Annotated in this window: 48 protein-coding genes and 2 pseudogenes (1 of these 50 only partly in view); 19 read left to right on the forward strand and 31 right to left on the reverse strand. The window is 71.4% G+C overall.

Annotation, left to right across the window (positions count from 1 at the left end):
• A protein-coding gene (locus Q5530_RS34355) for an AAA domain-containing protein (RefSeq protein WP_415366984.1) crosses the window boundary here: on the reverse strand, window positions 1–106 show its 5' end (the start). Its footprint begins 1,577 nt before the window's first position; only the first 106 of its 1,683 coding nucleotides appear in the window; its start codon is at window positions 104–106; its stop codon lies off the left edge, out of view.
• A gap of 483 nt (window positions 107–589) precedes the next feature.
• Here Q5530_RS34355 and Q5530_RS34360 point away from each other — a divergent pair, with 483 nt between their 5' ends.
• Both Q5530_RS34360 and Q5530_RS34365 read left to right on the forward strand, forming a co-directional pair.
• Window positions 590–1,030 (forward strand): hypothetical protein, encoded by a 441-nt coding sequence (locus Q5530_RS34360; protein WP_415366985.1) that lies wholly within the window; start codon window positions 590–592, stop codon window positions 1,028–1,030.
• 96 nt (window positions 1,031–1,126) lie between these two features.
• On the forward strand, window positions 1,127–2,173 hold the full coding sequence (locus Q5530_RS34365) for a hypothetical protein (protein WP_415366987.1): 1,047 nt from the start codon (window positions 1,127–1,129) through the stop codon (window positions 2,171–2,173).
• Window positions 2,174–2,239: 66 nt separating this feature from the next.
• Here Q5530_RS34365 and Q5530_RS34370 read toward each other — a convergent pair whose 3' ends face one another.
• The 4 genes from Q5530_RS34370 to Q5530_RS34385 all read right to left on the reverse strand — a co-directional run bounded on the left by Q5530_RS34370 (window position 2,240) and on the right by Q5530_RS34385 (window position 6,186).
• Window positions 2,240–3,001 carry an HpcH/HpaI aldolase family protein gene (locus tag Q5530_RS34370; protein ID WP_415366988.1) on the reverse strand — a complete coding sequence of 254 codons (762 nt, stop codon included), beginning with the start codon at window positions 2,999–3,001 and terminating at the stop codon, window positions 2,240–2,242.
• A gap of 157 nt (window positions 3,002–3,158) precedes the next feature.
• Window positions 3,159–4,508 carry a tetratricopeptide repeat protein gene (locus tag Q5530_RS34375; RefSeq protein ID WP_415366989.1) on the reverse strand — a complete coding sequence of 450 codons (1,350 nt, stop codon included), beginning with the start codon at window positions 4,506–4,508 and terminating at the stop codon, window positions 3,159–3,161.
• Entirely contained in the window at window positions 4,505–5,746 is a 1,242-nt protein-coding gene (locus Q5530_RS34380; RefSeq protein WP_415366990.1) for an ATP-binding protein, read from the reverse strand. Before Q5530_RS34380 ends, Q5530_RS34375 begins: the two co-directional genes overlap by 4 nt.
• Window positions 5,743–6,186, reverse strand: a complete 444-nt coding sequence (locus tag Q5530_RS34385; protein ID WP_415366991.1) for a hypothetical protein — start codon at window positions 6,184–6,186, stop codon at window positions 5,743–5,745. Before Q5530_RS34385 ends, Q5530_RS34380 begins: the two co-directional genes overlap by 4 nt.
• A gap of 596 nt (window positions 6,187–6,782) precedes the next feature.
• Between Q5530_RS34385 and Q5530_RS34390 the strand changes: the two genes are divergently transcribed.
• Genes Q5530_RS34390 through Q5530_RS34400 form a run of 3 tightly spaced genes read left to right on the forward strand, consistent with a single transcriptional unit; the run spans window position 6,783 to window position 9,605 of the window.
• Window positions 6,783–7,709, forward strand: a complete 927-nt coding sequence (locus Q5530_RS34390; RefSeq protein WP_415366993.1) for an ABC transporter substrate-binding protein — start codon at window positions 6,783–6,785, stop codon at window positions 7,707–7,709.
• Window positions 7,710–7,722: 13 nt separating this feature from the next.
• Entirely contained in the window at window positions 7,723–8,823 is a 1,101-nt protein-coding gene (locus Q5530_RS34395; RefSeq protein WP_415367037.1) for a FecCD family ABC transporter permease, read from the forward strand.
• A complete protein-coding gene (locus Q5530_RS34400; RefSeq protein WP_415366994.1) occupies window positions 8,820–9,605 on the forward strand; it encodes an ABC transporter ATP-binding protein in 786 nt (261 codons plus the stop codon). Before Q5530_RS34395 ends, Q5530_RS34400 begins: the two co-directional genes overlap by 4 nt.
• A 566-nt stretch (window positions 9,606–10,171) precedes the next feature.
• On the opposite strand, the gene Q5530_RS34405 is transcribed toward Q5530_RS34400, so the two are convergent.
• From Q5530_RS34405 to Q5530_RS34415, 3 genes are all read right to left on the reverse strand, one after another.
• Complete coding sequence (locus Q5530_RS34405; RefSeq protein ID WP_415367038.1) at window positions 10,172–10,672, reverse strand: nicotinate-nucleotide--dimethylbenzimidazole phosphoribosyltransferase; 501 nt, start codon at window positions 10,670–10,672, stop codon at window positions 10,172–10,174.
• Window positions 10,569–11,906 carry a nicotinate-nucleotide--dimethylbenzimidazole phosphoribosyltransferase gene (locus Q5530_RS34410; protein WP_415366996.1) on the reverse strand — a complete coding sequence of 446 codons (1,338 nt, stop codon included), beginning with the start codon at window positions 11,904–11,906 and terminating at the stop codon, window positions 10,569–10,571. The genes Q5530_RS34405 and Q5530_RS34410 overlap by 104 nt, the downstream gene beginning before the upstream one ends.
• A gap of 192 nt (window positions 11,907–12,098) precedes the next feature.
• Window positions 12,099–13,262, reverse strand: coding sequence for a phytanoyl-CoA dioxygenase family protein (locus tag Q5530_RS34415; RefSeq protein WP_415366997.1), 1,164 nt, complete (start codon window positions 13,260–13,262; stop codon window positions 12,099–12,101).
• A gap of 247 nt (window positions 13,263–13,509) precedes the next feature.
• Here Q5530_RS34415 and Q5530_RS34420 point away from each other — a divergent pair, with 247 nt between their 5' ends.
• The 7 genes from Q5530_RS34420 (at window position 13,510) to Q5530_RS34450 (ending at window position 21,242) form a co-directional block, all read left to right on the forward strand.
• Window positions 13,510–15,165, forward strand: a complete 1,656-nt coding sequence (locus tag Q5530_RS34420) for a carbamoyltransferase (protein ID WP_415366998.1) — start codon at window positions 13,510–13,512, stop codon at window positions 15,163–15,165.
• A 37-nt stretch (window positions 15,166–15,202) separates the two neighbouring features.
• Entirely contained in the window at window positions 15,203–16,960 is a 1,758-nt protein-coding gene (locus Q5530_RS34425) for an ABC transporter ATP-binding protein (protein WP_415367000.1), read from the forward strand.
• 167 nt (window positions 16,961–17,127) lie between these two features.
• Window positions 17,128–18,057, forward strand: coding sequence for an ABC transporter ATP-binding protein (locus Q5530_RS34430; RefSeq protein ID WP_415367001.1), 930 nt, complete (start codon window positions 17,128–17,130; stop codon window positions 18,055–18,057).
• Window positions 18,050–18,910, forward strand: coding sequence for a hypothetical protein (locus Q5530_RS34435; protein ID WP_415367003.1), 861 nt, complete (start codon window positions 18,050–18,052; stop codon window positions 18,908–18,910). Before Q5530_RS34430 ends, Q5530_RS34435 begins: the two co-directional genes overlap by 8 nt.
• A complete protein-coding gene (locus Q5530_RS34440) occupies window positions 18,907–19,818 on the forward strand; it encodes an ABC transporter ATP-binding protein (protein WP_415367004.1) in 912 nt (303 codons plus the stop codon). Before Q5530_RS34435 ends, Q5530_RS34440 begins: the two co-directional genes overlap by 4 nt.
• A complete protein-coding gene (locus Q5530_RS34445; protein WP_415367005.1) occupies window positions 19,815–20,537 on the forward strand; it encodes an ABC transporter permease in 723 nt (240 codons plus the stop codon). The genes Q5530_RS34440 and Q5530_RS34445 overlap by 4 nt, the downstream gene beginning before the upstream one ends.
• 330 nt (window positions 20,538–20,867) lie before the next feature.
• Entirely contained in the window at window positions 20,868–21,242 is a 375-nt protein-coding gene (locus tag Q5530_RS34450; RefSeq protein WP_415367006.1) for a hypothetical protein, read from the forward strand.
• 285 nt (window positions 21,243–21,527) lie between these two features.
• On the opposite strand, the gene Q5530_RS34455 is transcribed toward Q5530_RS34450, so the two are convergent.
• Window positions 21,528–22,061 carry a hypothetical protein gene (locus tag Q5530_RS34455; protein ID WP_415367007.1) on the reverse strand — a complete coding sequence of 178 codons (534 nt, stop codon included), beginning with the start codon at window positions 22,059–22,061 and terminating at the stop codon, window positions 21,528–21,530.
• Window positions 22,062–22,079: 18 nt separating this feature from the next.
• Window positions 22,080–22,955 carry a polymorphic toxin-type HINT domain-containing protein gene (locus tag Q5530_RS34460; RefSeq protein ID WP_415367008.1) on the reverse strand — a complete coding sequence of 292 codons (876 nt, stop codon included), beginning with the start codon at window positions 22,953–22,955 and terminating at the stop codon, window positions 22,080–22,082.
• A 71-nt stretch (window positions 22,956–23,026) separates the two neighbouring features.
• On the opposite strand from Q5530_RS34460, the gene Q5530_RS34465 reads away from it, so the two are divergent.
• Window positions 23,027–23,338 (forward strand): transposase, encoded by a 312-nt coding sequence (locus Q5530_RS34465; RefSeq protein ID WP_415367009.1) that lies wholly within the window; start codon window positions 23,027–23,029, stop codon window positions 23,336–23,338.
• Window positions 23,335–24,207, forward strand: a complete 873-nt coding sequence (locus tag Q5530_RS34470; protein WP_415367010.1) for an IS3 family transposase — start codon at window positions 23,335–23,337, stop codon at window positions 24,205–24,207. Before Q5530_RS34465 ends, Q5530_RS34470 begins: the two co-directional genes overlap by 4 nt.
• A gap of 634 nt (window positions 24,208–24,841) precedes the next feature.
• Here Q5530_RS34470 and Q5530_RS34475 read toward each other — a convergent pair.
• The 3 genes from Q5530_RS34475 to Q5530_RS34485 form a co-directional block, all read right to left on the reverse strand.
• A complete protein-coding gene (locus Q5530_RS34475; RefSeq protein WP_415367011.1) occupies window positions 24,842–26,911 on the reverse strand; it encodes a hypothetical protein in 2,070 nt (689 codons plus the stop codon).
• Between the two features lie 263 nt (window positions 26,912–27,174).
• On the reverse strand, window positions 27,175–27,687 hold the full coding sequence (locus tag Q5530_RS34480; RefSeq protein ID WP_415367012.1) for a hypothetical protein: 513 nt from the start codon (window positions 27,685–27,687) through the stop codon (window positions 27,175–27,177).
• A 275-nt stretch (window positions 27,688–27,962) separates the two neighbouring features.
• Window positions 27,963–28,625: a hypothetical protein gene (locus tag Q5530_RS34485; RefSeq protein WP_415367013.1), complete on the reverse strand. Its 663-nt coding sequence runs from the start codon at window positions 28,623–28,625 to the stop codon at window positions 27,963–27,965.
• A 10-nt stretch (window positions 28,626–28,635) separates the two neighbouring features.
• Between Q5530_RS34485 and Q5530_RS34490 the strand changes: the two genes are divergently transcribed.
• Entirely contained in the window at window positions 28,636–29,184 is a 549-nt protein-coding gene (locus Q5530_RS34490; protein ID WP_415367014.1) for a sugar ABC transporter substrate-binding protein, read from the forward strand.
• A gap of 239 nt (window positions 29,185–29,423) precedes the next feature.
• On the opposite strand, the gene Q5530_RS34495 is transcribed toward Q5530_RS34490, so the two are convergent.
• The 4 genes from Q5530_RS34495 to Q5530_RS34510 are packed head-to-tail and all read right to left on the reverse strand — an operon-like array spanning window position 29,424 to window position 34,503.
• Entirely contained in the window at window positions 29,424–30,014 is a 591-nt protein-coding gene (locus Q5530_RS34495) for a hypothetical protein (protein WP_415367015.1), read from the reverse strand.
• On the reverse strand, window positions 29,999–30,637 hold the full coding sequence (locus Q5530_RS34500) for a hypothetical protein (RefSeq protein WP_415367016.1): 639 nt from the start codon (window positions 30,635–30,637) through the stop codon (window positions 29,999–30,001). Before Q5530_RS34500 ends, Q5530_RS34495 begins: the two co-directional genes overlap by 16 nt.
• Window positions 30,634–33,546, reverse strand: coding sequence for a DEAD/DEAH box helicase (locus Q5530_RS34505; protein ID WP_415367017.1), 2,913 nt, complete (start codon window positions 33,544–33,546; stop codon window positions 30,634–30,636). Before Q5530_RS34505 ends, Q5530_RS34500 begins: the two co-directional genes overlap by 4 nt.
• 9 nt (window positions 33,547–33,555) lie before the next feature.
• A complete protein-coding gene (locus Q5530_RS34510; protein WP_415367018.1) occupies window positions 33,556–34,503 on the reverse strand; it encodes a hypothetical protein in 948 nt (315 codons plus the stop codon).
• Window positions 34,504–34,795: 292 nt separating this feature from the next.
• On the opposite strand from Q5530_RS34510, the gene Q5530_RS34515 reads away from it, so the two are divergent.
• A complete protein-coding gene (locus tag Q5530_RS34515; RefSeq protein WP_415367019.1) occupies window positions 34,796–35,005 on the forward strand; it encodes a hypothetical protein in 210 nt (69 codons plus the stop codon).
• A 266-nt stretch (window positions 35,006–35,271) separates the two neighbouring features.
• Here Q5530_RS34515 and Q5530_RS34520 read toward each other — a convergent pair whose 3' ends face one another.
• The 12 genes and pseudogenes from Q5530_RS34520 to Q5530_RS34575 form a co-directional block, all read right to left on the reverse strand.
• Window positions 35,272–35,901, reverse strand: a complete 630-nt coding sequence (locus Q5530_RS34520) for a response regulator (protein WP_415367020.1) — start codon at window positions 35,899–35,901, stop codon at window positions 35,272–35,274.
• Complete coding sequence (locus Q5530_RS34525; RefSeq protein WP_415367021.1) at window positions 35,898–37,178, reverse strand: sensor histidine kinase; 1,281 nt, start codon at window positions 37,176–37,178, stop codon at window positions 35,898–35,900. The genes Q5530_RS34520 and Q5530_RS34525 overlap by 4 nt, the downstream gene beginning before the upstream one ends.
• 3 nt (window positions 37,179–37,181) lie before the next feature.
• The gene (locus Q5530_RS34530) at window positions 37,182–37,922 is read right to left on the reverse strand and encodes an ABC transporter permease (protein WP_415367022.1); all 741 of its coding nucleotides are present in this window, start codon (window positions 37,920–37,922) and stop codon (window positions 37,182–37,184) included.
• Window positions 37,923–37,932: 10 nt separating this feature from the next.
• Window positions 37,933–38,841 (reverse strand): ABC transporter ATP-binding protein, encoded by a 909-nt coding sequence (locus Q5530_RS34535; protein WP_415367023.1) that lies wholly within the window; start codon window positions 38,839–38,841, stop codon window positions 37,933–37,935.
• Window positions 38,842–39,207: 366 nt separating this feature from the next.
• Window positions 39,208–39,630: a hypothetical protein gene (locus Q5530_RS34540; RefSeq protein ID WP_415367024.1), complete on the reverse strand. Its 423-nt coding sequence runs from the start codon at window positions 39,628–39,630 to the stop codon at window positions 39,208–39,210.
• 1,186 nt (window positions 39,631–40,816) lie between these two features.
• The gene (locus Q5530_RS34545) at window positions 40,817–42,247 is read right to left on the reverse strand and encodes an MFS transporter (RefSeq protein WP_415367025.1); all 1,431 of its coding nucleotides are present in this window, start codon (window positions 42,245–42,247) and stop codon (window positions 40,817–40,819) included.
• A complete protein-coding gene (locus tag Q5530_RS34550) occupies window positions 42,244–42,891 on the reverse strand; it encodes a DUF3159 domain-containing protein (protein WP_415367026.1) in 648 nt (215 codons plus the stop codon). The genes Q5530_RS34545 and Q5530_RS34550 overlap by 4 nt, the downstream gene beginning before the upstream one ends.
• Window positions 42,842–43,330 (reverse strand): oxidoreductase C-terminal domain-containing protein, encoded by a 489-nt coding sequence (locus Q5530_RS34555; RefSeq protein ID WP_415367040.1) that lies wholly within the window; start codon window positions 43,328–43,330, stop codon window positions 42,842–42,844. The genes Q5530_RS34550 and Q5530_RS34555 overlap by 50 nt, the downstream gene beginning before the upstream one ends.
• 21 nt (window positions 43,331–43,351) lie before the next feature.
• Window positions 43,352–43,917 (reverse strand): annotated as a pseudogene (locus Q5530_RS34560) (NAD(P)/FAD-dependent oxidoreductase); the annotation flags it as partial.
• Between the two features lie 113 nt (window positions 43,918–44,030).
• Window positions 44,031–44,213 (reverse strand): annotated as a pseudogene (locus Q5530_RS34565) (FAD-dependent oxidoreductase); the annotation flags it as partial.
• On the reverse strand, window positions 44,210–44,401 hold the full coding sequence (locus Q5530_RS34570) for a ferredoxin (RefSeq protein ID WP_415367027.1): 192 nt from the start codon (window positions 44,399–44,401) through the stop codon (window positions 44,210–44,212). The pseudogene Q5530_RS34565 and the gene Q5530_RS34570, both read right to left, overlap by 4 nt.
• Window positions 44,398–45,600 (reverse strand): cytochrome P450, encoded by a 1,203-nt coding sequence (locus tag Q5530_RS34575; RefSeq protein WP_415367028.1) that lies wholly within the window; start codon window positions 45,598–45,600, stop codon window positions 44,398–44,400. Before Q5530_RS34575 ends, Q5530_RS34570 begins: the two co-directional genes overlap by 4 nt.
• A gap of 286 nt (window positions 45,601–45,886) precedes the next feature.
• Between Q5530_RS34575 and Q5530_RS34580 the strand changes: the two genes are divergently transcribed.
• Both Q5530_RS34580 and Q5530_RS34585 read left to right on the forward strand, forming a co-directional pair.
• A complete protein-coding gene (locus tag Q5530_RS34580) occupies window positions 45,887–46,465 on the forward strand; it encodes a MarR family winged helix-turn-helix transcriptional regulator (RefSeq protein ID WP_415367029.1) in 579 nt (192 codons plus the stop codon).
• 481 nt (window positions 46,466–46,946) lie between these two features.
• The gene (locus Q5530_RS34585; RefSeq protein ID WP_415367030.1) at window positions 46,947–47,528 is read left to right on the forward strand and encodes a hypothetical protein; all 582 of its coding nucleotides are present in this window, start codon (window positions 46,947–46,949) and stop codon (window positions 47,526–47,528) included.
• Here the strand turns inward: Q5530_RS34585 and Q5530_RS34590 are convergent.
• A complete protein-coding gene (locus Q5530_RS34590; RefSeq protein ID WP_415367031.1) occupies window positions 47,486–47,713 on the reverse strand; it encodes a hypothetical protein in 228 nt (75 codons plus the stop codon). The two genes, Q5530_RS34585 and Q5530_RS34590, sit on opposite strands and share 43 nt — an antisense overlap.
• Window positions 47,714–49,204: 1,491 nt before the next feature.
• Window positions 49,205–49,372 (reverse strand): hypothetical protein, encoded by a 168-nt coding sequence (locus Q5530_RS34595; protein WP_415367032.1) that lies wholly within the window; start codon window positions 49,370–49,372, stop codon window positions 49,205–49,207.
• On the opposite strand from Q5530_RS34595, the gene Q5530_RS34600 reads away from it, so the two are divergent.
• Window positions 49,365–49,859: RICIN domain-containing protein (locus Q5530_RS34600; protein WP_415367033.1), on the forward strand; the 495-nt coding region annotated here is incomplete at its 3' end. The genes Q5530_RS34595 and Q5530_RS34600 overlap by 8 nt on opposite strands.

Below are 49,859 nucleotides of genomic sequence, written 5' to 3' on the forward strand. Positions count from 1 at the left end.
GCTCGGGCAACCGACCGAACCACAGCACCGATTCGTAGCTGTCCGTGGTGCGGGGCGGGTTCGACTTGAGCTGCTGACTCCGCGCGAGGAACTCGAAAAGCCGCACCGCTCGATCAACCGCCGCACCCCGCGAATCCGGAGCAGCGCCGTTGTTCACCACAACCGTCCCCCTACCTCACCACCGAACTGATCACGCTGCTCATCGCCGGCGGGGGCTGGAGCGATACAGCCGATACCACACCGTTATCCAGTCAGTCCGCAATTGTGCGGACAGCGCTACCGGCGGCTGCCAGGTCGTCGAGCACCGGGACCAGGCCGAACGACCTACCGGAAGCACCCTTCGGCGTAGTGTGGGCCTAACCGAACGCAGCACAGCGCATTCCCGCACAAATTCCGGAACAACCGGGACGTCGAATGTACGGCGGGTTCCACAGGCCGCGCCGGAACATGACGGGAGGACGCAGAAACGGAAGTCACGAACAGGCCCGGAAATTTTCCCGCAGCGGAGAACCGCTCGAAGCAGGAGTTCTTCCGGCGCCCGCCCGGGTGCGGTGCGGGGGTCGGCGTCCGGGCAGGCTAGTTTGCCCGGATGAGCCTCCTCGATGACGTGGCCGAGCGCGACGGCTGGCGGTGCTGGGTGTGCGACGAGCCGGTCGACCCCGACATGTCGGTGAACGACCCGCGAGGGCCCAGCGTCGACAGCCGGACCGCCGACCGGAAGGCCAAGGTCGCCGAGCGGCTCGCGCACCGCGGGTGCAACACCCGCAAGGGCGCGGTCAAGGTGGTCATCCCCTGGCCGGACCGCCTGCACGTGGCCGAGCCCGCGCCGCTGATCACCGTCGCCGGGCGGCTGGAGCGCAAGGGGGGCCGCGAGATGGTGGCCCGCTGCCCGACCAGGCAGGACGCCCGAGAGGCGGCGGAGTGGCTGGTGGACCGGTTCTCCCGGCTGGTGCCGGGGCTGCCGGTGACCGCCGACGTCGAGGCGGGCGGCGGCCAGTTCCTCGTCGTCCTGGCCACCGGCCGTCGCTGACCGGCGCTGGAGGAGCCCGCCGACGACGCCCGGAGGTCGGAGCGAAGATCCGGAACCGCCACCCGACGCGGGGCCGCGCGGGCATAATTCCCGATCATGGTCGCCTACCGCAGCTTCGGATCACAACGCGCGCCCGTGGCGATGCGGGAGGCGTACCTCCGGCCCGGTCCCGACGACCCGATCGCGGTGGCCGCGGCGCGGACCCGCTCCGGCTGGGCCCTCGTCGACCAGCTCTTCCCCGGTCGGGTGTACGACCACATGTGCGCGTGTCCGCTGGTCGAGAGGTCCCACCCGGAGTCGGCGGAGGTGTGGCTGGGCGAGTTCGGCGACACGGTGGTGTACATGGTGCCGTCGAACGTCGAGCACCGGCGGGTGAACCGGCACGTCGGCGCGGATCGGCCGGTGCGGGCCGAGCTGGTCGACGACGAGCGGGCGACGCTCGCCTTCGTCGATCGCGTCGCCGGGGTCGAGCGGTTCGTCGAGATCGGTCCCGGGGCCGTGCGCGGGGCCGTGCGCGGGGCCGCCCGCGGTGAACCCCTGCCGTTCGAGCGGCCGTTCCTGGACGGTCCCGACGACGAGGTGTTCCCCCGGTTCGCGTACCTGAAGGAAGCGCGGTCGTGGCTGTTCGCGGTCAGCATCCCCCAGCGCCCGGTGCCACCGGCCGCCATGGTGGTCCGCGGCTACCTGCTGGGGCCGGTCGACGAGCCGCTGCCGCTGGTGGACGGGCGTCCGGTGGTGGGGCTGCCGCCCCCGGACGAGCTGGCCGACCTGCTCGCCGGTGCGGAACTGCTGGACGAGCGCGACGGGCGGTACGTCGCGGGTGGCGGTGACTGGTTCCGGCTGCACCGCGTCGACGCGGACCACGCGCTGCTGGTCGGCTTCGACGCCGAGGACACCGAGACCTTCTTCGCCGCCTCGGTGCCCTGGTTCGGCGCGAACGGCGAGACCGACCTGCTCGCCGCGGTCCCCGGGTGGTGGACCGAGCTCGTGCGCACGCGGCACCCCGGCGCGTTCTCGACCGACACCGGGTTCGACCCGATCAACATCGTGTGCGGGTGGGACGGCCGGCAGTGGACCAAGGCCATCGGCGCGCCCGACCCGGTGCTGCTGTACTACTTCATCGAACCCGACGAGGACGCCTGACCCCCGGCGGGCACGCCGTCTGCCAGGAGAAAGGCCCGCCGGGGAAAGGGCTCGCCGGGGAAAGGCTCAGCGCGCCTTCGCCTCGGCAGCGGCTTCGGCGGCGCTCCGCGCGATCATCGCCAGGTCGTCGACCGCGGCGATCATCGTGAAGCCCGCCGCCCGGAGGTGGGCGACGCGCTCCACCGATCCCGCGTACGCACCCGCCACGAGCCCGTTGGCCCGGCAGGCGCGGACCACCCGTCGGAGCGGGGCGTCCTCGCCGCCGTCGGCCAGCAACCCGGTCACCTCCAGGCCGAGCGCCAGCGACAGGTCGAACGGGCCGACGAAGACGCCGTCCACGCCGTCCACGGCCGCGATGTCGTCGACCGCGTCCAGGCCACGGGTCGTTTCGACCATCACCAGGCACAGGACGTCCGCGTTCGCCCGTGCCGGCACCGGGGCCGTCACCGCGTCGGTGGACCGGATCGGCCCGAAGCTGCGGGTGCCCCGTGGCGGGAACCGCACCGCCGCGGCGGCCGCCCGCGCCTGCTCGACGCTGTCGACCATCGGCACGATGATCCCGTCGGCGCCGCTGTCGAGGGCCCTGCCGATGAGCTCGGGCCGGTTCCAGGCGACGCGCACGAAGGCCGGGATGCCCGCCGCGCGCACAGCGGCGATCAGGTCGGTGTTCTCCCGCCCACCGGCCGCCCCGCCGTGCTGCTCGTCGACGCACGCCCAGTCGAACCCGCCGGCGGACGCCGCCCGGACCACCCGCCCGTCGGTGCTCCCGACCCACAGCCCCGTGCCGAGATCGCGCGGCGCGCCCGTGTCCTGGCCGGTTCGGGTCATCGCGTCTCCCCTGGTCATCGTCGAAGCGCGGACACGAAGATCCGGGCCGGCCTCCCAGCCTGCCACTGCAAACCGAGTCGGTGCCCGTCGAGGTCGAGGTACGGCGCGGAGCGCTCGGACGCACCCGGGGCGGCGTACACCGTCGCGATGACGCCGGTCAACGACGTCCCGGGGACGGGGTGCCGGGGACAGGCGTGAGGTCCTCCGGGGAAGCCCCGGTCTTCCGGGGTGCCGGCCGCGGGTCCCGACCACCGAAGTCGGCCACCCGGTCCCAGACCCAGTCGGCCATCGACTCGGCGACGGGCTCGTCGGGGTGCCCGGGTCGACGCTTGACGATCGCCCCGAACGCGACCATGACCAGGTACGCCCCGGCGTCGTCGGTCATCACCTGTTCCCAGACCTCGTTCTCGGGCCAGTCCGGGTGCGCTGCCTGGTCGGCCTCGATCTCCGCGCTCATGGCGATGATCTCGGCCGCCGACATCAGGCGGAACGGCTCGGCCGACCCCCAGGCGGCGCCGGAGCCGGGCTGCTGGCCGTCGTGCCAGGCCACCAGGTCCTCCGCCACCCCGGAGCCGAGCTTGTCGCCCCCGGGCACGTCGGAGATCGGAACCCCTGGTCGAAGCGCGGCGCGCAGGTCGGCGGGCATCACGTCGTCCAACGCCGCCAGCGCGGAAGCCAGGTCGGTGCCGAGCACCTGGTCGCGGAGTTGCCGCCACCCCAGCTCGATCACCCCGGTGCGGCGGATGTCCTCCAGGGTGATGTCCTGGGCGTGGGCGTTCTCGACGATCCGCAGCATCGTCCGAGCCATCTCCACCAGGCCCTGCAACAGACCTTCGGTCGGGTTCTCGCGCAGCAGTCGCAGACCGAGTTGTTCGGCGTCGGTGAACCGGTACTGCACCAGGTAGGACCAGCCGAGCATCAGGGCGACCCAGGAGTTCGCCGCATCGGCCCGGACGGCCTCCTCGGCCGCGGGGACGAACCGGTCGGGTGGTGCGAAGCTCGCCAGCAGGTACGCCGCGCGTTTCCCGAGCGCGGTGGGGAGTTCGTCCGGTGTCGTCCGGGCACACAGCGCCACCGCCTCGTCGAGTTGGCGCCACCCGTCCTCGTGCTCCCCGCAGAGCGCCTGGGCGGACCCCAGCTCCACCCAGTCGTCCCAGTTCTCGTGCTCCTCGGCCAGCACGGTGTGCGCCCACCGCAGCGCCTCGGGGTGATCGCGCTCGGCGAACGCCAGGTGTCGGAGGGCACGAGCCGCGTTGACGAACTGCCGGTCGCGGCGGCCGGCCACCCGGAGGTAGAGGCGCCGCGCCTCCTCGGTCTCGCCGCAGACCTCGCGGTGGTTGGCGAGCAGCAGCGACACGCTGCTCCGCTCCGGTTGGGCCGCGAGCACCCGCAACGCCAGCTCGGCGACCTCGGGGTGCGCCGGCTGCGCGGCGAAGAGCTCCCAGGCCAGGTCCAGGTCCCGCTCCACGTCGTCGGCGGCGGCGGCCGCGCGGCCGAAGTCGCTCACCTCATGCCTCGCCCGACCCGGTACGCCCGGAGCTGGTCGAAGGTGCCGTCGTCGACGCCGTACTCCAGCACCGGCGCCACCTGGTCGAACCAGGACGCCGTGGACGGGGTGATGCCGCCGACCGCGGCCAGCACCGCGTCGGTGGTGACCGGCACCAGCTCGCCGCTGCTCATCGACTCGACCATGGCCTGCTGCAGCACGGTGGTCGTCAGGTGACCGAGGTCGGCACCGGAGAACCCCTCCGTGGCCGCCGCGACGGCGACGACGTCCACACCGCCGGCGGGCTTGCCCTCCAGCGCGCCCCGGACGATCGCCGCCCTGGCGACCGCGTCCGGCGGCAGCACCAGCACCGTCTTGTCGATCCGGCCCGGTCGGCGCAGCGCGGAGTCGATGTCCCACGGTCGGTTCGTGGCGGCCAGGAAGTAGACCCCGTCGTTCGCGCCGGCCACGCCGTCGAGCTCCTCCAGCAGCTGGGTGACGAGCATCCGCATCGTCTGCGACCCGCCGCCACCGGAGGTCCGCCGTCCGCCGAGCGCGTCGAACTCGTCGAAGAAGATCACGCACGGCGCTGCCGCGCGGGCGTTGCGGAACACGCTCTGGATCGCCTTCTCGCTCTCCCCGATCCACTTGCTGAGCAGGTCCGCGAGGGTCACGTGGATGAAGGACGCCCCGAGATCGCCGGCGATGGCCCTGGCGATGAACGTCTTGCCGCACCCGGGTGGGCCGTACATCAGCAGCGACCCGCCCGGCTTCTGCCCGAACGCCGCCGCCAGCTCGGGGTTGCGCAGCGGGGCCAGGAACGCGGTGTCCAGGTGCCGCTTGACCTCGGCGAGGCCCGCGACGTCGGCCAGCGTCACCGCCGGGCGTTCGGCGTCCCACAGCGACGCCGACCCGGCGGCGCCGCTGTCCCGACGGTCGTCGTAGGCGGGGACCCGAACCGGTGTCGGCTCGTCCGCCCCGGGCCTGACCACGGGTGCGGCCGGGCGCGTGGCCTCGGCGGGCGGCGACGGGTTCGAGGTCCGCAACCGCGCCGCCATCAGCCGGGCGCGCAGCACGCGGACCCGCGCCGGATCCCCGCCGAGCGCCTCGAACGCCTTCAGCTCGCCGGCGGCGCGGTCCGGGTCCTGCTCCAGCAGCAGCGTGATGAAGTCCTCGCGCAACGCCGGGTTGCCGGGGTCGGCCTCCACCTCGCGCGCGATCACCTCGACGAAGCTGTCGCCGGGATCGGCGCCGGTCATCGCCCGGCCCCCTCGACCCAGCCCTTGAGCAGACCCAGGTTCGCCAGCGGGATGTAGTGACCGAGCCGCGGGTGGTCCAGCGTCACGCCGAAGACGCCGCCCCCGCCGAACGAGGCGACGTAGTCGATCGCGGCCGGCACCGGCACGCTGAACAACGGCGCCGTGCCGGTCCCCGGGTCGACCAGCCCGAGGGCGCGGGTGGCCTCGTCCGCCCGCGCGGCGCTGCTGTAGAGGCAGATCATCGGCCCCTGCCCGGCGGCCACGGCATAGGGGCGGGGTTGGTCGGCCGAGCCCCGCGCGATGAAGAACCAGTGCTCCAACGCGGTCACCCGCCGCCACAGCGCGATCTGCGCCGTCGTGTCCCCCGCGGGCGCCGCTCTGACCGCCGCGTCGAGGCGGTCCAGCTCGGCGGCCACCCCGGGGTCGTCGTCCCTCGTCATCCGGTTCTCCCTCGTCTGCTCGGCTGCCCGCGGTGGCGGTCGGGGTACCGGTCGCGACGTCCACGACCACCACCCGGAGCGGGCGCGAACGTGAAGTGGACCGGTTCCCCGGTGGCCGGTGGGGCGTTCGACCGCTGGCCGCGATGACGTCACCGACGCCAGTGACGGCGTGGGTCGTCGGTGCGGAGCCGGACGGGGTCGTTCGTCGACGGTCGACCTCGATCTCGCGACCGCGAGGGTATCCGGGGGACGACCGGGCCGCATCGGTCGTTCGCACCACACCCGCCGGTGGCGGCGCGCGGCAGAGGCCCAGATCCGCACCCGGTACCCGCCGGACCCGGACGAGCCCACCGCCCGGGTGAAATACGCCGGAGCCCACCCCAAAGCCACCGGCGCGGGACCACGGGCGTTACCCGAGACGTGGAATACGCTGCGCCGAGCGGGGTTCGCCAGTCGATTCCCCCGAAAGGGGCACGCCAATTCGGGGTGGAGTGGTTAGATTCTGCCCCGAGGTCTAGTGTCCGCGGGGACCCGCCGAATCGGCGGCAATGCGATTACCGCGGATATGGGGTGTTCGGTTCGACAGGGGGAGCTCGATGTCGAGAAATTCTCGCGTGCTGGCCGCGGCCGCACTGGCGCTGGGCCTGGTGGCCGGTTCCTGCGGCACCTCCACCCCCGCGGACGCGCCGACGACGTCCCCCGGGGCGGCCGGGTTCCCGGCCACCGCCGGCTCGCTGACCCTGGACGAGCGGCCCACCCGGATCGTCGCGCTGTCGCCCTCGGCGACCGAGGTGCTGTTCGCGATCGGCGCGGGCGGGCAGGTCGAGGCGGTGGACGACAACTCCACCCACCCCGCCGAGGCGCCCCGGTCGGACCTGTCGGGCTTCCAGCCCAACGCCGAGGCCATCGCGCGGCACGAGCCGGACCTGGTCGTGATCTCCGACGACCTCAACCGGATCGTGGACCAGCTCGGCAAGCTGAAGATCCCGGTGTACCTGGCGGGTCCGGCCCGCACCCTGGACGACACCTACACCCAGATCGGCGACCTCGGCAGGCTCACCGGTCACGTCGACGAGGCGACGGACCTCGTGACGCGGATGAAGGACGACATCGCCGGGATCATCGCGGACGTGCCGCAGCGGCAGGACAAGCCGACCTACTACTACGAGCTGGACCAGACGCTGTACTCGGTGACCGGCCAGACGTTCGTCGGCAAGCTCTTCGAGCAGGTCGGGCTCGTCAACGTGGCCGACGCGGTGGACTCCGGCCAGGCCGGCACGGGTTATCCGCAGCTGTCCGCCGAGTTCGTGATCAAGGCCGATCCGGACCTGATCTTCCTCGCCGACACCAAGTGCTGCCAGCAGTCCGCCGACACGGTCAAGGCCCGTCCGGGGTGGGGCGACATCACGGCGGTGCGCACGAACCGCATCGTGGCCCTGGACGACGACATCGCCTCGCGGTGGGGCCCGCGCGTGGTGGAGCTGGTCCGGACGGTCGCGGACGCGGCGGGCGAGGTCGGATGAGGGGCCGCTCGTGGTGAAGCCGGTCGACGGCGGCGGACCCGCGAAGCAGGCGTCCGACCCGGTGGCGCTGAGGCTCCCGCGACTGCGGCCGGTGTGGCTGGTGATCGGCCTGCTGGCCGTGCTCGCCGCGCTGGTGCTGGGGGTGAGCACCGGGCCGGTCGCCCTTCCCCTGCCCGGCGTGGCCAAGGAGCTGCTCGCCCTGCTGCCGGGCGTCGACCTGGACAGCGGGCTGTCGGAGCGGGAGCGGGCGCTGCTGGTCGAACTGCGGCTCCCCCGGGTCGTGCTGGGCCTGCTGGTCGGCGGCCTGCTGGCCCTGGCCGGCGCCTGCTACCAGGGCGTGTTCCGCAACCCCCTGGCCGATCCGCACCTCCTCGGCGTGGCGGCGGGCGCGGGCCTCGGGGTCACCGCGGTGATCACGCTGCGGCGCGGCGCGGGCGGCAGCGCCACGGCGGCGCTGCCGCTGGCCACCCCGCTGGCCGCGTTCGTCGGCGCGGTCGCCGCCGTGGCCCTGACCTACGCGCTCGCGACGGGCGGTGGCGACCGCTCGCCCGCCACCCTGATCCTGGCGGGCGTCGCGGTGTCCGCCTTCCTGTCCGCCGGCCAGACGTTCCTGATGCAGCGCGACGCCGACGCCATCCGCGAGATCTACTCGTGGCTGCTGGGCAGGCTCGGCACCGCGGGCTGGCGCGACGTCCTGCTGGTGCTGCCCTACGCGGTCGTGACCGCGGTGGTCGTGCTGGCGCACCGGCGGGACCTGGACGTGCTGGCGGTGGGCGACGCGGAAGCGGCGGGGCTGGGGCTGGACCCGCAGCGCACGCGGTACGTGCTGACGGCCGCGGCGTCGCTGGGCACGGCGGCGGCGGTGTCGGTCTCCGGGCTGATCGGGTTCGTCGGCATCATCGTGCCGCACACCGTGCGGCTGCTCGCGGGCGCCAGCCACCGCACCATCCTGCCCGTCTCGATGCTGGTGGGCGGCGCGTTCCTGGTGCTGGCCGACCTGGTGGCGCGCACCGCCGCCGCGCCCGCGGAGATCCCGATCGGCGTCGTCACCGCGTTCCTGGGCGCGCCGTTCTTCGTGCTGGTGCTGCGCACCGGGGCCAGGACGCGGCTGTGACCACCCCCGAGCCCGTGGTCACCGCCCGCGACCTCCAGGTGGAGCTGGGCGGCAACCGCATCCTGCACGGGGTGGACCTGACCGTCGCCGCCGGCGAGTGGGTGGCGGTCATCGGGCCCAACGGCGCGGGCAAGTCGACCCTGCTCAACGCGGTCAGCGGCCTGGTGCCCGCGACCGGCGCCGTGCGGCTGTTCGGCCGGGACGTGCGGCGGATGCGGCACCGCGAACGGGCACGCGTCCTGGCCTCGGTCGCCCAGTCGCCGGTCGTGCCGGCGGGCATCACGGTCTCGGACTACGTGCTGCTCGGCCGCACGCCGTACCTGCCCCGGTTGGGCCGGGAGTCGACCGCGGACCTCGACGTGGTGCGGGAGGTGCTGGTGCGGCTGGAGCTGCTGGAGTTCGCCGACCGCACCCTGCGGACGTTGTCCGGGGGCGAGCTGCAACGGGTGTTCCTGGGCCGGGCCCTCGCCCAGGAGACCCGGCTCCTGCTGCTGGACGAGCCGACCAGCGCGCTGGACATCGGCCACCAGCAGGACGTGCTCGACCTCGTGGACGCGTTGCGCCGCGACCGCGCGCTGACCGTGCTGACGACCATGCACGACCTGTCGATCACCGGCGCGTACGCCGACCGGGTCGTCCTGCTGGCCGGTGGACGGGTGGTCGCCAGCGGCACCCCGCGCGAGGTGATCACCGAGGACGTGCTCGCCACCCACTACGAGGCGCGGGTCCGGGTGGTCGACGTCGACGACCGACCGGTGGTCGTGCCGATCCGGAAGCGCTGAGGTGGAGGAGGTCGCCGTGGCACACCGGACCCGTGACGGCTCGCCGCCGCGGCGCTCCCCCGCGACGATTCCCGGCCGGCGGACCACCACCGCCACCGTCCACATCGGACCCGGGCGCCGTCGTGGCGCCCCGGTCCCCGCCACGCGCACCGTCCGCGCCTCGACGGCTGCCCGCACGACGACGACAGACACCGGCAACGAACCCAGGAGGACATGATGGCGTTGACCCCGCAAGCGGAACTCGTCTGGCAGGGCCGGATCCACCTCGGCGACGAGCCGGGCATCCACGGCGACGCCAACTACAGCGGCCTCTCCGTCGAGCTGCCCCTCACCCTGGAGAAGACCGACCAGTCCGCCCCGGACGCGACGACGATCGTCGTGCGCACCAGGGACGTGCAGACGTTCCAGGGCTACCCGGGGCACCTCATCACCGTCGCCGCCTACGTGCCCGACCCCGCCGAGCCGAACCACGCCGACCGCGTCGTGCTGGCCAGTGAGCGGCTCACCAGCGCCGACGACAACCTGAAGGAGGTGGAGGTCGACCTCTCCGGCCTGGCGTTCCCCGCCTACCTCGGGGTCCGGGTCCAGGTCGACACGGACGTGCCGCCCGGTCTGTACGACGACTTCCTGCTGGTGCGGCTGGGCAACTCGTCCGACAACTTCGCCTTCGTCGCGTCCTTCGGCTTCCGCCTGTGACCGCGACCCGCTCGGCGGCGGGTCCCGGCACCGGCACGTGCGCCCGGTCGGCTACCCGGTCGGCCGCCCGCTCGGCCGCCTGAGCGCCCACCTGCGGTCGCCGTGCCCTGCGGCGAAGCCGATGCGGCCCTCTCACGGAGAGGACCCAGGTGGCGGGTCGGCCGTCCGCGCGGTGGTCGCGCGGACGGCCATGGCCTGGCGCAGCAGCCCGGCCGCGAGGCAGGCGCCAACGCCCTCGCCGCTCGGATGCGCAGGTCAAGCAGCGGTTCACGACCCAGTTCCACGAGGACCAGCCGGTGGCCGGGTTCCCGACTCCGGTGACCCGCGACCAGGCCGGCCGCCGCGGCGGGTTCGAGCCGGACGGCGACCAGGGCGGCGACCGAGGTCGCCAACCCGTCCGTCCAGCACGACCACCGCGCCCACGCCCGACGCGCCGAGCACCACACCGGTGAGCACCGCGAACTCGGGGCCGCCGAGCGCGGCGAGCACGGCGAGCGGGTCCCGCCGGCCGGTGTCGCGAACCCGGCGGAGCGCGTCGCGCACGACCACGAGCTTGCGATCGAGCACGGCGCTGTCCGCGCCCGAGCCCGGACCCACGACGTCCGCCGGTTCCGCGCCGAGCAACCCACCCGCCAGGGCGGCGGCCACGGTCGTGTTGCCGACGCCGACCTCGCCGAGCACGACCAGGCCCCGGCCGCCGACGCGCGCCCCGACGGTCCGGCCGGCGTCGAGCAGCAGCCCTGTGTCCCGGTCCGACATGGCGTTCGCCGCGACGAGGTCACCCCTGGCGTCGCGGCAGGTCACCCGGTCGACGCCGGCGACCGGCCGACCGGTCACGCCCGCGTCGACGAGCTCCACGTCGAGCCCCGCCGTCCTGGCGGCCGCCACCCCCATCGCCTCTCCCGCCGCGGCCGCCCGCAGCACCTCCCTCGTCACGCTGCCCGGGTAGGCGGACACGCCGTGCGCGCCGACCGGGTGATCGGCCGCCACCAGGACCAGCGTGCCCCCGTCGAGGTCGGTGCGCCCGAGCGCGACCGCCCGGTCCAGCGCGCGGTCCAGCGCGCCGAGCGAACCGGGGGTGGTCAGCAGCACGTCCGCCCGGTCCCGGGCGCCGACCACCGACGCCTGGTCCGGCGCGTGCGGGCGGGACCGCGGCGGGGCCGGTTCGCCGGCGGTCGGCCAGTGCTCCTCGACGACCACCTGCTCCAGCGGGAGCCCGCGCGACCAGCCGGCGCGTTGCAGCCCGGGTTCCGGGGCCCGCTCGTCCGGCCAGCCGAGGCACAACCAGCCGAGGGTCACGACGCCGTCCGGCAGGCCGACCAGCCCGGCCGGCTCGTCGGGCTCGAACAGCGTCACCCAGCCGACCCCGAGCCCCTCGGCACGCGCGGCCGGCCACAGGTTCTCGATGGCGCACGCACAGCTCCACAGGTCCGCGTCGACGAACGTCGCACGACCGAGCACGCCCTGCGGTGCGGCCCGGCGGTCGCAGCAGACCACGATGCCGAGGGGCGCCTCCCGGATGCCCTCCAGTTGCAGGTCCAGCAGCCGACGGGCGGCGTCGGGGTCCATCGCCTCGGCCTGCCGCAGCCGCTGCCGGTCGGCCATGAGCGCCGCACGTCCCGCCGCGCGCCGAGCACCGCGTACAGGGCCTCCCGCCGCGCTCGCGGGAACGCCCAGCCGGCGGGGTCACCGGAGCGCGCCGCCGCGGTGGTCACGTCACCGATCAGCGGGACCGGGCGTTCCCAGGCCACTCGTCCACCCCGTGATCGGCGCGGCGCCGCCGCCGAGCGCGGATCGTCACGACCCACCGGATCCGGTCGAACGGCGCGACGACGGCGGAACGGCCCGCGCGCCGAGCACCCGCTCCCCCTCACCCGGCTGTTCACCCCGGGGTGCGGGGAATTGTCCGGGTGAGGTCCCGGGAACCGACCGGGACTCGACGGGCAGCGTCCGCAACAGCGCTTTCGCCCGGCTCGTGATCGCGTCGTCCACGCCGTACACGGCGATCATCCGGAGGGCCCGTCGGGCATCGGGGTTGCCGGCCTCGGCCGCGGCGATGACCTCGTGGTCGCGGGCCGCGTCCGGGCTGGGGTCGTAATCGGCGGGGGTGAGCGGGAGTCGGCGCCAGTAGTACGAGAGCGGATCACCCCGCCCACCGTTCGGCCAGGTGCGGTAGACGTCGTCCCAGGTCTTCCCGTCGTCGAACTCGAGGCTGCCGGGGCAGACCGGGTCGCCCACCGGCTGGTAGCGGCAGTCCACCGAGAGCCTCAACCGGGGACCCTCGTTGGCGCTGCCGCTGTGCACCGTGAAGACGGTGAAGATGATCACGTCCCCCGGGTCCAGGCGCCCGGTGTGGACGGTGGAGGTGTCGGTGTCGGCCTCCCAGCCGACCATCGCGTCGTTGCTGAGCCGCATCGGGAGCAGCCCCGCGCGGTGCGAACCGGGCAGCACGGTCAACGCCCCGGTCCCCGGCTCGACCGGCGCCAGCGGGGTCCAGGCGGCGAGCGTCCGCTTCGAGCCCTGGATGCCGGGGTAGTCCTGGTGCCAGCCCGTCTCGGGGGGCGTCGTGCCGCACCTCGGGTGCACCACCCGCAGCACCTTGCGGGGGTGGACCAGGACCGGCTCGCCGAACAGCGCGCCCAGCAGGGTGAGCAGCGCCGGGGTGTGCATCAGGGCGTGGAGGTCGCGGTTGCGCCACATCCGGTCGTGCAGGGCGACGTAGTCGGGGTCCGGCCACCAGGTGGTCGCGCGCGGGTTCGCCAGGGGCGGTTCCGCGCCGTCCGGGGGCAGGAGCCAGCCCGCCTCCCGCGCCAGCGCGAGGACGTGGTCGCGGACCGCGGCGACGTCCGACTCCGGCAGCAGGCCGCGCACGTGGAGATAACCGTCCTCGGCGAGCCGGTCGGCCAGCGCGCGCGCGTCGTCGCGCAACGCGGTGGAATCCGTGAACGGGAATACCCCCATCGCAGCCTCCCCTGCGTGCGACGCAACTCGTGGAGCCCGGACGGAGCAGCTTGGTTTTTATCGCACGTGGAATATCTGTCCGCCCCCCTCAGAACGGTACTACTCACCCCGGGCGGAGTGGTAGAGATAACCGGGTTCCCTCGAACACCCGCGAGTCGGCATTCGATCATTGGGGGTGCGCCGCATGTCGGACACAGGACCGGGAACCGTCGACGGGTTACCGGGGAAAGCGGTCCACGAATTCGCGGTGACGCCCCCGGTGGTGCACAGCCACGCGAGCACGTGGCACGACGGCGGGATCGCGCTGTTGACCGCGGAGGGCGAGATCGTCGCCCTGGCCTCGGAACGGGTGGGCGAGCGCTACAAACACCACTGGAACTCGGGGCTGGCTTATCACCACCTCCGCGGCATCGACCGGTACAGCCGATCTTTCGGCGGCGACGACGACCACTACATCGACAACTCGGTGGGGTTGGTGCCCTGCGACCACCACCTGTACCACGCCGCCAGCACGTTCTTCGGGTCCGGCTACGACGAGGCCGCGGTGCTGGTGCTGGACGGGCAGGGCGAGTCGGACGGGCACCTGGCGACCACGTCCATCTGGCACGGCGTCGGACCGGACCTGCGCCTGGTCGAGGAGCTCAACCCGTCCTCGGGTCCGTTCGCCGCGGAGTCGATCGGCCACTTCTACACCGCCGTCGGGGCGCTCGCGGGCATGCGGGAGCTCTACGCCGAGGGCAAGACGATGGCGCTGGCGGCCTACGGTCGGCCGTCCCCGCTGCTGGACCTCCTGCGGGAGCACGCCGGGACGCTGCCGGACGGCACGTACCGCGTGGCCCCGGGCTTCGTCCGGGCCGTGCTGGCCAACACCCTCGGCCGGCAGTTCTTCGGGTGGGGGTCCGCGACGCCGGAGGACCAGGCGCTGTGGGACGGGTTCGTGGCGGCGCGCGGCGCTCCGCCGGGGAATGCCCGGCACGCGGTGACGCAGGCGGACATGGACACCGCCTACGCCGGCCAGGTGATCCTGGAGGAGATCGTGCTGGGCCTGGCGGAGCGGGCGCGCCGCCTGACCGGGTCCACCCGGCTCTGCCTGGCGGGCGGGGTGGCGCTGAACTGCGTGGTGAACGGGCGGGTCGCCCGGCAGTCGGTGTTCGACCAGGTGTTCGTGGTACCCGCGCCGGGGGACGACGGCCAGGCGATCGGCAAGGTGCTGCTGGAGGTCAAGCGGCGTAGGCTGCCGGTGGACACGACCATGCGCACGGCGTACTACGGGCCGCGGTACCCGACGTCGATGGTCGACCGGGCGTTGGACGCGGTGCGGTCGCGGGTGTGGTCCGCCCGCCTCGACCAGGACGGCCTGCTCGCCGAGGTCGTCGACCGGCTCGAACGCGGGGAGGTCGTCGGCTGGTACCGGGGGCGCTCGGAACTCGGCCCGCGGGCGTTGGGGCACCGCAGCATCCTGGCGGACCCGCGGCGGCCCGAGGTTCGCGACCACGTCAACTCGGTCATCAAGGAGCGCGAGTGGTTCCGTCCGTTGGCCCCGGTGGTGGTCGAGGAACGCGCGCACGAGTTCTTCGAACTGGACCGACCCAGCCCGCTGATGACGTTCGCGGTCCCGGTCCGCCCCGCCGCGCGCGCCGTGATCCCGGCCGTGACCCACGTCGACGGCACGGCCCGCGTCCAGACCGTGAGCGCGGAGCAGGACGAGGTCTGCCACCGGCTGCTGTGCCGCTTCGCGGACCGGACGGGCGTTCCGGTGCTGCTCAACACGTCCTTCAACCGGCGCGACGAGCCGCTGGTCGAGACCCCGGCCGACGCGGTGGCGGCGTTCCTCGCGATGCCGCTGGACGCGCTCGTCCTGGAGGACCACCTGGTGACGAAACAGCATCCCCCGGTCCGGTGACGTGGTCGCGGCCCGCCGGTCGCGGACCGGGGCCGCGGTGAGCGGACGACCCGACCGACCGGCGTGGCGGGTGCTGCTCGACCACGTCCGTCCCTTCCGGACGAACCTGCTGCTCGGCGGGCTGCTCAGCGCGGGCACCGCGGCGACCGGTCTGGCGCTGCCCCTGGTCGTGCGGGACCTGATCACCGGGCTGGCGGAGGGGGGCGTCGTCACCGGCCTGCTGGTGCTCATGAGCGTGCTGGTGCTCGCGCACGCGGCGATCGGCGCGGTCGGCGCGTACCTGCTGGAGCGCACCGCCGAGTCGGTGGTGCTGGCCGCCCGGCAGCGGTTGGTGTCGCGGCTGCTGTGGCTGCGGATCCCCACCCTGGACGACACCGAACCGGGTGACCTGATGTCGCGGGTCAGCGCCGACACCACGCTGCTGCGCGAGGTGAGCACCCGCTCGGTGGTCTACGGGGTCACGGGGGTGCTGACGCTCCTGGCCACGATGACCATGATGGCGTTGTTGGACCCGGTGCTGCTCGTCGTGGTCCTGGCCGTGCTCTGCGTGGCGCAGGTGGTCCTCGGCGTGGTCGTGCCGCGCATCGCGCGCGCCGCGGAGGACACGCAGGAATCGGTCGGCGCGATGAGCGCGGCGATGGAGCGCGCGCTGGGGAACCTGCGCACCATCAAGGCGTCCGGCGCCGAGGAGCGCGAACGCGATCGGCTGCACGACTCGGCGGTGCGGGCGTGGCGGGGCGGGGTGCGGGCCGCCAAGTGGCACGCGGTGGCGGGCAGCACCGGCGGGCTGGCGCTGCAGCTGTCGTTCATCATGGTGCTCGCCTTCGGGGGCGCCCGCGTCGTCTCCGGCGACATCGACGTCGGCACGCTGATCGCGTTCCTGCTCTACCTGTACTACCTGATGCCACCGCTGAGGGAACTGACGCACGTGGCCGGTCAGTACCAGGTCGCCGCCGCGGCGATCGCCCGCATCCAGGAGGTCGAGGCCCTCCCCACCGAACCGCACGCCCCACCCGCCGCGTCACCGCGCGTCGCGTCACCGCCCGCCGCGACCTCACCGGCCGCAGTCACCTTCGAACAGGTGCGGTTCAGGTACCGCCCGGACCTCCCCGAGGTGCACCACGACGTGACCTTCGAGGTGCCGGCAGGCGGCATGACCGCCTTCGTTGGCCCGTCCGGAGCGGGCAAGACCACCGTGTTCTCCCTGCTCGAACGGTTCTACGAACCCGACTCCGGACGAATCCTGCTCGACGGGGAGGACCTGGCGGACCAGCCGCTCGCCGACCTGCGCGCCGCGATCGGCTACGTCGAGCAGGACGCCCCGGTCCTGTCGGGCACCCTGCGCGAGAACCTGCTCGTCGGCGCGCCGCACACCGGCCGGGCACAGCTCGCGGAGGTGCTGACCACCACCCGGCTCGACGCCGTGGTGGCCCGCCTGCCCGACGGGCTGGACACGGCGGTCGGACACCGCGGCGTCAAGCTCTCCGGCGGCGAGCGCCAACGCGTGGCCATCGCCCGCGCCCTGCTGCGCCGACCCCGGCTGCTGCTGCTCGACGAGGTCACCTCCCAGCTCGACGCGGTCAACGAGGCCGCGCTGCGGGACACCATCGCCGACGTCGCCGGCACCACCACCGTGCTCGTCGTGGCCCACCGGCTGTCCACGGTCACCACGGCCGACCGGATCATCGTGATGGACACCGGCCGCGTCCGCGCCGTCGGCACCCACCCGCACCTCGTCGCCACGGACCGCGTCTACGCCGAACTGGCCGCCACCCAGCTCATCGGCACCGGGTAGGCGCCTCGACCGCGCGCCGCGCGAGCACCCCCGCCACGGGCCACCGACCGGGCAGCCGTCACCGGGGCCGACCGCACCGCGCCGTTCACCCCTAGGGGTCGGGAGGTCGCCGGTCTCAGGGGTGCGGCCGGATGTGGCGGGTGGGCGGTCGGCCCTAGGGTCCTCGTGTGCCACTCATAGAGACCACCGCGCTGGGAATGCGCTACGACGACAAGGTGACCGCCCTGACGGACCTGACGTTGGACGTCGAGGCGGGCGTCGTCGGCCTGGTCGGGGTCAACGGGGCGGGGAAGACCACGCTGATCAAGCTCGCGCTGGGGCTGCTCACGCCGACCAGCGGGCGGATCCGCGTGCTCGGCCTCGACCCGATCGCGGACGGGGAGCAGGTCCGGGCGAAGGTCGGCTACATGCCCGAGCACGACTGCCTGCCGCCCGACATGATCGCCGCGGAGTTCGTCACGCACATGGCGCGGGTCAGCGGCCTGCCCGCCGCGGCGGCGCGGGAGCGGGCGTCGGAGACGTTGCGGCACGTGGGGCTCTACGAGGAGCGCTACCGCCGGATCGGGGGGTACTCGACCGGCATGAAGCAGCGGGTCAAGCTCGCCCAGGCGCTGGTCCACGACCCCGAGCTGCTGCTCCTCGACGAACCCACCAACGGGCTCGACCCGGCGGGCAGGCGGGCGATGCTCGACCTGGTGCACCGCATCGGCACCGAGTTCGGCATCTCGGTGGTGGTCTGCTCCCACCTGCTCGGCGAGATCGAGCGGATCTGCACGTCGCTGGTCGCCATCGACGCGGGCACCCTCCTGCGCTCGGCGACGCTGTCGTCGATGACCGAGCACAACGACCTGCTCGTCGTCGAGATCGACGAGGGCGCCGAGCGGCTGGCCACCGCGCTCACCGCCGGAGGTCTGGACGTGCGCCGCGCGAACCGCGTGCTGACCGTCCGCCTCGGCCAGGACGACGGCGCGGTGTACGACCTCATCCGGGACGCCGTCGCGGACCTCGACCTCGGGCTGCACCGGCTCGAACGCCAGCGGTACCAGGTCGCCGACCTGTTCCGCGACCGCCCGGCCGAGGAGGTGTCCCGTGTCTGAGCCCGGCGTCATCCACGACATCGGCTACCAGCGCTACACCGGCCCGAGGCTCGGTTCCGGCTACTCGGCCCGCGCGCTCTACGCCCACGGTGTCCGCAGCGCTTACGGCCTCGGCCGCAGCCCGTGGGCGAAGGTGCTGCCGATCGGGCTGATCGGCCTGGCCGGCCTCGCCTCGCTGATCATCGTGATCATCAACAGCCAGCTGCCCCAGCCGGTCCTCGACTACGTCGGCATCGCCTCCACCTTCACCTTCGCCGCGGCGGTGTTCGTCGCCGTGGTCGCGCCCGAACTGGTGTCCGTGGACCTGCGCACGAACCTGCTCCAGCTGTACCTGTCCCGCCCGCTGGGCCGGGCGAGCTACGCGCTGGCCAAGCTCGCCGCGCTGGCCACCGCGACGTTCCTGCTGTTCGCGGCACCCATGCTGATCATGTTCATCGGCATGGCCTTCAACACCGACGACGGCTTCGCGGGGGTGCTCGACGAGTTCGGCGGGCTGCTCGTCGGCCTCGTCGCCGCGGTCGTCCACGCCTCGCTGCTGGCGGCGCTGGGACTGCCGATCGCGTCGCTGTCGGGACGCCGGGTGTTCGCCACCGGCATGATCATCGCGGTCTTCCTGCTCACCGCCCCGATCTCGGCCGTCCTGGGCGAGCTGAACCCCGGGGCGATCGGCGGGCTCGCCGGGCTGCTCGACCCGAACAGCCTGCTCAACGGCGTGGACCAGTGGCTGTTCGGAGCCGATGTCAGGCTCGTCCCGATCGACTCGTTCGGACCGGTGTACGGCCTGGTCACGGTCGCGCTGGTCGCGCTCGGCACGACGGCCGCGGTGTGGCGGTACAAGGGGGCGAAGTCGTGAACACCATCGAACTCGCGGGTGTCTCCCGCTGGTACGGCAACGTGGTCGCGGTCAACGACGTGACGTTGTCGATCGGCCCCGGCCTGACCGGCCTGCTCGGCCCCAACGGCGCGGGCAAGACCACCGTCCTGCACCTGATGGCGGGCCTGCTGGCCCCGTCGCAGGGCGAGGTCGTGATCGGCGGTGAGCCCGCGTGGGCCAACCCCGCCGTGTACCGCAAGCTCGGCCTGGTGACCGAGCGCGAGAGCGTGCCGGGGTTCCTCACCGCGTGGGAGTTCGTCCTGGCCGGCGCCAAGCTGCACAAGCTCCCCGACCCGGAGGCAGCCGCCCGCGCCGCGCTGGACGTCGTGGACCTGCGAGACGCGCAGGACCGCCGGATCTCCACCTACTCCAAGGGGATGCGCCAGCGGAGCCGGGTCGCCGCGGCGCTGGTGCACGACCCGGACGTGCTGCTGCTGGACGAGCCGTTCAACGGCATGGACCCCCGGCAGCGGATGCACATGATGGAGCTGCTCGACGGCATGGCCGGGCAGGGGCGGACCATCGTGTTCAGCTCCCACATCCTGGAGGAGGTCGAGCAGCTCTCCGGCACCGTGCAGGTGATCGTGGCGGGCAGGCTCGCCGCCTCCGGCGACTACCGGCACATCCGGCGGTTGATGACCACCCGCCCGCACGTGTTCACCATCGCCTCCTCCGACGACCGCCTCCTCGCGACGGCGCTGATGGGCGAACCGTCGGTCTCCGGGGTGAGCATCGCCGAGGCGGGGCTGCAGGTGCACACCAGCGACTACGGCACCTTCACCCGCGTCCTGGCCAAGCTGGCCAGGGAGCGGGGCATCCGGCTGACCACGATCCTGCCTTCGGACGAGTCCCTCGAGAAGGTCTTCTCCTACCTGGTGACCACATGAACCCGACGATCATCGGCCTCACGGCGAGGGCGCTCCTCGGCCGCAGGCGCGTGCTGCTGCTGCTCCCCATGCCGATCGTCCTGATCGGGCTGACCCTGCTGGGCGTCGCCGGCGAGGACGAGTACGTCACCCCGTCCGACTGGGGCCCGCTGGTCTTCTCCAACCTCGGGCTCGCGGTCGTCCTGCCGCTCACCGCGTTGATCGTCGGCAGCAGCGTGCTCGGCCTGGAGATCGACGACGGCACCATCACCCACCTGATCACCAAGCCGCTGCCGCGCTCGGAGATCGTCCTGTCCAAGCTCCTGGTGGCCTGGCTGGTGACCACGGCGGCCACCGCCGTGCCGCTGGCCGTCGCGGCCGTGATCGCGGGCTCCGGCACGTTGGCGGTCGGCCTGGTCGTCGGCACCGCCCTCGGCGCGTTGGCCTACGGCGCCCTGTTCCTCTGCCTGAGCGTGATGACCAAGCGCCCGGTCGCGGTCGGCCTCGTCTACATCGTGCTGTGGGAGAACCTGCTGGTGTCGTTCGTCGACGGCGCGCGCGTGTTCAGCATCCGCCAGCACGCGACGGCCGTCGCGGACGCGATCGGCAACACCCCGCTGATCTCCTCGACGATGTCGGTGCCGACCGCGTTGATCACGGCGTCGGTGTTCGTGGTGGTGGGCGTGGTCGGCGCCACCCGACGGCTGCGGTCGTTCGCGTTGACGGGCGAGGCGAACTAGGGTCGTCACCCGCCGCACCGGCCCGACCTGGCGGCAGTTCCCCACCACCCGAACCGAGGCGTCATCGCGGCGGACTTCCTCCACCTCGACACCCGACTGGTTCGGCCACGAGGCACCAGCTCACGCCGCACCCCACCGCTTTGTCGAGCCCGCACACCGGGTCCGCGGTTCTGATCACCTGATCAGGGCATCGACCATCCATGATCATCGGTTTACGTTCATGTCACCGCCAACGGCCGAGGGGCGTCACCAGGCGTTCGGCACCAGGCATCCCCAGGGGAGGGGGGCCGTGGCCCATCGCATCGGCCGGCGGGAAGGGGGACGATCATCATGACCCGTACCATCCGCACCCTGAGCGTCTGGGCTGCGGCCGCCGCGCTCGCCCTCACCGGAGCGATTCCGGCCGGCGCGACATCCGATCCCGATGGTTCGGCGGCTTCGGTGACAGTCCGGGGAAGCGACACCCACTCGGCGCTGAGCATTCCGGCGGACTGCACCGTGAAGCGCTACCCGTACGCGAGCTGGGCCGTGCAGTCCCGGTGCACCCAACGGGCGCACCGGGCGGCCGCACAGTGCCGTGTCGCGCCGAACCACACCGTCAACTGGTACTACGGTTCCTGGGCGGACAAGAACGAGACTTCCATCGCCTACTGCCCCGCAGCGACCGAGGGAATCATCGCCATGAGCGTGGACGTACCCGACTGATCAGTCGCGCATCCCCGGGGAGACCTGTCGCGAAGCGCGTGACTTCCTGGTTTGCCACCTCGGTGGCGGTGCGGTTCCGTTGGGTTCGTCAGCCGCGCGTGTGTGCCCACCTGTTGGCGGGGACACACGCGCGGTTGTGTGTCGGAAGAAGTCGCGCGAGCACAACGCGACTGAAACGCCCCAGCTTTGGTGGTACTCCATTGCTCGCCGAGGGTGGAGTCGTGTCGGGAAGGTCACGGCACTCGCGTATCCGAGCGCTACGCGAACCACCACAACCACCGTCGACTACTCAGCCGATGCCTCATATACCTCGTCGTAGAGATCGGAGTCCATCGCGAGGCGTCCTTGGTCGTCAACGAAATAGGCACCGCGGCGATAGCAATCGTTAAACACGGAAACCATGTGCTCAAGACCACTGAATTCGACCTCGGTCTCCTCCCCTACGAGCACTCCTGCGACCCGAGCGCTCCCGCCCGGCTCCCAGACTGCGGTATAGATGTCTCCACTCGCACCACCGAGCAGGGGCACCCAGTGGTTCCCCAGGACCGGATCACCTGAATACGCCTCAATGAACCGGGCCGCTTCGACCAGTGAGAGCGGGCTATATCCCGGGATCACGTTGACGTCGTCCTGAACCTGCCCGGGGTACAACTCAACGCCGTTGCACCAGCCGAACCAGGTGATCACTTCGTCGGGCGGCAACTCCCCGAGCGCTTCCTCCACCGCTGCCGCGTCAACCCCTGGCACGAGCCACGACACAACCGGGCGAGCAAGTGCGGTGAGTCGCTCCGCCAGCACTTCCAGCTCCGTCAGCAACACTTCGAGCCCTCCATCCGGTCACCGGCCGCGCACATAGTACTGGTCGCCGCCCTTGACGTCGTTATCCCGCAGGAACGGCCACAACGATTTACGTCCGTGAGTCGTGTTCTCCGTCAACGGAATCAGACTCAAGGTGGCACCAGACCCGCCTTCTACCGTGGAGGCGAAGGGAAACTCCTCCCAGGACATGCCACTCCCCAACGTCCCCGGCCGAGGGGAACCGGCCTGGGCGGCATTCCTGTTCGCCCTGATGCTCGACCGACCCGCCAACCGGGTAACGATCGGGCTCTTGCCGTTGCCGACAGCTTTGGCAAAGTTCGCCGCGACGCCGGGGAAGGCATTCGAGTCAATCTCGTGCACCGGCAACTCGTTCGCCACACCGGCGGAGTCCACAGCGAAAACCCGCGGACAGGCGTTACTGTTGTGAACCAAGACTGACGTGGCGCCCGCCAGTACGTAGTACGTGTGGACACCCGCGACGGTAAGGTCGTAGACCGGTTCGACGCGCCAGGAACGCTGTACCTGGGCAACCCTCGGCGAGGTACCGTCCACGGAGGTCAGGGCCTGACCGGACTTGAGATCACCGATGCTGACGAAGCGGCTTTCGGCCTCGACCCAAACCGGGTGCCAGGAGGTGGCGTCCGCACTACCCGTGGCACCGTCCTCACCGGTAACGGTCAGGCGGGTCATGTCACCTTCGTCGTCGTGGACGATGGTGGCGACGACCTCTCGGTCCGTGGTCTCGCCCGTCTCTGGGTCGGTGGCCTTGACCTCGTCGCCTATCTCGACCTCGGAGATCGGCTGGGTCGAGCCGTCCGCCATCAGGACCAGGGTCGCGGCCACGAAGCTGTGGCAACTGCCGGCAGGCGCCGTCTTCCGGAACCGATCGACCACCGCCCTGAGCTTCCCCCGGTAGCCCGGTGGCTTTCCAGGCATGGTCCGATAGGGCCTGAAGGGAGTCGTCTGTGGCACCACCGAAGAAGTACCCCGACGAGTTGAGGTCCCGTGCGGTCCGGTTGTATCGGGAGTCGGATCCCAAGCCGGTGATCCGGCGCCTGGCCGAGCAGTTGGGCGTGCACCCGGAGGCGTTGCGGAACTGGATTCGGCAGGACGAGGCCGACCGCGGCGAGCGGGACGACCGGCCCACGACCTCCGAGTCGGAGGAGCTGCGCAGGTTGCGGCGGGAGAACGCGGAACTGAAGCGCGCCAACGAGATCCTGAAGACCGCGTCCGCGTTTTTCGCGGCGGAACTCGACCCGACCCGGCGACGGTCGTGAAGCTCGTGCAGCGGCTTCGCGGCCGCTTCGGGGTCGAGTTCGTCCTCCGGGTCCTCGGTGTCGCCTCCTCCACGTATCACGGCTGGGTGGCCCGACAGGCCGACCCGTCGGACCGCGAACGCGAGGACGAGGCGATCACCGCCGAGATCGCCGACATCCACGCCGCCTCCGGCGGCACCTACGGCAGTCCGCGGGTTTATCAGGTGCTGCGGCGTCGGGGTATCCGCGTGTCGCGCAAGCGGGTCGAGCGGCTGATGCGCCAGGCCGGCCTGCAGGGCGCGTTCCTGCGCAAACAGTGGCGGACGCCATCCACCAGGCGGGATCCACGAGCGGCACCGGCGCCCGATCGGGTGAACCGGGACTTCACCGCGCCGGCGCCGGACCGGTTGTGGGTGGCCGACGCGACCCGGATCCGCACCGGTGAGGGCGCCTTCTGGTTGGCCGCGGTGCGCGACGCGTTCTCCAATCGGATCGTGGGCTGGAAGGCCAGCGACCGCTGCGACACCGACCTGGTCCTGGGCGCCCTGGAGTACGCGATCTGGTCGCGCGACGTGCGCGACGGGCAGTTGATCCATCACAGCGACCGCGGGTCGACCTATACGGCTTTTCGATTCGCGGAGCGGTTGGCGGACAACGGGATCCTGCCGTCGATGGGGTCGGTCGGCGACTCGTACGACAACGCGCTGATGGAGAACTTCTTCTCCACGCTGAAGATCGAACTGGTCTACCGCCGGTCCTGGCGCACCCGCGACGAGGCCGAGAACGAACTGTTCCGCTATATCGACGGGTTCTACAACACCGAGCGCATCCAGAAGGATCTCGGCTGGCTCAGCCCCGACGAGTACGAAGCCGCTTGGCACGCCGCTTAGACCCAGCCAGCTACCATCCCGGCGGCAACGACCGCATCCAGATAACAACCGCCTCGGGTTATCGGGGGAAGCTCAGCGAAGATCTCCTCCGCCTCGGCGGCGGGTTGACGCACCCGTTCCCAGCCCCAGGCGGACAGCCGCACCGGCTCACCAACGGCCTCGACGCCCACGAGCACGGCCGGTGGCCACTGCTTTGGCGACACCGCCTCGTCCGACCTGGCCGACGCGGGCACCGGTCGGTCCACCGGTCCCGCTCCCGCACTCACCCCAGGCACCTCGCCCCGCGCCGCACGCGCCCACGTCCCCGGTTGCAGCAGGCTCGCCGCCGGCAACACCACGCACACCGAAACCAACCAGCGAACCCGGCTCAACCGGGCCACACCCCGTCCCGCCACCGCTCCCCTGCACGCCGAAATCGATCAATGCGCGAATCGCGCGCAGCACAAAGCCGGACATGAAGGAGCCTGCCGAAACAGAAACGACGCACGTCGGATTCAGCCCATACATGTCGAAACGTGACGGCGGGGTGTCGATCATCGCGACCGTCGAACGCATGTGCGCAAATCAGGTGATCGACATGCCGGTCGCCCCTCATGCCAGAGCGGCAACACCAGCCCTCAGCCCACCACATCGCTCAATACTTCAGCTTCGCGATGATCGAGTCGACCTGAGCAGCCCGGTTCTGCTTCGTATAGAGATCAAGCGCTCGCCGCCACTGCACTCTGGCCACAGCAAGGTCCACGACGGCGTAAGAATCCCCCAGGCTGGCCATGGCATCGGCTTCCTTGTAGGTGTTCTCCAGGGAGTGGAACTTCCGCACGGCTTCCCGATAATGCGCAACGGCCTGGTCGTGGTGACCGCTCATGTGGGCTATGTGCCCCAGGCAAGCAGCCGCTTCGGCGACACCGTAATGATTGCCGTGCAACCGCTGCGCCCGCATCGACTCCACGCCGGAGCTCCGGGCCTCGGCGTAGTTCCCCACCCCCGCCTGCGCCCACGCCACGGTCGTGAGGCCGAGCGCCGTCCTCAACGGGTTTCCGACTTTCCGGTACCGATCCAGGGCCTCCAGTGCGTGATCGACCGCTTGGCGGTGCCGGCCACGGCGAGAGGAGTTGCGGGCGAGTGTGCGCAGTGCCGCCGCTTCGCACGACAGGTCGACGTCACGTGCCAGGGCGACGGCTTCGCGGAGGTGGTCCTCGGCCTCGTCGAACCGGCTCAGCCGGGAGCACGCCTGCCCCATCTGCCGGTGCGCCCACGCCAGTCGCCATCGATCGCCCAGGGCGTGCGCGGCTTCCAGGGCGGTCGTCCACGTGTCGTAGTAGTCGTGCAGGTGTCCCCGCCACCGTTGGAAGTCCATGAGGTGCCAGGCAACGCTCCAGGCCCGGTCGTACCACCTCCGCCGCAGCGCCTCCTGTTGGACGGCCAGCAGGTTGCGGTGTTCCGCGCTGAACCACGGCAGCACGTCGGACGCCTCGATGCGGGCGACCGGCCCGACGATGTCGGCCGCCGTCTTGTACGGGGCCAGGAGGAGGTCGGCCGCACGCGCGGTGCCCAGGTAGTGGTCGACGAGCCGCCGGAGCGCGACGTCGTCGTCACCGACCAACTCGCGGGCGTACAGGCGGATGAGATCGTGCATCCGGTAACGACCCTCGTCGAGCCACTGGGCGAGGTTCATCGTCTCCAGGTTGTCCAGCAGCGGGACGACGTCGTCCACGGAGCGGTCGGCAAGGGCTGCCAGGGCGTCCACGTGGAGGTCCTGGCCCGGGCTCACGGCCAGCAGCGCGAAAACCTCGCGCGCCTCGTCGCGGAGTGCCGCGGCTGAATTCGCGAGCACATCGCGCACGCTCTCCGAGCCGTCCCTGGTCCTCATCGCGTCAAGACCCCGGGCCGCCAGTTCTCGGGCGAGCGTCGACAGCGTCAGGGCCGGGCGGTCGATCGCACGCCCGGCGGCGATCAGCAGCGGCAGCGGCCACCGCCCACAACGCCGGGCGATCTCGGCCACGGCTCCGGGCTCCCCCACCGGCCGGTCGTCGCCGTCGGGCAGTGATCGCCCGAACAGGGCACCCGCCTCGTCGGCGCTCAGCGCCCCCAGCCGCCGCAGGTCGAACCCGCTGCCCCGGAGGCCGTCCAGGTGGGCGCGGCCGGCCGCGATCAACACGGCGTTCGACTGTCCCGGCAGCAGCGCCCGGACCTGCTCCAGGGAACCCACGTTGTCCGCGAAGACCAGCACCCTCCGCACGCTGAGCACCGTCCGGTAGTGCTTGACCAGCTCGTCCGGATCGCGGGGAATCGCCTCGTCGGGCTCGCCGAGCGCCTCCAAGAAACGCCGAAGCACCACAGCGGCCACCGGTCGGACCTCCGCCGCGTCGGCACCGCGCAGGTCCACGTACAACTGGCCGTCCTCGTAGCGATCCCGACGCGAGTGCGCCCAGTGGAGGAGGAGACCCGTCTTACCCGTCCCCCCGACCCCGCTCACGTACGGCGCATGCCCGTCGGCGACCACCTGGTCCAACCACCGCAGCTCCGCGGACCGCCCGACGAACGGCGAAGGCCCTCTCGGCAACTGCGCGGGCCTGTTCGGCGGGCGCCTGGGGACCGAGATGTGGATGCCACCCGCGATCGCCCCCGCCTGCACCACGACCCCGACGGAATCGGCGTCAACCTCGTTGCGCCATAAGGCGGCATCATCACCAGCCCTGTCCACGCACCAACGGTATCCCACCGAACAGGACACCGGAGCGTACTGCCGCGCGGCCTCTGCGTCCGGTTACCCACGCACCTCGAAAGTCGACTCAACCGAGCCTGAAGAGACGATCCGTTGACCGACCGATGTGTTGCAGACCAACCCCAACCTTGCCACGAGCTGCGGAAACATCAATAAATAGATGTCGACAGCTGTAGCCGTCGAACAAACGTGCGAGCCGGAAGTGGAACTACCCAGGACTTCTGGGCGCCACGCTTCATCGGCTACGGCTGCCGGTATGTCCGGACACGGTGCTGCGCCCGGCACGAGAACCTCGCCTGGGGCCACCGCCCCATCCACGGCGAACTCCTCGCGCCCGGCATCACGGTCGCCGCATCCACCGTCTGGCAGATCCTCAAGGACGCCGGAATCAACCCGGTGTCCCAGCGCACCACGACGACCCGGTCCGCCTTCCTCCGCTCACAGGCCGATCCTCTACCGGCCTGCGACTTCTTCGAGACCTCCCCCCTGAACGGAACCCGCTTTACATACTCGCGGTCATCGAGCACACCAGCCGCCGAATCAGGGTCCTGTGTGCCACCGCGCACCCGACCCGCATCCTGGGTCGTCCAAGCTTCCGGAAACCTCGTCACGGACTTCGAGGACACGAGCAGCTCCGCACGGTTCCCGATCCACGACCGCGACGGGAAGTACCCAACCCTGTTCGACGTCGTCGCCGACGCGAGCATCCAGGTCATCCTCAGCGGAGTTCGGATACCGCGGATGAACGCGATCATGGAGCGCCGGATCCGGAGCTGCCGACGCGAACTGCTCGACCGCACACTGGTCTGGAATCAATGGCACCTGCTCCACGCCCGGCGTGAGTACGAGCAGTTCCACAACACCCACCGACCCCGTCAAGGCATAACCAACGCGCACCCACTGCCACGCCGTCACACCGCCCACCCGACCTCCGCCCACCCCCACAGGAACAGGCGTCCTCGCGTACTGCTCGGCAGCACCCGTCGCCGACGGCATTGCGCCAAGTCGGGCAATCGCAGCGGATCGACGATCACCACAGCGGGCAGTGCGGGATCATCGCGACGTGCGTGACGAGGTGCCGGCAGACCAGCCGGGCGGTCAGGTGGCGAAGGCGTCCTCCAAGAGCTCCGTCGTGCAGGCCGGACGGGATGTGCGCATCACCTACCGGCAGGGCCTGTACCTTTCGCCGCGCCCGGCGGGCGCGGCCCTCCTCGCGGGCGTGGTGTGCATCGGCGGACTCGTCCTCCTGCTCAGCGGACTGTTGAACCTCGCCGTTCCCGCGTGGACGGCGCTCCTGGCGGTCCTGGCCGGCACGGTGACCGCACTGCCGCTCCGGCGCGGCCGGCGGGTGTTCCTGGTGACGTCGGCGTTCAGCCGGAAGCCCTGGATCGTCGAGTTGATGCAGCACGTACACGGCACGCTCAGCCGCAACGGACTGGACCTGGTGCTCAAAGTACCCGAACACGACTACGACGCCGCCGCCCAGGCACACCACCTGAGGCACCTGGCGCGATCCCGGCGCGAGTACCTCGGAGGGCTGGTGGTCGCCACCGAGGTCCACCGGCTGCGGCCGGAACTCGTCGAGTTCTGCGCCGACTTCCGAGCGCCGGTCGTCTTCGTCGACATCCAGCCGTTCGACGACGAAACCGACTACCCGCCCAACACGGCGTTCGTCGGCTACCTCCCTCCCCACCGACGTAGGCGTGCTCGCCGGCCAATGGCTCGCAGATCACTTCACGCGACACGAAGTCTGCCGCCCCCACGTCCTGATCCTCGCAGGCTTGGAGCAGGTAGAACGGCAGAGGTGCTGCGCCGAGGTGCTGCGCAGCCGCGTGGACGGCGTCTCCATCGTGGTGGACGACAGTTGCGCGTTCCAGAGTTCCCGCGCGTACGACGCCGTACAGGCCCACCTACGCGAACTCGATGCGCAAGGCGGACGGCTCGACGCCCTGTTCTGCACCGATGATGAAATGGCGCTCGGCGCGGTGGACGCGTTGCGCGGGACCCGCTCCCCCGCGGCCGGGGACACCGTGATCATCGGCGTGGACGGGGCGCCCGAGGTCCTCGCACTGATCGACAACGGCACAGGTCCACTACGCGCCACCGTGGTCCAGGACTCACGCCGCCTCGCCGAGAGCGCGATCCACGTACTGGAACGAATGAGACAAGGCCGAGCCACCCCCAAACAAACGGCTTTACGACCCGAAATCCATCAATCCAAGCAAACGGTCCAAAGTGATACCGGAAAGTAACGAGCAACTACAGCGCCTCAACCGGCAGATCAAAAATGATTCCGACTTCGACTTCCACAGGGTCGTGATCGTGAAGCGTGGCGTTACGACTGCCGTACCTCATCTTCGTCCAGATCGTCGGCTGGTTGACCCCGCTCGGACAGACCACCACCATCCGCACACCTCATGACCCAGGAACACCCAACCCCGATCGTGGTCATCGAGGGCAGACCGTGATCAGCGACATCAATCCTGGCCGTTCAAGGTCCCGAAGAGGCACGTGCCAACTCGTCCAATTGGGCCACGAGCACCGTCTCACCCGACCGCACGGCCAGGGCGCGCAGTGTTCCGACATCGACTTCGCCCACGTCAAGCTGGCGGGCGACCTGCTCGATCCGCGGCCACACCCGCCCGGTGTCGAGCCGCGAGCGCGCGCCCAGCAGCGAACGCAGCCGACCGAGCAGCGCCTGTTGTCGCAGCCGCGCGTCATCACACCACGGTTGGAAGAAGCCGTTGCCGCGCACCACAAAAGACCCCAACTGGTGCAACGGCAACGCTCCGTTCGCGCCGAAGCTGCTGCGTGGCAACACGACGCGCAGCAGGCCGCTGCGCTGTCGGACCAGGCGGTGGCCAACAAGGTCGTACCGGTCGGCCCACTCCCGCACCCGCTGTTCCTCGTGCGCCGGATCCGCGGCACGCTGCTCGTGCTCCAGGCTCGCGGCGATGTCAGGAGTTGCCTCGACGAGCGCGCCCAGGTCGAGGTCGGCTTCGCCGGCCGCCTGGGTGTAAGCCAGGTAGCGCACCCGGTTCGACCGCGACAGCCCGCGCACCACGATCAGCGGCAGGTACACGAGTTCCGGCGGGCCGAGCGGACGCGGGTTGTCGATCCGCTCGGGCAGGTTGAACCTGGCCCGCTCCGGGTTGCCCGACAGGGCCGGCAGTGCCGCCGGGTCGAAGCTCCACCGCGTGAACAGGCTCTGGAAACGTTCCCGGTCGGCAGTTCGTCCGGCGGCAGCAGGGTGACTTTGCGCGGGTCGTAGCAGACCTTCGTCAGGGGACGGCTGGCGAAGCCGTCGAAGTACAGCACGCGACGGTCCTCGTTGGCGACCTCGTACCGCCTCCCTTCCCGCACGGACCTCAGGCCGACCTCCGTCAGCCACCAGCGGCCGTCGGTCGTTCCGAGGTGGCCGATCGCCTCCAACGCCCGCAACGCCCGCTCCACCAGCAGCGGGTCCAACGAGAAGAACGCCGCCAGCTCGGCCGTGGTGGTCAGACCTGCCTCGGCGATACCGCGCGACAGGTGGCGGTCGATGAGGTCGTAGTCCTCGGCGACGACCACCGTCGCCTGCACGGTCACCTTCCACACCGGCAGGAGCAGCGAGTGGATGCGCGTCGGGACGACCTCGTGCTCGAACGCGGCGTCTTCCAGCGCCCGCAGTTCGGGGTAGGGGAACAACTTCGCCCTGCTGCTCATCGCCCACCGATCCGGTCGAGGACTTCCGCGTACTGCCTGATCTCGCCCGCCGTCGCCACGTGATCGCGCAGCGCCCGCGCCAGGTCGCGGAACCCGGCGTCCCGCGCCATCGTCAACGTGTCCAGGTCGCCGACGAGCACGAGCTGCTCCTTGGCCCGGGTGAACGCGACGTTGGCGCGCCGCAGTTCGCGCAGGAAGCCCACGTTGCCGTCCGGGTTGCTGCGGGTGAAGCCGTAGAGGACCACCTGGCGCTCGCCGCCCTGGAACGAGTCGACGGAGCCCACGTTCAGCCGCACGTGGTCCTCCTTGCCGATCAGGTCCACGATCGCGGCGGTGACTGCTTTGACCTGCGCGCTGTAGGGCACGATCACCGCCCACTCGCGGCCCGTCGCGTCGTAGTGCGCGGCCAACCGCGACAACAGCAGCGACTCGGCCGGGTTGTGGTAGCCGTTCTGCCGGTGTTCCCGCCGGTTGGCCGGTCGTTCACGCCGCTGCTGCACGGGCAGCCGCGCGGTGTCGACGAACACCAGCGGGCTGCCGAACAGGGAGTCGTCGTGCACGCGCGTGCCGGCGGTGCGCAACCTGCCGCCGTAGAAGACCCGCGAGATGAACTCGGCGATGATCGCGGGCATCCGCCGCTGCCACGTCAGCGGTACGACGTTCACCTGCGGCAGGCGGTCCACCAGGTGTTCCAGCGCGCTCTGCGCGAGTAGGGCGCGAATGCGCGGGTCTCCCACGTCCTGACCCCAGGCGTCGACCTCGGAGTCGAGGAACGGCGGTAGCTGCTGCTGATCCCCGACCAGCACCGCCCGCCGTGCCCGCACCAGCGGCACCAGCAGGTCGGCGGTGCCGATCTGCCCGGCCTCGTCGACGATCGCCAGGTCGAAGTCCAGGTCCGACAGCTCCGGGCGGGACGCCGTGCCGATCGTGGTGGCCGCCACGACGTGGGCGTAGCGGATCAGCTCGGGGTGCAGTTGTGCGGTGGCCCTGGAAACCTCCCGGTGCCAATCCGCGAGCAGGCGCGCACGGACGTGGAGCAACGGCAGTCGCGCTCGCAGCCACGACACGAGGGCCGTCAGGTCGTGCCGGACCGCCACCGGGTCTGGGGTGTCGCGGACCACGGGTGGCGGCTCGGAGCCGCCGATCGCCGCACGCGACGGGTGAGCGGCGAGGAACGCGGATTCCCGCGCCTTCTCCGCCTGTTCCCACCGCTGTGCCAGCACCGAGACCGCGTGGCGCACCGCGGGCGCGTGTTCGGTGACGGCCTCCAAGTGCTGCCGGGCGTGGCGCAGTTCCTCGCCGCGGTCGTGCCGGGCCGCATCGAGTCGCTGGGCCTGCGACCAGAGCGCGGCACCCCGCCACCGGGCCCACCAGCCGAGCAGCGGAATCCGGCCGAGTCGTGTGACGCGTTCGCCCGCCCGGTGCACGCGTGCCGACCGCCGGTCGAGATTGGCCAGCACGGCCTCCAGCCCGTCCACCTGGGCCTGAGCGGGGCCCCCGGCATCGCGCCGAGCCGCCGCGACGCGGGCGTGTGCCTCGTCCACGTCGGCGTACACGGCCAGCAGGGCGTCCACCCGGTCGGCCAGCTCGTCGGTCCACTTCTGCGCGATCTCCAGGTCGGCGAACTCGCGCAGTCCTCGGTCGACGCCCGCGAGCACCTGGCCGCGCAACTGCCGCGCCTGCTCGTCCAGCAGGTAAGGGCGGCCCTCCTCGGTGACCGTGCCGGCGTTGCCGACCCGCACCACTACGAGGTCCGGTGACAGCCTGGGCAGGATGTTGTCCACGGCCCGGTTCGAGTGCGAGGTGACCAGCACCCGCTGTGGCGGTCGCGTCCACCCGTCCCCCCGTCCCGCCGCGTGCGCGACCTGGCTGATCACCCGCGTCTTGCCGGTGCCCGGCGGGCCGAGCACCAGCATCAGGTCCTCGACGGCCAAGGCCCTGCGGAACGCCCGGAGCTGGTCCGGGTCGAGGTCTTCGGTCGGGGTGTCCGGTGCCTCGCCGAGCGGCCGGATGCGCGCGTCGACCAGGGCGGTCAGCAGGTACGGGTTGCGTGCCCTCCGGTCGCGCAGAGCGGTGATCGCCTCCCGCTGCTTCTTGAACACCACCGTGCTGGTGGTGGTCTCCAGCTCGCCGGTCTTCGGCAGCAGCTTCCAGTCCACGGCTTCGTCGAACCGGACGGTCGCCACCCGGCCGTCCAGCCGCACCACCTGGCCGCGGTGCTCGTCGTAGCCCTTCACCTGGACGAACGCGCCCTCCTCCGGCGCGCCGGTCCCGCCGATCGTGAAGCCGTACACGGCGTGCGTGCCCTGCCGCTGTTCGCCGACCGGTGCGACCTCGCGGTACGGGTAGGGCCGCTCGCCGCTCGCAGCCGCCACGGCGACCCGCTCGCCCGCGTCGACAACCTGTTCGACGGTGTCGAGGAACGCGGTGTGGTGGGGTGGGAGGGCGGGAGCCGGCGACGCGTCGGCCTGCGACCGCACGAGCAGTTCCCACTGCTGCTCGATCTGCGGCCAGAACGAGTGCGCGCCCTCGCGCAGTTCGCGCAGGCTGTCCACGTGCCGCCAGCCGGTCGCGCGCAGCGACAGGAAGTGCCGGGCGAGCCGGTGGTGGTCCCTGATCCGGAGCGGGTTGACCCACTTGACCTTGTACCCGCGTCCGGAGTGGGTGGGTTCCAGCCGGACCGACCAGGCCGTGCCGTAGACCAGCAGCGTGCGCCTGCCGTTCCACTTGTTGGGCTCGTCCACCGTCGCGGGCACGCCGCCGCGAGAGGCCGACAGTTCGGCCACCACCTGTGCGACGCTCTGCGGCAGCCCGGGGTGGTTGCGCGTCTTCTCCCGCAGCCGGTGGTCGTCTTCGGCTGATGCGACGAGGTGGATCAGCCCGTTGAGGGGCAACTGGACGGAACGCACCGTGCTCCTTCAGCGGGTGGGGTGTGCGAGGCCGCGCAACCGCGCCCCGAGTACCTCGGCGCTCGGACGCTTCGCGGGTTCCACGGCCAGGGCGGCGTCGATGACTTCGGCGAGGTCGGCGGGGATGCCGGGTTCCCAGCGCCGGACGGGCAACGGCGCGCGAGGGCTCGGAGGCCGGCCGGTGAACAGGTGGTGGGCGATGGCTCCTACCTGGTGCACGTCCGTCCACGGTCCCGCGGCGGCGCGTTCGAGTTGCTCGGGCGCGGGGTACTCGGGCGGTGCCGGATCGGTTCGGCCGAGATCCCGCAGCAGGAGCGCGCCGTCGTCGCGCATCAGCAGCCCGGCCGGGGTGAGCGCACCGTGCACGACTCGGTGGGAGTGCAGCGCATCGAGCGTGACGCACAGCCGGCCCAGCGCCCGGCGCACCCGCGCCAGCACACCCGGATCCCGCACCGGTCCGTTGAGCAGCAGGGCGTCGAGCGGGTCACAGGGCCGGCGCGACCGTGTCTCCGGCCACGCGGTCACCAACGTGACGGCGCCGCCCGGCCCTTCGGCGAACCGGAGCACCTCGGGCAGTGCCGGGACCTCGCCCGTCAGCCGGCGCAGGAGGTCGTGCTCTGCGGCCAACGCCTGCCGCGCCTGCCGGGCGAGCTGTGTGGACACCCGCACGTCGATCCGGCGCAACCACCCGAACCCGCCGCGGGGGCCCAGTTCCGAGCACCTGGCCTGCCGCACGACCGCGCCACCGTCAGCGGTGGATCGAGCACCCGCGGGCTGCTCGTGCACCAGGTACGCGGTGTCCCCGACGTCGACCTCGGGTTCCAGCCCGGACTGCTGCCGGTCTGCCCGGACAGGTGGCGTCGCGGGCTCGGCCGCCGCGGCGGCCTGGTGGTAGTGGTGCACGCCGCCATAAACGTTTGCGGCCTGGACCAGGAACCCGTTGACCGACCCGTGCACCGCGTTAGAGGTACCACCCGCCACCGGAGGTGCCGCGTCCTGTTCTTCCACTCCACCACTCACAGCCGGCCGGACACTTCACTGAGAATGCCAGGCTAGCCGCAACCAGCCGGGCAAAAACCGCAAATTTGCGGCCGGAGGTTACCGTCCGGAGAGTCGCAACCAGACCAGCCAACAATGAGCACTGCTCGCTTCCGCTGCACCGAGGACGTGAAGGAGACCGTGTACCATGCCTTCGGTTCTGATGCCGTGATCGCAATGCCAAAACGATGACACACGAAGTGGATAGCCGATGTTGACTTTCGAGTTCTGCACCATCGAATGGCTGTGGACAAACAACTCCATCCGCATCACCCACCCCGGAGGCCAAGAGGATTTTGTTGCAGGCAGTTTCCCCGAGGTGACGAACGTCTTGACCACGATGGGCTCCCGCGGCTGGGACGTAGCCGCCTGCGCGGCCCACAGCAACTGGCTTTTCTGGACCATGCGGCGCCCGCTCTAGTGGCTTGTCACGCAGCTCTGGCCGGTACCCCACGAATGAACGCGATCGTGGAACACCGGGTACACAGCTGCCGCCGCGAACTCCTCGACCGCGCCCTCATCTGGAACCAGCGGCACCTGCTCCATTCGCTACGCCAGTACGAGCACTTCTGCGACACCCGCCGACCACCAAGGCATCGCCGACGACCGCGACCGGGCGGCATCCCCAACGAGCACCACCACGCCGCCTGACCCGCACGGACGACATTTTCGACAAACACACGGTCGTCAGTCCCGCAGTGTCAGGTAGCCGCGGGAGAAGGCGGCGGCCACGGCGGCGGCCCGGTCGTTGACGCCCAGCTTCGCGTACACGTGCAGCAGGTGCGTCTTGACCGTCGTCTCGCTGATGAACAGCCGCTTCGCCGCCTCGCGGTTCGTCGAGCCCCGGGCGATCAGCTCCAGCACCTCCAGCTCGCGCCGCGACAGCGGCGCCGGGGCGGGTCTGCGCACCTGGCCCACGAGCCGGGTCGCGACGGTGGGTGAGAGCACCGCCTGCCCCCGCGCCGCCGCCTCCACCGCGCGGACCAGTTCCTCCCTCGGCGCGTCCTTGAGGAGGTAGCCGGTGGCACCGGCCTCGATGGCCGTCAGCACGTGGCTGTCCGTGTCGTACGTGGTGAGCACCAGCACCCGTGACGGCACGCCGCGCTTCGCCAACTCCCTGATGGCGGCGACCCCGTCGGTCCCGGGCATCCGCAGGTCCATGAGGATCACGTCGGGGCGGAGCCGTTCCCCGGCCGCGACCGCCTCCGCGCCGTCACCGGCTTCGCCGAGCACCTCGAAGCGGGGATCGGCGCCGAACATGCCCCGCAGCCCGTCCCGCACCACCGGGTGGTCGTCGACGATCAGCAGCGAGATCAAGTTCCGCTCCCGGCGGGGATCGCCGGCACCGTCACCGTGATCGCCGTGCCCCCACCCGGCTCGGACTCGACGTCCAGCCGCCCCGCGAGGCGCTGCACCCGCTGCCGCATGCCGGCGAGCCCGAAGCCCCCGTCCGGGGAACCGCCGGCGCGCTCGGCGTCGGGCGCGAAGCCCACTCCGTCGTCCAGGACGTCGAGCGTCACCAGGTCCTCCATGTACGACAGGGTCAGGGCGACCCGACCGGCTCGTGCGTGCTTGGCGACGTTGGCGAGCGCCTCCTGCGCGGTCCGCAGCAGCGCCACCTCGACGTCGGTGTGCATCGGCCGGGCGTCGCCGGTCGTGGTCAGCACGGCCTCGACGCGGTTCACCTCCGACCAGCGCCTGGCCACGTCGCCGATCGCGTCCGGCAGGCGGGCCTCCGCCAGCGCGGACGGCCCCACCGCGTGCACCGTCCGGCGGGCCTCGGCGAGGCTCTCGCGGGCCAGGCCCACCGCGTTCGCCACGTGCCGCCGCGACGTCGTCGGGTCGTCCGACGCCTGCTCGGCGGCCTGGAGCTGGGTGAGGATGCCGGCCAGGCCCTGGGCGAGGGTGTCGTGGATCTCCCCCGCCATCCGCTGCCGCTCGTCGAGCACCCCGGCCTCGCGGGCCTGCACCAGCAGCTGGGCGTGCAGGCCCGCGTTCTCCGCGAGCGCGTTCTCGAGCTCGGCGTTGGCCCTGTGCAACTCGACCAGCGCCCGCTTCTGCCGGTGGTTGCGCCGGTCGGACATCACGTCGGCGTGGAAGGCCGCCGTGGCCAGCACCGCGGTGATCGTGCTGACGGCGGGCCACTTCCACCACTCGTCGGCGGTGATGCCGGCCGCCCCGCCCACGTACGAGATCGCCGCGACCGCGGACGTGACGGCCACGCCGACGTACCGCCACCGGCCCCGCAGGTGCTGGAAGGCGTGCACGTAGCCGATGAAGGCGAAGAAGCCGAACCAGGGCGTGAGCAGCACCAGGCAGGCGGTCAACGCCACGAGCCCCGCGTAGTACAGGCCCATCAGCGGGCGGTTGCCGTGCGACTCCGGGTGGAGCGTGTGGAACCACAGCACCCACGCGGTGAGCACGGTCGAGAGCCCGAGCACCGAAGGGAGGTGCACCTGCTCGGCCCAGAGCGGTTGCAGCAGCGTGAACAGCAGGCTGACGGCCAGCAGCGGGTACGGGAGCACCTTCAGGATCGCGCTCCCCCTGCGCTCCCAGCGGTCGAACTCCTCGCGCAGCTCCGCCTCGACGCCCACGACCTACTCCCAGCGGAAGTACCGCGCGGCCGGAATCCCGGCCAGGACCGCCCACCCCACCACCACGGCCAGGTGCAGCGGCTGCGGCCAGTGACCGGCCGTGGCGTCCTGCAATGATTGCACGCCCGCGCCCAGCGGGGTGAAATCGCTGATCACGCGCAGGACGTCGGGCATGCTGTCGCGCGGCAACCAGAGGCCGGCGAAGAACACGAGCGGGAAGAACACCAGCGTCCCGATCGCACCGGCGCTCTTGCCGGTCGACGCCAGGGACGCGACGAGCAGGCCGACCGTGAACATCGCCAGCGCCGTCGGCAGGTAGCCCAGCAGGTAGGCGGGCAGGTGCCGGGGCAGGCCCACGTCGAACGCCAGCCGGCCGATGGCGAGCACGACCAGCGCGGTCGCCGCGGACAGGACCAGGGCCATCAGCAGCTGCGCGCCGAGCAGGACCCGCGGCTCGACCGGTGTGGTCCGCATGCGCCGCAGCACGCCCTTCTCCCGGTAGGTGGCGAACAGCAGGGGCAGGCAGTTGAGCGCGAACATCGCCAGGCCCAGCGCGACGGTGATCGGCACGTACAGGTCGATCGCCCTCAGGCCGGCGGCGTCGTCGGAGGGTTCGCGCATCGCGGGGATGGAGCCGAAGACGACCAGCAGGAGCGGCGGGAAGGCCAGCGTGAAGAACACGAGCACCGGCTCGCGGAAGAACAGCCTGGTCTCGGTGGCGGTGAGTCGGGACAGGGCGGACACGGCGGTCTCCTCAGGGGTTGGCGGGGCGGCCGGTGAGCGCGACGAACGCGTCGTCCAGCGAGGTCTGCTCGACCCGCAGCTCGGCCGCGGTGATCCGGTGGCGGGCCAGCACGGTGGTCACCGCGAGCAGCAGGTCCCCCGTGCCGGTCACGACCAGCCGGTCCCCGGTCTGCTGGACGGAGGCGACCTCGGGCAGCGCCGTCAGCACGGCGTGGTCCAGCGGCGCGGACGGGCGGAAGCGGAGGCGCTGCCGGTCACCGATCCGGGAGACCAGCCCGGCCGGGGAGTCGAGGGCGACGACCCGGCCGGAGTCGATCACGGCCAGCCGGTCGCAGAGCCGTTCCGCCTCCTCCATGAAGTGCGTGACCAGCAGGATCGTCACACCGCGGTCGCGGACGCCCGCGATGAGGTCCCACGCGTCGCGGCGGGCCTGCGGGTCGAGGCCGGTGGTCAGCTCGTCGAGCACCGCCACCCGCGGATCGCCGATCAGCGCGAGCGCGATCGACAGCCGCTGCTTCTGCCCGCCGGACAGCCGCCGGAACTGCGTGTCGAGCCGGTCGGTCAGGCGCAGGACGTCGACCAGCTCCCGCCAGTCGGCGGGCCTTCGGTAGAAGGAGCTGTAGAGCTCCAGCGCCTCGCGGACCTTGAGCTTGTCGGGCAGTTCGCTCTCCTGGAGCTGCGCGCCGAGCAGTTGCCGCAGCTCGCCGGTGTCGCGTCGCGGGTCGAGGCCGCAGACGCGGATGGTCCCGCCGTCCGGGGTGCGCAACCCCTCGACGCACTCGACGGTCGTGGTCTTGCCGGCCCCGTTGGGGCCCAGGATGCCGAAGATCTCGCCCTGCTCGACGACGAAGCCGACCCCGTTCACCGCGGTGTGGTCGCCGTAGCGCTTGACGAGGCCGTCAACCTCGATGATCGCCATGCCGAGAGCGTGCCGGGCGCGGGGGCTCGCCGGATCGACCGCGCGGGCGGGGATCGGCGCGGACGCGGTAGACCCCTCCATCCTCCGAACGGAGGATGGAGGGGTGGGCGGTGACGTGCTTGCAGCCCGGTTCGTCGGGCAGCGCCCGGCGGGGGCAGTCGGCGGTCTCCGTGTGGCGTGAAGAGGCGCTGTGCCTCGGCGAACCCCCGCGTCGACCCGGACTTACCGGGTGCTCACGGCCCCGGTCGGTCGGTGCTGCGCGCAGCCTGCGCAGTTCCTTCGAGTCGTCCCCGGGTTCGACCGACTTTGACACCTCACACGTTGGCCGAGCCGCAGGCGTGGGGCGTTCCGGCGTGATGCGGGACCTCACCCGGCCAGGAAATCCTCGATCGCCCAGGCCACCGAGGCCGGGGTCGACCCGTCGTTCGGATCGTCCATCCCGAGCAACGACAGGTCGAGCACCACGGTGACCGAGTCCCCGAGCTCCTCCCTCACCGCCTGGAGGGACCGGAGGACCGCACAGTGGGCAGGACTGACCTCTGCGAAGTCCTCCCTGGTGACGAACTCCCCGTCCCGTTCGACGACCGGGCGGAACGGTGGGACGACGATCCACTCCGGCAAACCGTCGCCCCGCGTGTTCGGCAGGATGTGCGCCGCCTCCCTGTCCGGGCGGCCGCCGTAGCGGTCGAAGGCCCAGACACCGGACATCACGAGCACGTCGGCCTGGACCGACAGGCTGCCCCGTTGACGAACCAGATCGCCGCCGACGCGGGGAGCAGCCTGGCCCAAAGGTCCAGGGTGGACTGCCGGGAAGAGGTCACGCAGATCTTCATCGACTCACCTCAGGACCGACGTGGACGGCATGATCCTGACTCGGCCGATCGTGCTCATCGCGTCTTCCCAGAACGCGAACGCGTCGCCTGACCTCCACGGACGACATACTCGGCAAGCACAACCCCTGCCGCGAGGATGCGGGACCCAGGAGTCCAGAGCAGGAGGACCAGGCCTCCCACAGGCTCTCCGCTACCGGGCAACCACCACGACACCGCCTCCAACCTGCTCGAACACCGCGCACAACCTTACAGACAAGGCGAGCAGGACCGAACTGGGAGCAGCCACCCCGTGGCGCGCAGGCATCAGCTCCGAAACATCAACAGGTAACGCGATATAGTCATGCTGCACACCGCGATTCGCCTTCAGCTGAGCCTGAAGAGACGACCCCTTGACCAACCGATATGTTGCGGACTCAGCCCTCAGGGTGAACCGGATCATGACCTGAGCTGCGAAAACGTCGAACCGACAGGTCGCAGCGGTGTAGTTGGATGCACTTGAGCGCGACTCGATCCTGTTGCCACACCTTGACTTCTCCCAATTTTCTCCCATGACGGACCAGTGTCGACCGCAGCGGGCGTCGAACGCCTGTGCCTGCATCAAGTGGCCGGGTTGTTCGCCGGGAGCAGCACGACCGCAGCCGTGACAACCGCATCGTCGACACCACTTGATCGACGTCCGAGCTGCGGCGGTCCGACTCGCAGGTCAGACCTGCGAGGCCGGCTTGCGACACCTCGCAGGGCGACAGCACACCCGCCGTCCGCGGCTACCAGGCCCCGCGATCGCCATGGACCTGCTCCGGGTGCTGGACGTCCTCGGTGACCACGAGGCACACGTCGTCGGCACCGATCTGGGTGTCACTCCGGCATTCGCCACGGCAGCGTCGTCACCCGAGCGCGTGACCAGCCGACCCTGTCGGAAGGGCTGGTCAAACTCCTGCCGGCACCGCCGTTTTCCTGTGGCAGGGGTCGCCGTAGTGGTTCGGCTTCCACCAGGCGCTCGGTGGTCTGGCCGAGAACCGTCCTGGAGAACTCGGCGGAGCGCTACGTCCGCTTCTTCCTCTCCACCGGCAGTCGCCGAGGCCGGTCGACCAGCCGGACGCCGTCGCCGAGCTTCTCGTCGCGCACGCCGGGGCCGCCTGAGCTCACACCTCCGGAACCCTCCCGGCAGCTGCGCGCGTCATCCCCCGACCGCGTGCGACGCGTGGACGACCCGGGATGAAGGCGGCGACGACCAGGGCGAGCAGCGCCGCCGCAGCGCCGGCCAGCAGGACGGTGGTGAACGCGGCAGGGTCCGGGACTGCGCGCCCGCTCACCGTCGTGGTCCCGGCGGCGAGGAGCAGTCCGGTCACGGCGCCGGCGGCGGACGTGCCCAACGACCGGCAGAGGTTGTTCAGACCGTTGGCCGCCGCGGTCTGACCGGCGGGAACCGCGTCCATGACGAGCGAGGGCATTGCCCCGTAGGCGAGCCCGATGCCGGCCCCGACGAGGGCGGTGCAGATGAGCAACTGCCAGAGCTGAGCGTGCCACAGCGCCGCGAAGCCGTAGCTGCACGCGAGGACCAGGGCGCCGGCCATGAGTGTCACCTTGGGTCCGAAGTGGGTGGTCATCCTGGCCGACACCGGTGACATGGCGGTCATGCACACTCCGCCCGGCGCCTGCAGGAGGCCGGCCACGAGCATCGACTCGCCGAACCCGTACCCCGCCGTCGCGGGCATCTGCAGGAGCTGGGTGAACACCAGCGAGTTGGTCAGCATGGCGAAGCCGAAGACCACCGAGGCGGTGTTGGTGAGCAGGACCTGCGGCCGGCGGCTCACCCGCAGGTCGATCAACGGTTGCGGGATGCGCAGCTCCCACGCGCCGAACAGGACCAGCAGCGCGGCAGCGCCCGCGAACGACCCGAGGGTGAGGCCGCTCGTCCACCCCCAGCCACCGCCCTGGGAGACAGCGAGGAAGAGGCAGACCAGCGCTCCCGAGAGCAGCAACGCCCCCAGCGGGTCGAACCGGCCGTCCCGCGGCCGTGACGTGCGGGGCACGACGAGCAGGACGAGAACACCCGCCGCGGTGGCCAGCCCACCCGCGGTCCAGAACAGGACCCGCCAGTCGGTGTACTGCGCGAGCAGCGCCGACAGCGGGATTCCCACTGAGGCCCCGACGCCGAGCGACGTGCTCATCACCGATGTCGCGGAAGCCAGCCGGCGCGCCGGCAGGTGGTCGCGGAGCAGGCTGATGCCCAGGGACACCACACCAGCGGCGGTGCCCTGCAGGGCGCGACCGGTGACGAACCAGCCCAGCGAGGTGCTGAGCGCCGTCACCGCGGAACCCGTGACCAGCAGGGAGAGGCAGCACAGCAGAACGCGCCGCTCGCCCCACATGTCGGCGAGCCGGCCGGTGATCGGGATGGACACCGCTCCCGCGATCAACGTGGTCGTCACGGCCCACGAGGCTTTGCCAGGGGTCGTGTGCAGCAGCGCCGGCAGATGGGGGAGCAAGGGGATGACGAAGGTCTGCTGCAACGACACCGTGATCCCCGCGAGGGCGAGCACGGCGATGAGCGTCCTCGGTGGCGTGGTCACGGGTTCTTCGGGAGCAACTGCTTGGTGCTGCGCCGGAAGGCCCACACGACGACCACCACGACGAGCGCCGACAACGGCGTGCCCATCGCGATGCGGGCGACACCGAGCGCGCTGGTGTTGTCGTTGAGGTAGAGCCACTGCTGGAGGCCGAACCGGGCACCCAGCACGACGGCTGCGGCGAGGGTGGCGGTGGTGTGGGCGCGCAGGACCGTCCGGTCGTCCCGCCACCGGTGTCCACGGCCGTGCACGAAGTTCCAGATGGCGCCGGTGACCGGCCGGCGGAGGAGCACGGAGCCGAGAGTGATCACGAAGCCCGCCAGGTAGGCCCAGATCCCCACCGCGAAGTAGTTCTTCGCCGACCCGGTCAGCGCCACGACCCCAGCGGCGACCGCGACGCCTGCCAGGCTGCCGGCCGCCGAGATCCAGCGCTCACCGCGCACGAGCCGGAACGCCACCAGTCCCGCCCCCGTCAGCAGGGCGACGGTGAGCGTCACCGGTAGGGGGAGGAAGAGGTTCGCCGTCACGAACACGACCACGGGGACGGCGGAGTAGATGAAGCCCATCCGCGTGCCCGTGCGGGCGAGCATCGCCTCTTCACGGGTGGGCCCCGTGTCGGAGGGCGAGGTCGTGTGGTCGTCGTCCATCGTGTCGTGTTGCCGCAATTCGGTCATGGCTGTCTCGTCCTTCCAGCGGTAGGCCGGTGTTGGCGGGAGTTCGGGAAGTGGTGGTCGCGGGGCGCACGGGCGCCGACGTCCTGGCGAACGCGACGGCTTCGTCGAAGCGGGCTCGTTGAGCGATGAGCCGGCGGTACTCCATGACGTGGCGCTGCCCGTTCGGGGTCAGCACCCCGGTCAGGCGGTCGCCCTCGCGGTACAGCGCGACGAAGTGGTCGCCGGCCGGGTCGCCCGAGACGATCTCGAGACCGTCTCCTGCCGCGACACCCGCGAACTGGATGCGCGAGCCGTACCAGTCCGACCAGGAGTACGGAACCGTCGTGCAGGGCCGGGCGTCTGCCGGCGCCACCGCGTTGCGTGCGGCACGCGCCCCCTGCTCGGCGGCGGTGGACCAGTGCTCCACCCGCATCGAGCGGTCGAACAGGAGGTTGTGCCAGCGGGCGACGTCTCCCGCGGCGTGGACGCCGGGTGCGCCGGCGCCGAGGAACTCGTCGCAGACCACGCCGTCGTCGACGGGCAGTCCGCTGCCGGTGAGCCAGTCCGTGCGGGGCACCGCCCCGATGCCGACGACGACCAGGTCGGCGCCGATCACGGTGCCGTCGGTGAGGCGGACGCCCTCGACCCGGTCAGTGTCCTCCACCCGGCCACGGCCTGTCCGCAGCGCAGCACGGTGCCGTTGCGGGTGTGCAACGACGACAGCGCGGCACCGAGCTCGGGTCCGACGGACCGGACCAGTGGGGCCGGCAGCGCCTCCACGACAGTTGCCGGCAAGCCGCGCTCGCGGGCAGCCGAGGCCACCTCGGACCCGACGAATCCGGCCCCCACGACGACGGTGCGAGCACCCTCGTCCAGAGCACGGCGGACCGCGCGCGCATCGTCGAGCGTCCGCAGGACGTGCACACCTGCCAGGCCTTCCGTTCCCGGCAGGCCGCGGGCCGCGGCGCCGGTGGCGATGACCAGCGCGTCGTAGGCCACCTCTGCACCGCCGGCGTGCACGACCCCGGTGTCCGGATCGAGTCCGGTGGCGGGGTGTCGAGCAGCAGTTCCACGCCCAGTTCGTCGACGAGCTCCGCACGGCTGCGGAAGGTCACCGGTCCGGTCGAGCCTCCCGGTGCCAGCATCTGCTTCGACAGCGGCGGCCGGTCGTAAGGGGGGTGGGGCTCGTCGCCGATCAGGGTGACGCGGCCGGCGAACCCGGCCTTGCGCGCTGCCTCGACCGCACGCAGACCCGCGAGCGAGGCGCCGACGACCACGAGCGAGCGGGGTCCTGTGTGGACCGTCGTGGCGCTCACGGCTCCAGCCTCAGCGCCAGGGCCGGGCAGCCCTCGACGGCCGCGGTCACCTCGTCCAGGGTGCCTTCCGGCACCTCGGCGGACAGCACGACCAGTTCGCCGTTGTCGCCCACCTCGAACGCGGTGGGCGCGAAGGACTCGCAGATCCCGATGCCGGTGCACCTGGCCCGGTCCAGGACGATCCTCACCGGACACCGGCCTCCTCGGTCGCGGCACCCAGGCGGACGCGCATGGTCCGGACGCCGGGCACCATGGTCGAGCGCATCCGCACCACCTCGCCGGTGAGCTCGACGCGGTCGAAGCGGGCGAGGAACTCCTCGAAGAACACGCGGGCCTCGAGCCGGGCCAGTGACAGGCCCAGGCAGGCGTGCTCGCCGGTGCCGAAGGCCAGGTGCGGGTTGGGGCGGCGGGTGATGTCGAACTGCTCGGCGGTGTCGCCGAAGACGTCCTCGTCGCGGTTGGCGGCGCCGTAGAGCAGCACGACCGCCTGCCCCTTCCTGATGGACCTGCCGCGCAGCTCGACGTCCTCGGTGGCCCAGCGGGTCATGTGCGTGACCGGGGAGACGTAGCGCAGCATCTCCTCGACCGCGGAGGGGATCAGGCCCGGGTCCTCGACGAGCATCCGCAGCTGCTCGGGGTGGTTGATCAGCGCGATGGTGCCCAGCGCGATCAGGTTGCGCGTGGTCTCGTTGCCGGCGACGAGCAGCAGGTGCAGGAACGACATGAGCTCGTCGTGGGACAGGCTCTCTCCGTCGACCTCGGCGTCCATGAGGATCGAGAGGAGGTCGTTGGCGCGGCGCTGCTCCCGCAGTTCGATCAGCCGGCGGAAGTACGTGGTCAGCGCCCCGAACGCCTCCTGCGAGGTCAGCGTGATGCCGGGGTCGGCAGAGCCGACGGAGGCGTCGGACCAGGCGCGGAACTGCTCCCAGTCCTCGGCCGGTGCCCCGAGCAGGTCGGCGATGATGCGGACGGGGACCTTCGCGACGAGCCCCTCGGCGTACTCCAGTTCGACGCCTGCCCCCGCGGAGTCGAGCACACCGCGCACGATCGCGCGGACGTCGGGCTCCATCGCGTTGACGTGCCTGGGGGTGAAGCCCTTCGAGATCAGCTTGCGCAACGCGTTGTGCCGCGGCGGGTCGGTCGTGATCAGCATCGGGCGCGGGTCGGCCGTCCGGGGCTTGCCGTCGGGCATCAGCACTCCCTTGGCCGACGAGAAGAGGTGCGGCCGCGAGCCGATGAACTTGATGTCCTCGTAGCGGGTGATCCCCCAGAACCCGCCGTTGGCGCCGGTCCAGTGCACCGGTGAGTTCTGGCGCAGGTCCCGGTAGGCCGGTGCGGGATCACCGATGTAGAAGTCCGGCAGGTGCAGCGGGTAGTTCGGTTCCACGCGCGGTTCCCCTCAGGGGTGATGTGGGTGGCGGCGCGCTCCGGCATGGTCGTCACGACCTTCGGCCGCCGTTCAGATATGCGGCACAGTACACATATCTTATGAGGTCGTCTACACGTATCTTGGCGTGCTTCCGGTGCTACCGCCGAAGTCGGCCGAGTACCAGGACAGGTGCTCGCGTACATTGCTCCAGGAAGCGGTGTACACGTGGACCCGCATCAGGCGGCGCGGCGTGGATCGCGCGACCTCTCCCGCCAGCTCGACGATTGGACGCGGTGACACCGGCATGACGACCCACGGTGACGCAGGTGCTCCGACCCCTTCCCCGGCGGACCGGGAGCCCACGACGCGCCAGACGCTCGAGAACCGCGTCTTCGACGCGATGGCGTTGCTCACGCGGACGACGGAGGACTTCTTCGAGCGGACCGCCGGCGGCATCTCCGCCGGGCTGCGCCGCGGCACCGCCTCGCCGCTGTTCGTGCTGCACCGCACCGGACCGCTGCGCGTGTCGCAGCTGGCAGAAGAGCTCGGCCTCGACCGCACGACGGTGACACGCCACCTCGACGACCTGGAGTCCCGCGGCCTGGTGACCCGGCAGCCCGACGAGCGGGACCGGCGCGCGATGGTGGCGAGCCTGACCCCGGCGGCCCGGGACTTCCTCGACGACATGAGGGTGCGCAACAGGGCGTTGATCCGGCGCATCTGCGCCGACTGGACGCGTGAAGAGCGCGCGGTGTTCGGGCGGCTGCTGCCGCGCTTCGCCGTCGAGGGCGAGAAGGTGTTCGGCAACGCGCCGATACCGGCCCCCGGGGAACCTCGGGGCCGTTCGCGTGGAACCGGCGGGGGCCCGGCCGACCGGGGGTGAGGTGGGAGGCGGACCCACTGGGCCTCGGTCAGGAGGCGTACCGGACGCGCAGGTACGGAGCGTGTGCCTCGACGAGCGCGAGGAAGGAGCCGAGCAGTTCCCGCTCGAGCCCCCGCCGGTAGCGGACGTTGACCCTCGACCGTGCGCCGCGTGCTCAAGCGCCTACGGATACCGCCCGCGCCCCAGCGCGACACCGAGACCGGGCCGGCCAGTCCACCGCCTCGTTCGACGCGGTCCTCGCCGGCGCGGGCATCCAGGTCCTGAAGATCCCACCACGCTGCCCGAGAGTCAACACCTGCGCCGAACGGTTCGTCGGCACCGCCCGACGCGAAATCACCGGCCGCCTGCTCATCGTCGACGAACACCACCTGCCAGCGGTCTTGGACCCACTACAACCATCGCCGACCCCACCGGGCGCCACTTGTTCGCATGAGCAAATACCTCGGTGTCGTTTCGTCGGATCCGGGCTTAGCTTCGGGCGGTGGCGAACGAACTGACCATTCCGCTCCTGCCCTGTCCTTCCATCGACGAGATCGCGTCGTTCTACGAGATGCTCGGCTTCGAGACCACCTATCGGCAGACGCGGCCGAACCCACACGTCGCGGTGCGGCGGGAAGACCTCAACCTGCACTTCTTCGAGATGGAGGACTACGACCCGGCGCAGTCGTACAGCACGTGCCTGGTCATCGTGGCGGACATCGGCGAGCTGTTCGAGGCGTTCGCGGCGGGGATGCGGTCCGTGCACGGAAAACTGCTCGTCTCCGGCATCCCGCGCATGACCCGGCCGCGGCTGCGCAACGACCGGTACACCGGGTTCACCGTCGTCGATCCGGGCGGCAACTGGATCCGGGTCCACAAGGCCGCCAAAGAACCCGAGGCGCGCACCAGGCTCGCGAAAGCCATGGAGAACGCGGCCCGGCTGGCGGACGCGAAGGGCGACGAACAGCAGGCGTTGAGGATCCTCGAAGGCGCGCTCAAACGGGCCGACGGCTCCGAACCGGAACTGCGGGACGTTCAGGCCTACCGCGACGAGTTGGTCGAGCGGATCACCCCGGGGTCGTAGGTCGTCCGGAACGGCGGGAGCGAGGCCCTGGTGAAGCCGCCGTAGCGAACGGTGGCGATGCGCGGATCGAGGACGGCCACCACGCCCTTGTCCGACATCGAGCGCAGCAACACGCCCTGGGCCATCAGCCGAGCGGCGTGCGTGGCGGCGACGGTCGGGAAGCCGTTGCCGCCACGCGAGCTCACCGCCGTCTCCGGGTAGCCGCGCCGACGGGCCGTCCGGACGCGAAAACGGGATCCTCTCCACGATCACGAGTTGGAGGCCGGGCCCGGCGTCGCCCTGACGCGGGATCGGGTACTCGAGCTTGTCCCGCAGCGCTCCCGTAGCCGCCTCGGCGGCCCTGGTGCAGGAGCAGGGGCCGAGCGCGCGGCCGCTGGGCCGGCGTGTTCCGGTCGGTGCTCGCGTTGTTGCCCGACCACCAGGGCCGCCTCGTTCCGGTGACCAGCCGCAACGAGCCGCGTGACCTGGTCGCGCCCAACGACGCCCGGTCGTTGTCGCTCGGCGCGCTGCGGGAGGACGAGACGATCGGCCTGCCGCGGCGGATCGTCGGCGCCCGGCGGGTGGACCAGGAGCCGGCCGCCGCGCGCCGGCTGTGCTCCCTGTGCGGCCACCTGCCGCTCGCCATCCGGATCGCGGCGGCCGACCTGTCGAGCCGACCGCACCACCGGATCGGCCACCTCGCCGACCGGCTGACGTCGGGCAACCCGACGGGAGGCGCTCGCCGCCGGCACCGAGCCCGGCATGACGGTGCGCGCGGCGTTCGACCCGTCCTACCTCGTTTTGCCGACCAAGGCGCGAATCCCGTTCCAGCGGCTGGCCCTCGTGCCCAGCGGACTTCTCCGCCGAGGTGGTCGCGGTGCTCCGCGACGACGGCCAGGACACCGTGGACCGCCTGCTGGACGTGCTGTGCGCGGCGCACCTGACGGACCACTACGCGCCGCACCGTTCACCGGTTCCCCGACTTGTTGCGCGCGTACGCAGTGGAACGCGCGGGCGAAGGCGGGCAGGAGGAGGCGGTGGACCGGGTGCCGCGCTTCTACGTCCGCACCGCGACCGCCGCGGTGGCGACGATCGACCCCGACGCGCGACCGGTGCCGGATCGCGTGCCGACGCGCGTTCACCGTGCCGACGGCGCTGGGGTGGTTGGACGCCGAGGCGTCGAGCCTCGTCGCGGGGATGGCACACGCGGCCGAACACGGTCACCCCATCATGTGTGGCCGTTGGCCGACGCGCTGCGGGCGTACTTCCGGTTTCGCGGACGCGGTCCGGACTGGCTCTCGGCGGCCACCGCCGGACTGAATGCGACTACCGGTGCCTCGATTGTTCACAAGTGTGATCGGCACCCGTCGATTCTGTTCACGAGTATGACCGCCCGCATTGATCCCCCAGCCGGGGGATGATCGGCTCGCCCGTCTTTGACCTGCGCTTTCGACGGTATTCGACGCTTACCCGACCTCAGCCGCCGGAACCGTCGTTGACCGGCCACTTCCGGACCATCTAACATCCGGCGGGAAAGCGGTTTCCAGCACGACGACGTGAGGAAGCACCTTGGACGCGCGGTATTGGCCATCGCGTGCCGGTGGATTCATGCCCACCGGCGTCCACCCCGCGTGAATAGTTCGCCAACGCCAGTTCCGGCGTCCGGGTAAGTCAGAAGCGGAGTTGTCGATGAATGTTCAACCTCCCCCCACGCGCGCCGCAAGGCCCCACCGCGCGCGATGGCGTGCGGGCGCGGCAGCGGCGGCGGGCGTCACGGCGTTGGCCGCCACGCTCGTCGCCTGGCCGATCACGACCGCTTCGGCGGCGATCGGCGCGGGCACGTACACGGTGAAGAACGTGGGCACCGGACACTGCCTCGACGTGCCCAACGCGACCTCGACCGCGGGCGTGCAGCTCCAGCAGGCGTCGTGCGGCACCGCGAGCAGCCAGCAGTGGATGTTCACGGCGGTCAGCGGCGGGTACCGGATCAGCTCGGTCGCCACGGGCCTGTGCGTCGGCGTGCAGGACGCGTCCACGTCGGCGGGCAAGGCGATCCAGCAGGTCGCGTGCACCGGCGGCGCGGGCCAGACCTGGACGGTGACCGCGAGCGGCGGCAACTACCGCCTGGTCGACACCAACAGCACCAAGTGCATGAACATCAAGGACAGCTCGACCGCCGTCGGCGCCGGGGTGCAGATCAACTCCTGCGACAGCGTGTCCACCAAGCAGTGGACGTTGACCCCGGTGAGCGGCGGGCCGACCTCGACGTCGACCACCACCTCCACGTCGACCTCCACCACGACGTCGACGACGACCACGACCTCGACCACCACGACGTCGAACCAGAACCCG

The sequence above is a fragment of the Saccharothrix sp. BKS2 genome (assembly GCF_047689505.1).
GTDB lineage: Bacteria > Actinomycetota > Actinomycetes > Mycobacteriales > Pseudonocardiaceae > Actinosynnema > Actinosynnema lopnurensis.

Excerpts from the sequence above, each read along its gene's own strand:
- Q5530_RS34360 (WP_415366985.1), top strand. The coding sequence starts at position 590 with ATGAGCCTCCTCGATGACGTGGCCGAGCGCGACGGCTGGCGGTGCTGG.
- Q5530_RS34380 (WP_415366990.1), bottom strand. The coding sequence starts at position 5,746 with ATGACCGGCGCCGATCCCGGCGACAGCTTCGTCGAGGTGATCGCGCGC.
- Q5530_RS34450 (WP_415367006.1), top strand. The coding sequence starts at position 20,868 with ATGACCCGTACCATCCGCACCCTGAGCGTCTGGGCTGCGGCCGCCGCG.
- Q5530_RS34365 (WP_415366987.1), top strand. The coding sequence starts at position 1,127 with ATGGTCGCCTACCGCAGCTTCGGATCACAACGCGCGCCCGTGGCGATG.
- Q5530_RS34535 (WP_415367023.1), bottom strand. The coding sequence starts at position 38,841 with ATGGCGATCATCGAGGTTGACGGCCTCGTCAAGCGCTACGGCGACCAC.
- Q5530_RS34390 (WP_415366993.1), top strand. The coding sequence starts at position 6,783 with ATGTCGAGAAATTCTCGCGTGCTGGCCGCGGCCGCACTGGCGCTGGGC.
- Q5530_RS34415 (WP_415366997.1), bottom strand. The coding sequence starts at position 13,262 with ATGGGGGTATTCCCGTTCACGGATTCCACCGCGTTGCGCGACGACGCG.
- Q5530_RS34370 (WP_415366988.1), bottom strand. The coding sequence starts at position 3,001 with ATGACCCGAACCGGCCAGGACACGGGCGCGCCGCGCGATCTCGGCACG.
- Q5530_RS34410 (WP_415366996.1), bottom strand. The coding sequence starts at position 11,906 with ATGGCCGACCGGCAGCGGCTGCGGCAGGCCGAGGCGATGGACCCCGAC.
- Q5530_RS34500 (WP_415367016.1), bottom strand. The coding sequence starts at position 30,637 with ATGAGCAGCAGGGCGAAGTTGTTCCCCTACCCCGAACTGCGGGCGCTG.
- Q5530_RS34555 (WP_415367040.1), bottom strand. The coding sequence starts at position 43,330 with ATGCGGGTGGAGCACTGGTCCACCGCCGCCGAGCAGGGGGCGCGTGCC.
- Q5530_RS34550 (WP_415367026.1), bottom strand. The coding sequence starts at position 42,891 with ATGGACGACGACCACACGACCTCGCCCTCCGACACGGGGCCCACCCGT.
- Q5530_RS34445 (WP_415367005.1), top strand. The coding sequence starts at position 19,815 with ATGAACCCGACGATCATCGGCCTCACGGCGAGGGCGCTCCTCGGCCGC.
- Q5530_RS34515 (WP_415367019.1), top strand. The coding sequence starts at position 34,796 with ATGTTGACTTTCGAGTTCTGCACCATCGAATGGCTGTGGACAAACAAC.
- Q5530_RS34580 (WP_415367029.1), top strand. The coding sequence starts at position 45,887 with ATGACGACCCACGGTGACGCAGGTGCTCCGACCCCTTCCCCGGCGGAC.
- Q5530_RS34480 (WP_415367012.1), bottom strand. The coding sequence starts at position 27,687 with ATGATCGCGTTCATCCGCGGTATCCGAACTCCGCTGAGGATGACCTGG.
- Q5530_RS34385 (WP_415366991.1), bottom strand. The coding sequence starts at position 6,186 with ATGACGAGGGACGACGACCCCGGGGTGGCCGCCGAGCTGGACCGCCTC.